The sequence below is a fragment of the Micromonospora sp. NPDC049114 genome, assembly GCF_040648635.1.
Classification (GTDB): domain Bacteria; phylum Actinomycetota; class Actinomycetes; order Mycobacteriales; family Micromonosporaceae; genus Micromonospora.
The window spans coordinates 1-55675 of the sequence record NZ_JBEZEA010000004.1; the positions used below are offsets into that span (position 1 = coordinate 1).

The following is a 55675-nucleotide window of genomic DNA, read 5'->3' on the forward strand; positions in this document are numbered from 1 at the left end:
GTGGGGGGTGTTCCTCCCGCGGGCGGGGGCGGGTTAGGCGGCGGGCCACAACTTCCCCGGCCTCCCCCCACCGGCCCGCCCGCCCCCCCACCCCCCCCCCCCCCCCGCCCCGGCCCCCCCCGGGGGGGGGGGGGGGGCCCCCCCCCCGCCCGGCCCCCCCCCCCCCGGCGCGTCTGTGGTGTGGCAAGCTCGACCGCATGCGGCTGGAGAACGTCTGGTTGCGGTACCACAGGCGTGGTCCGTGGGTGCTGCGGGACGTGGACGTGCGGATCGGTCCGGGTGAGGTCGCGGTCGTCCTGGGCCGCAACGGTGTGGGCAAGTCGACGCTGCTCCAGGTGGCCGCCGGGGTGCTGCGGCCGGGTCGGGGCCGGGTCGTCGACCGGCCGGTCCGGGTGGGCTGGGTGCCGGAGCGCTTTCCGGCCGACCAGCCCTTCACCGTTTCTCGCTACCTGACCGGCATGGCCCGCGTGGCCGGGTTGGGGCGGTCGGCCGCCGATAAGGCGGTGACCACCTGGACGCAGCGGCTCGGCCTGGACGCGTTCAGCTCGGTGCGGCTTCCGGAGCTGTCCAAGGGCACCGCGCAGAAGGTGGGTCTCGCCCAGGCCATGCTGCGACGACCCGGCCTGCTGGTGCTCGACGAGCCGTGGGAGGGTCTCGACGCCACGACCCGCGAGCTGGTTCCCGAGCTGATCGACGAGGTGCTGGCCGACGGCGGCACGGTCCTGGTCAGCGACCACCGCGGGGAGACGGTCCGGCTGCCGGCCGCGCGCCGCTGGTCGGTGGCCGCAGGCGTGCTGACCGAGGAGACCGCCGCGACCGGCGAGGAGGCCATCGCGGTGGTCGAGGTAGCGGTTCCGGCCGCGCGGGTCGCCAGCACCGTCGCCCGGTTGCGCTCCGAGGGCCACCAGATTCTTCGCGTACGCGCCGACACCTCCATCGCCGCACCACAGGCCCGACCCGCTGCCGCACCGCTGCGGCCGGCGGGCGAACCGGCTCCCGACCAGCCCGAGGGCGCGGGCGCGGACGCGGTCGAGCAGGCGGCGGGGGAGGCCCGGTGACCGCCCTGGTGCGGATGCGGCTGGCCGGTTTCCTGCGGACGGGTCGGGCGTTGGCGCCGTTGCTCGCGGGTCTCGTCGTGCTCGGCACGCTCTACGGCGGCGGCCGGTCCCAGCCGGCCGAGGCGTACGGCGTCTCGGCAGTGGTGCTCTTCCCGGTGCTCGCCTGGCAGACCAGGATCCTGCTGGACATCGAGCCGGACGTGCAGCGCCGGCTTGCCCAGGTGACTGTCGGGGTGGCCCGGGAGCGCCTGGCCGGACTCCTGGCGGCCGGCGTGGCGGCGCTGGTAGCGGTGGCGATCGCGCTGCTCTTCCCCTGGTTGGTGGGCGGGGTCACCGGCCCGGTCGAGCCGGGGGACCGGTCGCTGCCGGTCGGCATCGCGCTGGGGCTGTGGGCGCATCTGCTGGCCGTACCCGCGGCGGTTGCTCTGGGCGCGCTGGCCAGTCGGGCGTCGGTGGGCGGCGCCGCGTACGGCGTGGCGGTGCTGGCCCTCGGCGGTGTCGGCGCGGTGGCGCTCGGTCTGCGCGGTTCGGTGGCGCCCTGGTTGGTGCCGCCGATCATGGCCACCGCGCGGACGACCGCGGGTGACGCCGCCGCCCTGACCCTGCTCGGGCTCACGCTCTGGGCGGTGGCGTGGAGTGCGGCGGTCACCGTCGGCTACCTGTGGCGGCGGCGGGCCCAGGGCTGACCAGCCACGGTCGGTGTGAGCGGGCTCACCGGGGGCGATTTGGCGCTCGTAGTGGGGGCGCGTACTCTTCAACAGTCATCCGTGTTTCCATGGATGAGGAACCACCCAGAGACCGCTGGTCACCGTGCTCCGGCACGGTCGAAGGTCCCGCGACAACGGGCGACCCGCGTAGGGCGGCAAGCGTAACTCGGCAGTGAGCATGGTCCGCCGACCGTGACGATCCGCCGGCCCTCGCCCCGTGCGCCCTGCGCCGGGGCTTTTCGTTGTCGTGCTGCCTCCGCCCCCGCTCCGGCTTCGGCCGTTTCGGGGACCAGCCTCGAGTAACGAGAGAGGAGGGACATGGCGGACAAGCCGATCCGGGCCGACAAGGCCACGGCCGTCGCTGAGCTGACCGAGAGCTTCCGCAACGCGGGCGCCACCGTGCTGACCGAGTACCGCGGTCTGACGGTTTCCCAGCTCACCCAGCTGCGGCGCTCGCTCGGCGCCGAGACCAGCTACACGGTCGCGAAGAACACGCTGGCGAAGCGTGCCGCGACGGACGCGGGTATCAACGGCCTCGACGAGCTGTTCACCGGTCCTACCGCGCTGACTTTCGTTTCGGGCGACGTCGTCGAGGCGGCGAAGGGGCTTCGCGACTTCGCGAAGGCCAACCCGAAGCTCGTCATCAAGGGCGGTGTCTTCGAGGGCAGGGCCATTTCCGCGGCCGAGGTCACGAAGCTCGCCGACCTGGAGTCCCGCGAGGTGCTGCTGGCCAAGCTGGCCGGCGCGATGAAGGGCAACCTGAGCAAGGCCGCGGCCCTGTTCCAGGCTCCGCTCTCCAAGGCCGCCCGTGCGGCGGCCGCCCTGGCGGACAAGAAGCGCGAGCAGGAGGGCGCCGAGGCGGCCTGAGGCCGCGCGGCGCACCCACGTTCTTAGACAACCTTTAGAAAGGACGCCAGATATGGCGAAGCTCAGCACCGACGAGCTGCTCGACGCGTTCAAGGAGATGACGCTGATCGAGCTCTCCGAGTTCGTGAAGCAGTTCGAGGACACCTTCGAGGTCACCGCCGCGGCTCCGGTCGCGGTTGCCGCCGCCGGTGGCGCTCCGGCCGCCGCCGAGGCCGAGCCGGAGAAGGACGAGTTCGACGTCGTCCTCGAGGCTGACGGTGGCAAGAAGATCCAGGTCATCAAGGTCGTGCGTGAGCTGACCGGCCTGGGCCTCAAGGAGGCCAAGGACGCGGTCGAGTCCGCGCCGAAGGCCATCCTGGAGAAGGTCAACAAGGAGACCGCCGAGAAGGCGAAGGCGAAGCTCGAGGGTGAGGGCGCCAAGGTCACCCTCAAGTGACCTGACGTTCCACCTGCGCGTGCCCGGCTCAGTGAGCCGGGACACGATCGCGTCGCGGCGGGCGGTGATCCGACACGGATCGCTGCCCGCCGTGTTTCGTGGATCGGGCGACAACCGTCCTGAGCTGGGCGTCGATGGTCGATGCGCGACCACCGGACGAGCCGACCCGGTCGTCCCCAGGTGGGAAAGAACCGACGACCCGGATACCGGCCCTTGACGCGGCCCCGGGCTGCCAGGCACGCTGAACACCAGCAAGACACCGCGCTTGCGACGGCCACGACGTGGGTAATGACAGCGGCGGCACCAACGGCCGCGGCAACCCGAGCGGCCCAGTGGGGACGTTGCGTTCTGAGCGGCCCGGCAGACCCCGGTTTACGGGGGCCGAGGCGCGTTCCGCGAACGACCTGCGGGGTGGGCTGGACAGCGGTTAGCCTCTCGGCTACACTGCTAGTTTGCGCTGCCTTCCGACTTGACCCCTGCTCGGAAATGTCCGTTTACGGATATTTCTGGTGGGGTCATTGGAGTGCACGCGTACCAGCCGTTCTGCAGCACCGGTCCTCGGAAGGACGCATCTTGGCAGCTTCCCGCCCTGCGAAGACCAGTCGTACGTCGAGCGCATTCGCTCCCCGCCGAGTTTCATTCGGCAGGATCACCGAACACCTCGAGGTCCCCAACCTCCTTGCCATCCAGAACGAGTCCTTCGACTGGCTCGTCGGCAACGAGGCTTGGCAGGGCCGGTCGGCGGACGACCCGCACGCACGCTCGGGTCTCGCGGAGATCCTTGAAGAGATCAGTCCCATTGAGGACTTCTCCGGCACCATGTCACTTTCCTTCTCGGCGCCGCGCTTCGACGAGGTCAAGGCCTCGATCGAGGAGTGCAAGGAGAAGGACCTGACCTACTGCGCTCCGCTCTTCGTGACCGCGGAGTTCACCAACAACACCACTGGCGAGATCAAGAGCCAGACGGTGTTCATGGGTGACTTCCCGATGATGACGCCCAAGGGCACCTTCGTCATCAACGGCACCGAGCGCGTCGTGGTCAGCCAGCTCGTCCGGTCCCCGGGCGTGTACTTCGACAAGCAGCCGGACAAGACCTCCGACCGCGACCTCTCCAGCGTCAAGGTCATCCCGAGTCGGGGTGCCTGGCTGGAGTTCGACATCGACAAGCGCGACACGGTCGGCGTTCGCATCGACCGCAAGCGTCGGCAGGCCGTCACGGTCCTACTCAAGGCCATCGGATGGTCGGCCGAGCGGATCCGTGAGCGGTTCGGCTGGTCCGAGCTGATGATGACCACGCTCGAGAAGGACCACATCGCCGGCGCCGACGAGGCCCTGCTCGACATCTACCGCAAGCTGCGCCCTGGCGAGCCGCCGACGCGCGAGAACGCCCAGACCCTGCTCGACAACCTCTTCTTCAACCCGAAGAGGTACGACGTCGCCAAGGTCGGGCGCTACAAGTTCAACAAGAAGCTGGAAGTCGACGTGCCGATCACCACCGGCACGCTGACCGAGGACGACATCGTCGCCACCGTGGAGTACCTGTGCCGGCTGCACGCCGGTGAGGACGGCTACGAGGCCGACGACATCGACCACTTCGGCAACCGTCGTCTGCGCACCGTGGGTGAGCTGATCCAGAACCAGGTTCGGGTCGGCCTCTCCCGCATGGAGCGGGTCGTCCGCGAGCGGATGACCACGCAGGACGTCGAGGCGATCACCCCGCAGACCCTGATCAACATCCGCCCGGTGGTGGCGGCGATCAAGGAGTTCTTCGGTACGTCGCAGCTGTCCCAGTTCATGGACCAGACCAACCCGCTGGCGGGCCTGACCCACCGGCGTCGGCTGAGCGCGCTCGGCCCGGGTGGTCTGTCCCGGGAGCGGGCCGGCTTCGAGGTCCGCGACGTGCACCCGTCCCACTACGGCCGGATGTGCCCGATCGAGACGCCGGAAGGCCCGAACATCGGCCTGATCGGCGCGCTGTCCACCTTCGCCCGGGTCAACCCGTTCGGCTTCATCGAGACGCCGTACCGGAAGGTCGTCGAGGGTCGGGTCACCGACCAGATCGACTACCTGACCGCGGACGAGGAGGACCGGTTCGTCAAGGCCCAGGCCAACGCGCGCCTGAAGGCGGACGGCACGTTCGCCGAGGAGCGGGTGCTCTGCCGTCGTAAGGGCGGCGAGACCGAGGACGTCGTCCCCGGTGCCGTCGACTACATGGACGTCTCGCCCCGGCAGATGACCTCGGTCGCGACCGCCATGATCCCGTTCCTCGAGCACGACGACGCCAACCGGGCACTGATGGGCGCGAACATGCAGCGCCAGGCGGTGCCGCTGGTCAAGGCCGAGGCGCCGCTCGTGGGTACGGGCATGGAGTACCGGGCCGCTGTCGACGCCGGCGACGTGGTTGTCGCCGAGGTCGGCGGTGTGATCGAGGATCTCTGCGCCGACTACGTCACCATCCACCAGGATGACGGCCACCGCCGGACGTACCTGCTGCACAAGTTCCGCCGCTCCAACGCCGGCTCCTGCGTCAACCAGAAGCCGGTCGTCTTCGAGGGCGACCGCGTCGAGGCCGGTCAGGTCATCGCCGACGGTCCGTGCACCGACGAGGGCGAGATGGCGCTCGGACGCAACCTGCTGGTGGCGTTCATGTGCTGGGAGGGCCACAACTACGAGGACGCGATCATCCTGTCGCAGCGCCTCGTGCAGCAGGACGTGCTCACCTCGATCCACATCGAGGAGCACGAGGTCGACGCCCGGGACACCAAGCTCGGTCCGGAGGAGATCACCCGCGACATCCCGAACGTCAGCGAGGAAATGCTCGCTGACCTCGACGAGCGCGGCATCATCCGGATCGGCGCCGAGGTCGTCCCCGGCGACATCCTGGTCGGCAAGGTCACGCCCAAGGGCGAGACCGAGCTGACCCCGGAGGAGCGGCTGCTCCGCGCGATCTTCGGTGAGAAGGCGCGTGAGGTTCGGGACACCTCGCTGAAGGTGCCGCACGGCGAGACCGGCACGGTCATCGGTGTGCGCACGTTCTCCCGCGAGGACGGCGACGAGTTGCCGCCGGGTGTCAACGAGCTGGTCCGGGTCTACGTCGCCCAGAAGCGCAAGATCCAGGACGGCGACAAGCTCGCCGGCCGGCACGGCAACAAGGGTGTCATCTCGAAGATCCTGCCGATCGAGGACATGCCGTTCCTTGAGGACGGCACCCCGGTCGACATCGTGCTCAACCCGCTCGGCGTGCCGAGCCGGATGAACATCGGCCAGGTGCTGGAGACCCACCTCGGTTGGGTCGCCAAGACCGGGTGGAAGGTCGAGGGTGACGACGCCGAATGGAAGCGTCAGCTCCGCTCGATCGACGCGCACGAGTCCGAGGGTGACACCAACGTGGCCACCCCGGTCTTCGACGGTGCCCGCGAGGAGGAGATCTCCGGTCTGCTCGAGTCGACCCTGCCCAACCGGGACGGCAAGCAGCTGATCGGGCGTACCGGCAAGGCGCAGCTGTTCGACGGTCGTTCCGGCGAGCCGCTGCCCGACCCGATCGCGGTCGGCTACGTCTACATCCTGAAGCTCAACCACCTGGTCGACGACAAGATCCACGCTCGTTCGACCGGACCGTACTCGATGATCACGCAGCAGCCGCTGGGTGGTAAGGCGCAGTTCGGTGGTCAGCGCTTCGGTGAGATGGAGTGCTGGGCGATGCAGGCGTACGGCGCTGCCTACGCCCTGCAGGAGCTGCTCACGATCAAGTCCGACGACGTGCTCGGCCGCGTGAAGGTCTACGAGGCCATCGTCAAGGGCGAGAACATCCCGGAGCCGGGCATCCCGGAGTCGTTCAAGGTGCTGCTCAAGGAGCTGCAGTCGCTGTGCCTCAACGTTGAGGTGCTCTCCAGCGACGGTGTGGCCCTGGAAATGCGCGAGACCGACGACGAGGTGTTCCGGGCCGCCGAGGAGCTGGGCATCGACCTGTCCCGGCGCGAGCCGAGCTCGGTCGAAGAGGTCTGAGGTGAGCGGTCGGGGGCCGGTTCGCCGGCCCCCGACCCCACCCGAGAATTAGCAGTACAGACGACGACATAGGGGACAGAGTGCTCGACGTCAACTTCTTCGACGAGCTGCGCATTGGTCTCGCCACCGCCGACGACATCCGTCAGTGGTCGCACGGCGAGGTCAAGAAGCCTGAGACGATCAACTACCGCACCCTGAAGCCGGAGAAGGACGGACTCTTCTGCGAGAAGATCTTCGGTCCGCAGCGGGACTGGGAGTGCTACTGCGGTAAGTACAAGCGCGTCCGGTTCAAGGGCATCATCTGTGAGCGCTGCGGCGTCGAGGTGACTCGCTCCAAGGTCCGTCGTGAGCGGATGGGGCACATCGAGCTCGCCGCTCCGGTGACCCACATCTGGTACTTCAAGGGCGTTCCGAGTCGGCTGGGCTACCTGCTGGACCTCGCCCCCAAGGACCTCGAAAAGATCATCTACTTCGCCTCGTACGTCGTGACGAGCGTGGACGCCGAGTCGCGTCACCGTGACCTCTCGACGATCGAGAACGAGATCCTGGCCGAGAAGCGGCAGTCCGAGAACAGCCGCGACTCGGAGATCGAGAAGCGGGCCGCCAAGCTCGAGGCCGACCTGGCCGAGCTTGAGGCCGAGGGTGCCAAGGCGGACGTCCGGCGCAAGGTCAAGGAGGGCGGAGAGCGCGAGATGCGCCAGATCCGCGACCGGGCCCAGCGCGAGATCGACCGCCTGGACGAGGTGCTGGACACCTTCCGCAAGCTGGAGCCGAAGCAGCTGGTCACCGACGAGCTGCTCTACCGCGAGCTGCGCGACCGGTTCGGTGAGTACTTCACCGGTTCCATGGGCGCGGAGGCGATCAAGGCGCTGGTCCAGAACATGGACCTCGACGCCGAGGCCGAGAGCCTGCGGGAGACCATCCGGTCCGGCAAGGGCCAGCGGAAGATCCGGGCGCTCAAGCGGCTCAAGGTCGTGGCGGCGTTCCTGAACACTCGCAACTCGCCGCTCGGCATGGTGCTGGACTGCGTCCCGGTCATCCCGCCGGACCTGCGCCCGATGGTGCAGCTCGACGGTGGCCGCTTCGCGACCTCGGACCTCAACGACCTGTACCGGCGTGTGATCAACCGGAACAACCGCCTCAAGCGGCTGATCGACCTCGGCGCACCCGAGATCATCGTCAACAACGAGAAGCGGATGCTCCAGGAGGCCGTCGACGCGCTGTTCGACAACGGCCGTCGCGGCCGGCCGGTCACCGGCCCGGGTAACCGCCCGCTCAAGTCGCTGTCCGACATGCTCAAGGGCAAGCAGGGCCGGTTCCGCCAGAACCTGCTGGGCAAGCGCGTCGACTACTCGGGCCGTTCGGTCATCGTGGTCGGCCCGAAGCTCAAGCTGCACCAGTGCGGTCTGCCCAAGCAGATGGCGCTGGAGCTGTTCAAGCCCTTCGTGATGAAGCGGCTGGTGGACCTCAACCACGCGCAGAACATCAAGTCCGCCAAGCGGATGGTCGAGCGTCAGCGCCCGGTCGTGTGGGACGTGCTGGAAGAGGTCATCGGCGAGCACCCGGTGCTGCTCAACCGGGCGCCGACCCTGCACCGCCTGGGCATCCAGGCCTTCGAGCCGCAGCTGGTCGAGGGCAAGGCGATCCAGATCCACCCGCTGGTCTGCACCGCGTTCAACGCCGACTTCGACGGTGACCAGATGGCGGTGCACGTGCCGCTGTCCGCCGAGGCCCAGGCCGAGGCGCGGATCCTGATGCTGTCGTCGAACAACATCCTCAAGCCGGCCGACGGCAAGCCGGTCACCATGCCCACGCAGGACATGGTCATCGGCCTCTACCACCTCACCCACCTCACCGCCGGTGAGAAGGGCGAGGGCCGGGCGTTCAGCTCGGACGCCGAGGCGCGGATGGCGTTCGACAACGGCGAGCTGCACCTGCAGGCGCCGGTGAAGATCCGCCTGCGTGGCGTGGTCGGTGTCGACAACGGCTCTGGCTCCGAGGCGTGGACCGCCCCGGAGGGCTGGGTCGAGGGTGACCCGCTGACCGTGGAGACCACCCTGGGCCGGGTGCTGTTCAACGAGACGCTGCCGCAGGGCTACCGCTTCGTGAACTACGAGATCCGCAAGGGTCAGCTCTCCGCGATCGTCAACGACCTCGCCGAGCGCTTCCCCAAGGTGGCGCTGGCCGCCACTCTGGACGGGCTCAAGGAGGCCGGTTTCCACTGGGCCACCTGGTCCGGCGTGACGATCGGCATGGAGGACGTCATCGCTCCGCCGCGTAAGGCGGAGATCCTGGCGAAGTACGAGAAGGAAGCCGACCGGATCGACAAGCAGTACCAGCGTGGTCTGATGACCGCCGAGGAGCGTCGCGGCGAACTCATCGAGATCTGGACCAAGGCGACCAACGAGGTCGCCAAGGAGATGGACACCGCGCTGCCGCAGGAGAACCCACTGTGGAAGATGATCAACTCGGGTGCCCGCGGTAACCTGCTCCAGCTCCGGCAGATCGCGGCGATCCGTGGTCTGGTGGCCAACCCGAAGGGCGAGATCATCCCGCGGCCGATCAAGGCCAGCTACCGGGAGGGTCTGTCCGTGCTGGAGTACTTCATCTCCACGCACGGTGCCCGTAAGGGTCTCGCGGACACCGCCCTGCGGACCGCCGACTCGGGTTACCTGACCCGTCGTCTGGTGGACGTCTCGCAGGACGTGATCATCCGCGAGGAGGACTGCGGCACCGACCGGGCGATCCCGATGCAGATCGGCGAGAAGCTGGACGGCAAGCTCGTCGTCCACACCCACGCCGAGACCAGCGTGCACGCCCGGACCCTGGCCGACGACATCAAGGGGCCGGACGGCACCGTGGTGGCCGAGCGCGGCCAGGACATCAACTCCATCGGGGTCGACAAGATCGTCGCCGCCGGCGTGGAGACGGTCCGGGTGCGCAGCGTGCTCACCTGCGAGTCGAAGCTGGGCGTCTGCGCGGCCTGCTACGGCCGTTCGCTGCCGACCGGCAAGTCGGTCGACATCGGTGAGGCTGTCGGCATCATCGCCGCCCAGTCCATCGGTGAGCCGGGCACGCAGCTGACGATGCGTACCTTCCACACCGGTGGTGTCGCGGGTGAGGACATCACCCAGGGTCTGCCGCGTGTCCAGGAAATCTTCGAGGCTCGGGTCCCGAAGGGTAAGGCGCCCATCGCCGACACCCCGGGTCGGATCCGGATCGAGGACGGCGAGCGCTCGCGGAAGATCATCGTGGTGCCGGACGACGGCAGCGACGAGATCGTGTACGACAAGATCTCGAAGCGCGTCAAGCTCCGGACCCACGACGGCGGTCACGTCGCGGTCGGCGAGAAGCTGACCGAGGGCACCATCGACCCGCACGAGCTGCTGCGGATCATGGGTCCGCGGGCGGTCCAGGTCCACCTGACCAGTGAGGTCCAGGAGGTCTACCGCTCGCAGGGTGTGCTCATCCACGACAAGCACATCGAGATCATCATCCGCCAGATGCTCAAGCGGGTGACGGTCATCGACTCCGGCTCGACCGAGTTCCTGCCGGGTGTGCTCGTCGACCGGGCGCTGTTCGAGTCGGAGAACCGCCGACTCGTGTCGGAGGGTGGCGAGCCCGCCGCCGGCCGTCCGGTGCTGATGGGTATCACCAAGGCCTCGCTGGCCACCGACTCCTGGCTCTCCGCGGCCTCCTTCCAGGAGACCACCCGGGTGCTGACCGACGCTGCGATCAACTCGCGCAGCGACTCGCTGGTCGGCCTCAAGGAGAACGTGATCATCGGTAAGCTCATCCCGGCCGGTACGGGCATCAGCAAGTACCGCAACGTCCGGGTCGAGCCGACCGAGGAGGCCAAGGCCAAGGTCTACTCGATGACCGGCTACCCGGAGACCGACTACGGGTTCGGGCCGGCCAGCGGGCAGGCTGTGCCGCTGGACGACTTCGACTTCGGGTCGTACCGCTAAGCACTGAACACCGACGAGGCCCCCGGCACCTGCCGGGGGCCTCGTCGTGTCCGGACCGACCCGCCCGTCGACCGGGTTGGGCATGATGGAGGCATGACGACCGCACCCGGACAGGTGTCCGTCGCGTCCCAGGGCCTGCGTCACCCGCTGGATCCGGACCCGGCCCGTGCCACAAAGGCGCGCGCGGTGTTCGCGCTGGGGCTGCTCGGCATGCTGACCGGGCTGTTCATCGGCGGGGTGGTGCCGGCGACGGTCGCGCTGCAACTCGCCCGCCAGGCCCGCCGGGAGGCGTACGCCTCGGGGGGTTTCCTGACCGGCGGCGTCTGGCTGCGGCGGGGGGAGCGGTTGGCCTGGATCGGCCTCGGGCTGGTCGCGGTGAGCGTGGTCGTCGCCGTGGTGATCGGGGTGGTTCGGGTGGCTGGCACGCCGTTCGGCCACGACTACCCGGCGAACATGGACTGACCGTTCCACCGGCCACGCCCAGCGCGAACGGCGCCGCTTGCGGCGGTAGCCTGGCCGGTGTCCGCCGCGCGGCGATTGGCGGCCCTGTCGACAGGAGGACCTCGTGACGGAACCGGCGCGGCCCCCGGCGGATGAGCCGGCGGGGCATCCCGACGCGCCGGCCGCGAGCCCGGCCCCCTCCGCACCGAACGACCGGGCGCAACCCGATCAGGACGGGCAGCCCGCCCCACCCGCCGACGTTCCCGATCCGGGTACGCCTCCGTCGGGTTGGGGTGCGCCGCCCGCGCCCGCGTGGGGTCCGCCCACTGCCGAGTGGGGCGGGGTCTATCCGCCCGGGCACGGCCAGCCCCATCCCGCTTCCGGGGCGCCGCTGCCGCAGGCATGGGGTCAGCCGCCGTCCGGGCCTGGTGCGCCGGGGGGTTGGGGGCACCCGCAGTCGGGGGTCGGTACGCCGCCCGGCTGGGGTCAGCCGCCGTCGGGGCCTGGTACGCCCGGGGGTTGGGGTCAGCCGGCGCAGGGCCAGTCGCCCGGGTGGGGTGTGGCTCCCGCCCGACCGGTGCCTCCGCCCACCGACGACCAGCGGCGGCCGCCGAAGCGGGTGGAGGCGGTGCCGGGCACGCCGTTCGGCGTGGTGCACCTGGATGTGCCGCCGGTCACCTCCGGACTGGCGACCGGGGCGCTGGTGGCGGGCATCGCGTCGATCCTGGTCTCGCTCCTGGTGATCTGTTTCGGGGTGGCTTTCGGCAACGACGGGGGCGTTTGGGCGTCCGGCGCCTTCACCGTGCTGGGGGTCCTGGCGGGGGTGGCGGCAATCGTCATCGGTCTGCTGGGCCGGCGGCAGATCGGCCGGCCGGCCGCGCCGTCGGCGGTACGGTTCACCGGGCGCGGGCTGGCGGTGGCGGGCATCAGCTGCGGTGCGGCGGGTGCGCTGCTCAGCCTGCTGGGTCTGGGTCTGGCGTTGCTGATCACCCTGACGTGAGGCCGTGCACCGGGTCTGCGGTGCCTGCCCGGGGGCGACGGGTGGTCCGGCGGGGAAGCCGGTACACTTGTGTCCGTAGGTGCCCATCGCGGGCGACGAGGCGGGACGAGATCCGGCCGGCGAGTGTGAGACAGTCGCCGACCCATTCCGTTTTGACCTGGGCGGCTGTGGTAGGTACTCTTTCCCCTTGTGCCCGGGCGTGCCCGGGCAACTCGTGCGTGCGCTGGTTCCGGATTCCGGACGGCGGCACGACAAGCCAGAGATCCGGGGCGGGGCGATCCGCGTGCCGGTGACAGAAACCCGGTACGCCTGCGAAAGCGTCCGCACCGGGACCGTGAGTTGGGCGACACGCCCGACCGCGGGTGCCGGGGCCTCCGCAAGGTGACCCTGGTCGGAATGTAGGAGAGCCGGTCATCAGGCCGGCTAACGAGCAGACGGCGCGGCCGCGTGCAGCGGCCGAAGGGAGCGGAGAAACCCGGTGCCCACCATCCAGCAGCTGGTCCGAAAGGGCCGTCAGGCCAAGACGACCAAGACCAAGACCCCGGCGCTCAAGGGGTCCCCCCAGCGGCGCGGCGTGTGCACCCGCGTGTACACCACCACTCCGAAGAAGCCGAACTCCGCGCTGCGCAAGGTCGCTCGTGTGAAGCTCAGCAGCCAGATCGAGGTGACCGCCTACATCCCGGGCGTCGGTCACAACCTGCAGGAGCACTCGATCGTGCTCGTTCGCGGCGGCCGGGTGAAGGACCTCCCCGGCGTGCGTTACAAGATCGTCCGCGGCTCGCTGGACACCCAGGGTGTCCGCAACCGCAAGCAGGCGCGCAGCCGTTACGGCGCGAAGAAGGAGAAGAGCTGACATGCCGCGTAAAGGACCCGCTCCGCGGCGGCCACTGGTCGCTGACCCGGTGTACAACTCGCCGCTGGTCACCCAGCTGGTGAACAAGATCCTGCTCCGCGGCAAGCGTCAGCTCGCCGAGTCGATCGTGTACGCGGCCCTCGAGGGCTGCCGCGAGAAGTCCGGCACCGACCCGGTCGTCACCCTCAAGCGGGCGATGGACAACGTCAAGCCGACCCTCGAGGTGCGCAGCCGTCGTGTCGGTGGCGCCACCTACCAGGTTCCGGTCGAGGTCCGCCCCACCCGGGCGACCACCCTGGGCCTGCGCTGGCTGGTCACCTACTCCCGCGCCCGTCGCGAGAAGACCATGGTCGAGCGGCTGATGAATGAGCTGCTGGACGCGAGCAACGGCCTCGGTGCCGCCGTCAAGCGGCGCGAGGACACGCACAAGATGGCCGAGTCCAACAAGGCCTTCGCGCACTACCGCTGGTAACACCCTGGTTCCGGCGCCCCACCGGGCGCCGGAACCGCCACCAGTTGAGTCGAGACGACGATAAGTAGGGATTGAAGTGGCCGCCGCAGACGCGCTCGCCAACGTACGCAACATCGGCATCATGGCGCACATCGATGCCGGTAAGACCACGACCACCGAGCGAATCCTGTTCTACACCGGCATCACGTACAAGATCGGTGAGGTCCACGAGGGCGCTGCCGTCATGGACTGGATGGAGCAGGAGCAGGAGCGTGGTATCACCATCACCTCCGCTGCTACCAAGTGTGAGTGGAAGGGCCACACGATCCAGATCATCGACACGCCTGGCCACGTCGACTTCACGGTCGAGGTCGAGCGGTCGCTGCGTGTGCTGGATGGTGCGGTCGCGGTCTACGACGGTGTCGCCGGCGTGGAGCCGCAGACCGAGAACGTCTGGCGGCAGGCCGACAAGTACAACGTCCCGCGGATGTGCTTCGTCAACAAGCTCGACCGGACCGGCGCCGACTTCTTCCGCTGCGTGCAGATGATGATCGACCGGCTGAACGCCACCCCGCTGGTGCTCCAGATCCCGATCGGGCTCGAGGGCGACCACATCGGTGTCGTCGACCTGGTCGGCATGCGCGCTCTCACCTGGCGCGGGGAGACCCAGAAGGGTGAGGACTACGCGATCGAGGAGATCCCGGCCGAGCTGGCCGACTCCGCGGCCGAGTGGCGCGAGAAGCTGATGGAGACCCTCGCCGACGTCGACGACTCGGTGATGGAGAAGTACCTGGAAGGCGAGGAGGTCTCCGTCGAGGAGATCAAGGCCGCCATCCGGCGTGCCACCATCGCCGGCAAGGCCAACCCGGTGCTGTGCGGCTCGGCGTTCAAGAACAAGGGCGTCCAGCCCATGCTCGACGCCGTGGTCGACTTCCTGCCGTCGCCGCTGGACGTTCCGGCGATCGAGGGTACGGCCACCGACGGCGAGACCCCGCTGCTGCGCAAGCCGTCCAACTCGGAGCCCTTCTCCGGCCTGGCCTTCAAGATCCAGACGGACAAGCACCTGGGCAAGCTCACCTACGTCCGGGTCTACTCCGGCACGCTCGATTCCGGATCCCAGGTGGTCAACTCCACCAAGGACCGCAAGGAGCGGATCGGCAAGATCTACCAGATGCACGCCAACAAGCGTGAAGAGCGTCCGTCGGCGCAGGCCGGCGACATCATCGCCGTTCAGGGTCTGAAGCAGACCACCACCGGCGACACGCTCTCCGACCCGGCGAACCCGGTCATCCTGGAGTCGATGACCTTCCCGGAGCCGGTCATCTCGGTGGCGATCGAGCCGAAGACCAAGTCCGACCAGGAGAAGCTGGGTACGGCGATTCAGCGCCTGGCCGAGGAGGACCCGACCTTCCGCGTCCAGCTGGACGAGGAGACCGGTCAGACGGTCATCTCCGGCATGGGTGAGCTGCACCTGGACATCCTGGTCGACCGGATGCGCCGCGAGTTCAACGTCGAGGCCAACGTCGGCAAGCCCCAGGTGGCGTACCGCGAGACCATCCGCCGCAAGGTGGACAAGGTCGAGTACACCCACAAGAAGCAGACCGGTGGTTCCGGCCAGTACGCCCGCGTCATCGTGAGCGTCGAGCCGCTTCCGCTGGACAACGACTCGCCGACCTACGAGTTCGCCAACGCCGTCAGCGGTGGCCGCATCCCGCGGGAGTTCATCCCGTCGGTGGACGCCGGCGCCCAGGACGCCATGCAGTACGGCATCCTGGCCGGCTTCCCGCTGGTCGGTGTGAAGCTGACCCTGCTGGACGGCCAGTACCACGAGGTCGACTCGTCGGAAATGGCATTCAAGATCGCCGGCTCGATGGTGATGAAGGACGCGGCCCGCAAGGCCGACCCCGCACTGCTCGAGCCGATGATGGCCGTTGAGGTCACCACTCCTGAGGAGAACATGGGTGACGTCATCGGCGACCTCAACTCCCGCCGCGGCATCATCCAGGCGATGGAGGAGCGCAGCGGCGCCCGCATCGTGAGGGCTCTGGTGCCGTTGTCGGAGATGTTCGGCTACGTCGGCGACCTGCGGTCGAAGACCCAGGGCCGGGCTAGCTACAGCATGCAGTTCGACTCCTACGCCGAGGTTCCGCAGAGCGTGGCGAAGGAGATCATCGCCAAGGCGACGGGCGAGTAACGTCCCCTGAGCAGGTGATTCGTGGTCGGTCGCGGGTGGTTTCACCCACCCGCGGCCACCACGATCGGATCGCGTGAGACCGGGCCTGTAGGCTTCATCGCCGCAGAACCCACAAAAGCTCTCCGGCCGTCAGGCCGGAAAGGCTGTCGACAGAGTCCTAAGCGCCGACCGGCGCGCCGGGCGTACGAACCAAGAAGTCCACAGGAGGACACCAGTGGCGAAGGCGAAGTTCGAGCGGACTAAGCCGCACGTCAACATCGGCACCATTGGTCACATCGACCACGGTAAGACGACGCTGACGGCGGCCATCACCAAGGTCCTGCACGACCAGTACCCCGACCTGAACCCCTACACGCCGTTCGACGAGATCGACAAGGCGCCGGAGGAGAAGGCCCGCGGTATCACGATCTCGATCGCGCACGTCGAGTACCAGACCGAGGCGCGGCACTACGCGCACGTCGACTGCCCCGGCCACGCGGACTACATCAAGAACATGATCACCGGTGCCGCGCAGATGGACGGCGCGATCCTGGTGGTCGCGGCGACCGACGGCCCGATGCCGCAGACCCGTGAGCACGTGCTGCTCGCGCGTCAGGTTGGCGTGCCGTACATCGTCGTGGCGCTCAACAAGAGCGACATGGTCGACGACGAGGAGCTCCTGGAGCTCGTCGAGCTCGAGGTCCGTGAGCTGCTCTCCTCGCAGGAGTACCCGGGTGACGACCTGCCGGTCGTTCGGGTTTCGGCGCTGAAGGCCCTCGAGGGTGACCCCGAGTGGACCGGCAAGCTCCTGGACCTGATGACCGCGGTCGACACCGCGATCCCGCAGCCGGAGCGTGAGACCGAGCGGCCGTTCCTCATGCCGATCGAGGACGTCTTCACGATCACCGGTCGTGGCACCGTCGTCACGGGTCGCGCCGAGCGCGGCATCCTCAAGCCGAACGAGGAGGTGGAGATCGTCGGTATCCGCGAGAAGTCGCAGAAGACGGTCTGCACCGGCATCGAGATGTTCCGCAAGCTGCTCGACGAGGCCCGCGCGGGCGAGAACGTCGGTCTGCTGCTGCGTGGCATCAAGCGCGAGGACGTCGAGCGCGGCATGGTGGTCGTCAAGCCGGGCACCACGACCCCGCACACGGAGTTCGAGGCGACGGTCTACATCCTCTCCAAGGAGGAGGGCGGCCGGCACACCCCGTTCTTCCAGAACTACCGTCCGCAGTTCTACTTCCGGACCACGGACGTCACCGGTGTCGTCACCCTCCCCGAGGGCACCGAGATGGTCATGCCGGGTGACAACACCACCATGTCGGTGAAGCTGATCCAGCCCATCGCCATGGAGGACAACCTCAAGTTCGCGATCCGCGAGGGTGGCCGCACCGTCGGCGCCGGGTTCGTCACCAAGATCATCAAGTGAGCTAGGTAACCCCGATTAGACCCGCCGCCGGTCGTGCGGCATACTAGTCAGGTTGCGTAACGACAGTTCGTCGCCTGTGTTCGGCTTTCGCTGAACCTCCGGGTGGCGAGACAGTCGAGCGTAGGGTGGTTGGCGGCCCAGTCGCCAACCACCCTCGCACGGCGTTCAGGTCGCGGTAATGCGATCGGCGCCTTGACCCACCGCGCGGTCAGCACCACTCCGGAACCACGGGGCGGAGCCCGGCCCGAGGGCGCGACACGCCCGACCGCGGGGGTCGGCGAAGTGGGCCTGTGCCAGCCGGTACAGGCGCCCGCAACACAGCGGCATCGAGAGAAGGAACAGAAGCCACCATGGCGGGACAGAAGATCCGCATCCGGCTCAAGGCCTATGACCACGAGGTCGTCGACTCCTCGGCTCGGAAGATCGTCGAGACGGTGACGCGCACCGGGGCGCAGGTCGCGGGCCCGGTGCCGCTGCCCACGGAGATCAACCGTTTCTGCGTTATCCGCTCGCCGCACAAGTACAAGGACTCGCGCGAGCACTTCGAGATGCGCACGCACAAGCGGCTGATCGACATCATCGACCCGACCCCGAAGACGGTCGACTCGCTCATGCGCCTCGACCTGCCGGCTGGCGTCGACATCGAGATCAAGCTGTAGGGACCGGACAAATGGACAGGCAAGTCAAGGGGATCCTGGGCGCCAAGCTCGGCATGACCCAGGTCTGGGACAACAACAAGGTTGTTCCCGTGACCGTGGTCGAGGCCGGCCCGTGCGTCATCAGCCAGGTTCGTAGCGCCGAGAAGGACGGTTACTCCGCGGTCCAGCTCGCGTACGGCACGATCGACCCGCGCAAGGTCAAGAAGCCGATCAGCGGGCACTACGCGAAGGCGGACGTGGCGCCGCGCCGGCACATCGTCGAGCTGCGCACCACGGACGCCGGGGAATACTCGCTGGGCCAGGAGGTCACGGTCGAGGAGTTCCCGGTCGGCGTCACGATCGACGTCACCGGCAAGACCAAGGGCAAGGGCTACGCCGGCCCGATGAAGCGTCACGGCTTCCACGGTCTGCGCGCCAGCCACGGTGTCGAGCGCAAGCACCGCTCGCCCGGCTCCATCGGCGCCTGCGCCACCCCGGGTCGTGTCTTCAAGGGCACCCGGATGGCCGGCCGCATGGGTGGCGTGCGCTACACCGTGCAGAACCTCACCGTCCAGGCGGTCGACACCGAGAACAACCTGCTGCTCGTCCGGGGTGCCATTCCTGGTCCCAAGGGCGCGCTCGTTCTGGTCCGTACCGCGGCCAAGAGCAAGGTGAAGAAGGGCGGTGCGGCCAAGTGACCACCGTTGACGTGCGCACCGTCGAAGGCAGCACCAGCGGCTCCGTCGAGCTGCCGGCTGACATCTTCGACGTGCAGGCCAACGTCGCGCTGATGCACCAGGTCGTGGTGGCCCAGCTCGCGGCGGCCCGACAGGGCACGCACAAGGCCAAGACCCGCGGCGAGGTCGCCGGTGGCGGCAAGAAGCCGTACAAGCAGAAGGGCACCGGTCGCGCCCGGCAGGGCTCGATCCGCGCGCCGCAGTTCGCCGGCGGTGGCGTGGTGCACGGTCCCGTGCCGCGCGACTACAGCCAGCGGACCCCGAAGAAGATGAAGGCCGCCGCGCTCCGCGGTGCCCTCTCGGACCGGGCACGCGCCGGGCAGGTGCACGTCGTCGAGGCGTTCGTCTCGGGCGAGAAGCCGTCGACCAAGGCCGCACTGGCCACGCTGACCAAGCTCACCGAGGCCCGTCGGGTTCTCGTCGTGCTGAGCAGCACCGACGAGCTGAACTGGGTGTCGCTGCGCAACGAGCCGCGGGTGCACCTGATCGAGTCCGGCCAGCTGAACACGTACGACGTGCTGGTGGCCGACGACGTGGTCTTCACCAAGGACGCCCTGGACGAGTTCCTGGGCGTGCCCGCCGAGACCACCGAGGAGGGTGGCAAGTGAGCACGATCGCCGACCCGCGCGACATCATCGTGGCGCCGGTCGTCTCGGAGAAGAGCTACAGCGAGCTGAACCGGAACTGGTACACCTTCCTGGTGCACCCGGACGCGAACAAGACCGAGATCAAGATCGCTATCCAGCAGATCTTCGACGTCCGCGTCCTGACGGTCAACACGCTCAACCGCCAGGGCAAGCGCAAGCGCACCAAGACCGGCTTCGGTCAGCGCAAGGCGACCAAGCGGGCGATCGTGAAGCTGGCTGACGGTGACCGTATCGAGGCCTTCGGCGGCCCGGTCAGCTGAGGGGTGTAGACAATGGCTATCCGTAAGTACAAGCCGACGACGCCGGGCCGACGTGGCTCCAGCGTCGCCGACTTCGCCGAGATCACCCGGTCCACGCCGGAGAAGTCGCTGCTGGCTCCGCTGCCGAAGAAGGGCGGGCGTAACGCCCACGGCCGGATCACCACGCGGCACCACGGTGGCGGTCACAAGCGCCAGTACCGTCTGATCGACTTCAAGCGGGTCGACAAGGACGGCGTGCCGGCGAAGGTCGCTCACATCGAGTACGACCCGAACCGCACGGCGCGCATCGCGCTGCTGCACTACGCCGACGGCGAGAAGCGGTACATCATCGCGCCGAAGGACATGAAGCAGGGCGACCGCGTCGAGTCCGGTCCGGGCGCCGACATCAAGCCGGGTAACAACCTGCCGCTGCGCAACATCCCGGTCGGTACCACGATCCACAACGTGGAGCTGCGTCCGGGCGGCGGGGCCAAGCTGGCCCGTTCCGCCGGCGTCGGCATCCAGCTGCTCGGCCGTGAGGGCGCGTACGCGACCCTGCGTATGCCGTCCGGCGAGATCCGGCGGGTGGACGTGCGCTGCCGCGCGAGCGTCGGCGAGATCGGCAACGCCGACCAGTCGAACATCAACTGGGGTAAGGCCGGCCGTATGCGGTGGAAGGGCAAGCGCCCGACCGTCCGTGGTGTCGCCATGAACCCGGTCGACCACCCGCACGGTGGTGGTGAGGGTAAGACCTCCGGTGGTCGCCACCCGGTCAACCCGCAGGGTAAGCCCGAGGGCCGCACCCGCCGTAAGGGCCAGCCGAGCGACAAGCTGATCGTCCGCCGCCGCTACGCCACGCGTAAGCGCGGCTGAGGGAGATAAGACATGCCTCGCAGCCTCAAGAAGGGCCCGTTCGTAGACGACCACCTGCTCAAGAAGGTGGAAGTGCAGAACGACAAGGGCTCGAAGAACGTGATCAAGACCTGGTCGCGGCGCTCGACGATCATCCCCGAGATGCTCGGGCACACGATCGCCGTGCACGACGGACGCAAGCACGTCCCGGTGTTCGTGACCGAGGCGATGGTCGGGCACAAGCTCGGCGAGTTCGCGCTGACCCGCACGTTCAAGGGTCACGAGAAGGACGACCGGAAGAGCCGTCGGCGCTGACGCCGCCAGGCATACGGATAGAGGGAACAAGGGGTTACAGCGATGCCAGGAAAGGGCGACGCTCCGGTGCTTCCGGGCGCGAGGGCGGTTGCGCGGCACGTGCGCATCTCGCCGATGAAGGCGCGCCGGGTGGTCAACCTCGTCCGCGGCCTGCCCGCGAAGGAGGCGCTAACGGTGCTGCAGTTCGCGCCGCAGGCTGCGAGCGAGCAGGTGTACAAGGTGCTCGCTAGCGCGATCGCCAACGCGGAGAACAACGAGCGGCTGGACCCCGACGCGCTGCTCGTCAGCGAGGCGTTCGTGGACGAGGGCCCGACGATGAAGCGGTTCCAGCCGCGGGCACAGGGTCGGGCGTACCGGATCCGCAAGCGCACCTGCCACATCACCGTGGCGGTCGAGGCGGTCGCGCCGGCAGCGCCGAGGAAGGCCGCGGCGAAGAAGGCCGCCCCGGCCACGGAGGCCGCACCGGCCGAAGCGCAGAGCAAGACGGAGGACGCCGAGTAATGGGTCAGAAGGTTCACCCCACTGGGTTCCGGCTCGGCATCTCGACCGACTGGAAGTCCCGCTGGTTCGCGGACAAGCTCTACAAGGACTACATCGGCGAGGATGTCAAGATCCGCCGCATGATGTCGAAGGGCCTCGAGCGTGCCGGGATTTCCAAGGTCGACATCGAGCGCACCCGCGACCGCGTCCGCGTCGACATCCACACCGCCCGGCCGGGCATCGTCATCGGCCGTAAGGGTGCGGAGGCCGACCGGATCCGCGGCGAGCTCGAGAAGCTCACCGGCAAGCAGGTCCAGCTGAACATCATCGAGGTGAAGAACCCCGAGTCGGACGCTCAGCTCGTCGCGCAGGGCGTGGCCGAGCAGCTGTCCAGCCGGGTCAGCTTCCGTCGGGCGATGCGCAAGGCCATGCAGTCGGCCATGAAGAACCCGGTCTGCAAGGGCATCCGGGTTCAGGTCTCGGGTCGCCTCGGCGGCGCCGAGATGAGCCGGACCGAGTTCTACCGCGAGGGCCGGGTTCCGCTGCACACGCTGCGGGCCAACATCGAGTACGGCTTCTTCGAGGCCCGTACCACCTTCGGCCGGATCGGCGTGAAGGTCTGGATCTACAAGGGTGACGCGGTTCCGGGCCGGGAGGCTCCGGCCGAGGCCGGTCCGTCGCGCCCGCGCCGTGGTGAGCGTGGCGACCGTCCCGAGCGTCCGCGCCGTGGCCGGTCCGGTTCGTCCGGCACGACCGCTGGTGGCACCGAGGCCGGTCGGGCTGCTGCGACCACCATCGCGCAGCAGGCCGAGACGCCGAGTGGCGAGCCGGTCGACAGCGCTGCTGTCGCGGCTGCGGCTGCTCCGGCAGAAACGCAGCAGGAGGGCTGACAGATGCTGATGCCGCGCAAGCCCCCGAAGGGCTTCCGCAAGCCGCACCACCCGGACCGCAGTGGCGCGTCCAAGGGTGGTAACCGGGTGGTGTTCGGCGAGTTCGGGATCCAGGCTCTCGAGCCGGCGTACGTGACCAACCGCCAGATCGAGTCGGCGCGTATCGCGATGACCCGTCACATCAAGCGTGGCGGCAAGGTCTGGATCACGATCTTCCCGGACCAGGCCCTCACCAAGAAGCCTGCCGAGACCCGGATGGGTTCCGGTAAGGGTTCGCCCGAGTGGTGGGTCTCCAACGTGAAGCCGGGTCGGATTCTCTTCGAGATGTCCTTCCCCAACGAGCAGATCGCGCGTGAGGCCATGCGTCGCGCGATCCACAAGCTCCCGATGAAGTGCCGCATTGTTACGCGCGAAGTGGGTGAATCCTGATGGCAGCGGGCGTTAAGGCGACCGAGCTGCGTGAGCTCTCCGAGGAGGAGCTGGTCACGAAGCTGCGGGAGGCCAAGGCGGAGCTGTTCAACCTCCGCGTGCAGGCCGCAACCGGGCAGCTGGACAACAACCGGCGGCTGCAGGTCATCCGTCGGGAGATCGCCCGGATCTACACGATCATGCGCGAGCGCGAGCTGGGGCTCTCGGCCGCGCCGACTGAGGTGACTGCATCATGACCGAGAACACCACCACTGACGCCACCCGCGCGCGCCGTAAGGTTCGCGAGGGCCTGGTGGTCAGCGACAAGATGGACAAGACCGTCGTGGTCGAGGTCGAGGACCGGGTTCGGCACGCGCTGTACGGCAAGATCATGCGTCGTACGAGCAAGCTGAAGGTGCACGACGAGCAGAACGCCGCTGGCACCGGCGACCGGGTCCTGATCATGGAGACCCGGCCGCTGAGCGCCACCAAGCGTTGGCGGATCGTGGAGATCCTGGAAAAGGCCAAGTAGCGAAGGCTCGAGCTCGCCCGGCGTTGCGTCGGGCGTTGGTTCCGCCAGGCTCCGGCCGCCACGGCGGCCGGAGAACCGGCAGACATAGGAGATAGACGTGATTCAGCAGGAGTCGCGACTGCGCGTCGCCGACAACACGGGTGCTCGGGAGATCCTGTGCATCCGGGTTCTCGGTGGCTCCGGTCGGCGCTACGCGAGCATCGGCGACGTCATCGTGGCCACGGTCAAGGACGCGATCCCGGGTGCCGGTGTGAAGAAGGGCGACGTCGTCAAGGCGGTCGTCGTTCGCACGGCCAAGGAGAAGCGGCGGCCGGACGGCTCGTACATCCGCTTCGACGAGAACGCCGCCGTCATCATCAAGGACGGTGGGGACCCGCGCGGTACCCGCATCTTCGGCCCGGTGGGCCGGGAGCTGCGGGACAAGCGGTTCATGAAGATTATTTCCCTCGCGCCGGAGGTGTTGTGACCGTGAAGGTCAAGAAGGGCGACACGGTCGTCGTCATCGCCGGCAAGGACAAGGGTGCCAAGGGCAAGGTCATTGCGGCCTACCCGCGGCAGGACAAGGTCCTGGTCGAGGGCGTGAACCGGGTCAAGAAGCACACCCGCATCAGCACCACCCAGCGTGGCGCCAAGACCGGCGGCATCGTCACCCAGGAGGCCCCGATCCACGTCTCGAACGTGCAGGTCCTGGACTCCGACGGCAAGCCGACCCGCGTCGGTTACCGGATCGACGACAACGGCCAGAAGGTCCGCATCGCGCGTAGCACCGGTAAGGACCTGTGATGACCACGGCTACCGAAAAGACCATGCCGCGCCTCAAGGAGCGGTACCGCAACGAGATCGTGGCCCAGCTGCGTGAGCAGCACAGCTACGGCAACCCCATGCAGGTGCCGCGGCTGGTCAAGATCGTCGTCAACATGGGTGTCGGCGAGGCTGCTCGCGACGCCAAGCTGATCGACGGCGCGGTCCGCGACCTCGCCACGATCACCGGCCAGAAGCCGCAGGTGCGGCGGGCGACCAAGTCCATCGCGCAGTTCAAGCTCCGCGAGGGCATGCCGATCGGCGCGAAGGTGACCCTCCGCGGCGACCGTATGTGGGAGTTCCTGGACCGGCTGCTGTCCATCGCGCTGCCGCGTATCCGCGACTTCCGCGGTCTGGACGGGCGCAAGCTCGACGGGCACGGCAACTACACGTTCGGTCTGACCGAACAGTCGGTGTTCCACGAGATCGACCAGGACCGGATCGATCGCCAGCGGGGCATGGACATCACGGTGGTCACCACCGCCACGACCGACGACGAGGGCCGGGCGCTGCTCAAGCTCCTGGGCTTCCCGTTCAAGGAGAACTGAGATGGCCAAGAAGGCGCTGATCCTCAAGGCGGCCGCGAAGCCGAAGTTCTCGGTTCGCGCGTACACCCGCTGCCAGCGGTGCGGGCGTCCGAAGGCGGTCTACCGCAAGTTCGGGCTCTGCCGGGTCTGCATCCGGGAGATGGCCCACCGCGGTGAGCTGCCGGGTGTGTCCAAGGCTTCCTGGTAAGGGCGACCGCGTCCCGGCTGTCGGCCGGGAACTCCTGCACCGATTAGGTATTGCTCTTCGCCGTAGGCCCGGGGCTGGTGCCCCGGGAACCCCGGCGAGAAAGGCTGACGAAATCCATGACGATGACCGACCCGATCGCAGACATGCTCACGCGTCTGCGTAACGCCAACCAGGCGTACCACGATCAGGTGAAGATGCCCTACTCCAAGATCAAGGCGAACATCGCCGAGGTCTTGAAGGCCGAGGGTTACATCGCCACCTGGTCGGTCGAGGAGCCCGAGGAGGGCGCCGTCGGCAAGCGACTGGTCGTCGAGCTGAAGTACGGCCAGAACCGGGAGCGGAGCCTGGCCGGCATCAAGCGCGTGTCCAAGCCCGGTCTCCGGGTGTACGCCAAGTCGGACGGGCTCCCGCGGGTGCTCGGTGGGCTGGGCGTGGCGATCATTTCGACGTCCCAGGGGCTGCTGACCGACCGGCAGGCCCGCAAGCGGAGTGTTGGCGGGGAAGTCCTCGCCTTCGTCTGGTAACGGGAGACTGGTAGAAATGTCGCGAATTGGACGTAAGTCGATCCCGGTACCAGCCGGCGTCGACATCACGATCGACGGGCAGACCGTCAAGGTCAAGGGCCCGAAGGGCGAGCTCCAGCACACGATCGCCGACCCGATCACGATCGAGCGCGCGGAGGACGGGCAGCTGAGCGTCAACCGCCCGAACGACGAGCGCAAGGCCAAGGAGCTGCACGGCCTGAGCCGTACCCTGGTCGCCAACATGATCGTCGGCGTGACCGAGGGCTACCGCAAGAGCCTGGAGATCGCCGGCACCGGTTACCGGGTCACGGCCAAGGGTTCGGACCTCGAGTTCGCGCTCGGGTTCTCGCACCCGGTGCTCGTTCCCGCGCCGGCGGGCATCACCTTCACGGTGGAGCGGCCGACCCTGTTCCACGTGGCCGGCATCGACAAGCAGCAGGTCGGTGAGGTCGCCGCCAACATCCGGAAGATCCGCCCGCCGGAGCCCTACAAGGGCAAGGGCGTGAAGTACCAGGGCGAGGTCATCCGCCGCAAGGCTGGAAAGGCAGGTAAGAAGTGAGCGCCACGCTGCTCAAGCGCCGCCGCGGCGTTGCCGCCAAGCGCGCCGTCGGGCGTGCGCGTCGGCACTTCCGCGTCCGCAAGAACGTCAGTGGTACGGCCGAGCGTCCGCGCCTGGTCGTCACCCGCTCGCTGCGGCACATGGTTGCCCAGATCGTCGACGACACCAAGGGTCACACCCTGGCGTCGGCGTCGAGCCTGGACGCCTCGCTGCGTGGCACGGAGGGCGACAAGAGCGCCCTGGCCGGCAAGGTGGGCGCCCTGCTCGCCGAGCGGGCCAAGGCCGCCGGCGTCTCCAAGGTCGTCTTCGACCGCGGTGGCAACCGGTACGCGGGGCGAGTCGCCGCGCTTGCCGACGCCGCCCGCGAAGCCGGGCTCGAGTTCTAAACAACCCCGTCACGAGAGATAAGGAAGGCTGCTGATGCCAGGTCAACAGCGCCGTGGCGGCGGGTCCGGTGGCAACGAGGGTGGTCGCCGCGACAACCGCCGTGAGGGCGGCCGCGGAAACGCGCCCGTCGAGAAGACCCCGCACCTTGAGCGGGTCGTCGCGATCAACCGCGTCGCCAAGGTCGTGAAGGGTGGTCGTCGCTTCAGCTTCACCGCCCTGGTGATCGTGGGCGACGGCGACGGCACGGTCGGCGTGGGCTACGGAAAGGCCAAGGAGGTGCCCGCGGCGATCGCCAAGGGTGTCGAGGAGGCCAAGAAGCACTTCTTCAAGGTTCCGCGGATCGGCCAGTCGATCCCGCACCCGGTCACGGGTGAGGACGCCGCTGGCGTCGTGCTGCTCAAGCCGGCCTCGGCCGGTACGGGTGTCATCGCCGGTGGTCCGGTGCGCGCCGTGCTGGAGTGCGCCGGAATCCACGACGTGCTCTCCAAGAGCCTCGGCTCGTCGAACCCGATCAACATCGTGCACGCCACCGTGGCGGCCCTGAAGGGGCTTGAGTCCCCCGAGCAGGTCGCGGCGCGTCGTGGCCTGCCGGTGGAGGACGTCGCGCCGGCCGCCATGCTGGCGTCTCGTGCGGGGGTGGCGCGCTGATGGCACGTCTGAAGGTCACCCAGCTCCGGTCCGGTATCGGGACCAAGCACAACCAGCGTGAGTCGCTGCGTTCGCTCGGTCTCAAGCGGATCAACGACGTGGTGGTCAAGGAGGACCGGCCCGAGATCCGCGGCATGATCTTCACTGTGAGCCACCTCGTGAAGGTCGAGGAGGTCGAGTAATGACGATCAAGGTTCACCACCTGCGCCCGGCGCCCGGTTCCAAGACCGCTAAGACCCGTGTGGGTCGCGGTGAGGGTTCCAAGGGCAAGACCGCTGGTCGCGGTACGAAGGGCTCCAAGGCCCGCAAGAACATCTCGGCGGCGTTCGAGGGTGGGCAGATGCCCATCCACATGCGCCTGCCGAAGATGAAGGGCTTCAAGAACAAGTTCAAGGTGGTCTTCCAGGTGGTCAACCTGGACCGGCTCGCCGAACTGTTCCCGAACGGCGGCCAGGTTGGCCCGCTCGAGCTGGTCGAGGCCGGCGCGGTCCGCAAGGGCCAGCCGGTCAAGGTCCTCGGCACCGGGGACCTCGGCGGGGTGGCGCTCCAGGTGTCGGCGCACGCGTTCAGCGCGTCGGCCAAGGAGAAGATCGCTGCCGCCGGTGGCTCCGCCACCGAGCTGTAAGGCGTACGACCTCGGCGCCCGTCAGTTGTGAATAACTGGCGGGCGCCTAGGTCTGCCTGGGGCGTGTGCGCCCGGTAATATCGGATTCGGTTTATGTAGCCGGGCACACCTGCCCGGAGCGGGACAGGGCTGTTAGAGTCCCATCCCAGCCATGGATTGCGGGCACTCGCCCGTGATCCACCCCCACCCGCCAGGGATCACCGGCGGCCCGCCTCGCGCAGGAGGAAGAAGTTGCTGTCCGCCTTTCTCAGTGCGTTCCGTACGCCTGACCTGCGCAAGAAGCTGCTGTTCACAGTAGGCATCATCGCGGTCTACCGGCTGGGTGCCACGCTCCCCAGCCCGGGCGTCTCGTACGGCAACGTGCAGAAGTGCCTCGACTCCATCTCCGGTGAGACGACGGGCCCGCTGAATCTGCTCAACCTCTTCTCCGGCGGGGCGCTGCTACAGCTCTCGGTCTTCGCGCTGGGCATCATGCCCTACATCACCGCGTCGATCATCCTGCAGCTGCTGACCGTCGTGATCCCGCGTCTGGAGCAGCTCCGCAAGGAGGGCCAGGCCGGTCAGGCGAAGATCACGCAGTACACCCGCTACCTGACGCTCGGTCTCGGCGTGCTGCAGGCCTCGGCGTTCGTGGCCCTGGCCCGCTCGGGGCAGCTGTTCCAGAACCGCTGCGACCAGTTCCCGATCATCCCCGAGGGCACCGGCATCCCGGACTGGCTGACCCTGTCCATCCTGGTGATCACCATGACCGCCGGCACCGGCATGGTCATGTGGCTCGGTGAGCTGATCACGGACCGCGGCGTCGGCAACGGCATGTCCGTCCTGATCTTCACCTCGATCGCGGCCCGGCTGCCCGGTGAGGGCTGGCAGATCAAGACCAGCCAGGGCTGGGGCAAGTTCGCGCTCGTCATCGCGCTGGTTCTGGTGGTCATCACCGCGGTCACCTTCATCGAGCAGGCGCAGCGCCGGATCCCGGTGCAGTACGCCAAGCGGATGATCGGCCGGCGGATGTACGGCGGCACCTCGACCTACATCCCGCTGAAGGTCAACCAGGCGGGTGTCATCCCGGTCATCTTCGGTTCGTCGCTGCTGTACCTTCCGCAGCTGGCGCTCCAGTTCTTCGACCAGAACGACCCGGGCAAGGTCCAGGCGTGGATCCAGAACAACCTGGTCGCTCCGAACAGCCCGATCTACATCTCGGTCTACTTCCTGCTGATCATCTTCTTCACGTACTTCTACGTCTCGATCACGTTCAACCCGACCGAGGTCGCGGACAACATGAAGAAGTACGGCGGGTTCGTGCCGGGTATCCGGCCGGGCAAGCCGACGGCCGACTACCTGGACTTCATCCTCAGCCGGATCACCCTGCCGGGCGCGCTCTACCTCGGCATCATCTCGATCCTGCCGAACTTCTTCTTCATCTGGCTGGACAGCCAGCAGTACCAGAACTTCCCGTTCGGTGGCACCGCTGTGCTCATCATGGTCGGCGTCGGTCTCGAGACCGTGAAGCAGATCGAGAGCCAACTCATGCAGCGGAACTACGAAGGGTTCCTGCGGTAGATGAGACTCGTTCTGGTTGGCCCGCCGGGTGCGGGTAAGGGCACGCAGGCAGAGTTCGTCGCCGCGCACCTGTCGGTACCCAAGATCTCGACCGGAGACATCTTCCGCTCGAACGTCACCCAGGGCACGCCGCTCGGCGTCGAGGCGAAGCGTTACATGGACGCAGGCGAGCTGGTTCCGGACGAGGTCACCATCAACATGGTCCGGGACCGGCTCGCCGAGCCGGACGCGAGCGAGGGCTTTCTGCTCGACGGCTTCCCGCGGACGACTCCGCAGGCCGCCGCTCTGGACAAGCTCCTCGCCGATCTGGGCACCGCCCTGGATCTGGTCCTGGAGCTGGTGGTCGACGACGACGAGGTGATCCGGCGGCTCTCCGGCCGGCGCACCTGCCGGGGTTGCGGCAAGATCTGGCACGTCGAGTTCGACGCCACCACCCGGCCGGGCATCTGTGACAGGTGCGGCGCCGAGCTGTTCCAGCGCGACGACGACAAGCCGGAGACCATCGCCACCCGCCTGCGGGAGTACAGCGAGAAGACCGCGCCCCTGGTCGACTACTACGGCGCCCAGGGCAAGCTGGTCGGGATCGACGCCACCGGTCCGGTGGAGGACGTCACCACCCGGGCCATCGACGCCCTGCGGTCGTACGGCGGCTGAGGTTCTCCCCCCGCCACGGCGGATAGAGTGCGAACAGCGGGGTACGCGAGACGTGCCCCGCTGAATAGCCACGAAAGGTAACCGCTCCATGCGTCGTCCCCAGCTGGACATCCAGCTGAAGACCCCTGACCAGATCGAGAAGATGCGCGCGGCCGGGCTCGTGGTCGCCGAGGCCCTGCGCCGGATGCGCGAGGCGGTGGCCCCGGGTGTGAGCACCGCGGATCTGGACGCCATCGCCGAGTCGACGATCCGCGAGGCGGGCGCCGTCCCGTCCTTCAAGGGCTACCACGGCTTCCCGGCGTCGATCTGCTCGTCGGTCAACGAGCAGATCGTGCACGCCATCCCCTCGCCGGAGCAGGTGCTCGCCGAGGGTGACCTCATCTCGATCGACTGCGGCGCGGTGCTCAACGGGTGGCACGGGGACTCGGCGATCACCGTAGGGGTGGGCGACGTCGACCCGGCGCTGCTCAAGATGGCCGAGGTCGCCGAGGACGCGATGTGGGCGGGCATCGCCGCCGCGGCGCGTGGAGCGGCAAGTGGCAAGGGGCGGCTCACCGACATCTCGTACGCGGTGGAGACGGCGGTCCGCAAGGGCGGCCGGTACGGCATCGTCGACGGCTACGGTGGCCACGGCATCGGCACCGAGATGCATCAGGACCCGCACGTGCTCAACCACGGCCGGCCGGGCAAGGGGCCGCGTCTCGTCCCCGGGATGGCGCTGGCGATCGAGCCCATGATCACCATGGCGTCCCCGCGTACTGTCGAACTGGCCGACGGTTGGACTGTCGTCACCCGGGACGGGTCGGTAGCGGCGCACGTCGAGCACTCGATGGCGCTGTTGCCCGACGGTGTGTGGGTGCTCACGGCCTTCGACGGCGGCCGCGCCCGCCTGGGCGACCTGGTGACCGCCCGCCAGCCCGCAGAAACCAAGACCCCCTGACCCCAGCCCCACCCCGCCCATTGATCATGAATTTGTTGCCCTGACACGCCGGTGCGGTTGGCAACAACTTCATGATCAACCGGTGTCGGGGGTCGGGCGGACTGGCGTGACGGTGGCATGCTTGCCGGCATGGACGGGCGCGACAGGATGCGAGCCGCGGACGCGGACCGTGAGATGGTTGCCGACCGGCTGAGGGCCGCCCTCGGTGAGGGACGGTTGGACCTGCACGAGTACGACGAGCGGGTGCAGCGTGCGTACGCGGCACGCACGTACGCCGAGCTGGACGCCCTGCTCACCGATCTGCCCCCGGTGGCGCCACCGGAGCATTCGGCCCTGCGGCCGGCCGCCGCGCCGGCAGAGCCGCCCGTCGGTCGGCTTGGCTCGCTCGGGCGCGGCCACGTCGGTCGCTGGCTGGCCGAGGTGTGGCTGCCGTACGTGCGGGTGGTCGCCATCGTGGTGACCATCTGGGGCGTGACGTCGCTGCTGAGCCAGGAACTGCAGTACTTCTGGCCGGTGTGGGTGGCCGGGCCCTGGGGTGCGGTGCTGGTGCTCCGGACGGTCGGTGGGCTGGCCGGGGGAGAGCCCCGCCGCCAGGCGATCGAGCGCGAGCGCCGGCGTGAGCGCAAGCGGGCCAAGCGGGAGCTGCGCACCGAGGGACCGGAGGGTCCCGGGCCCACAACCTGACCCACCCGCAGCCGATGATCATGATCGATCGCGGTGTTTCGCCTCGACAAGCTCATGATCGACATTCGGTGGGACGCCGGTCCGCGGAGATCATCGGAGGGCTGGGCGGGGGAGCGGTGGCCGACGCGAGGCCGCCGTGGGTGGCCGGTTTGGCGACGGCGTGCAGGCCGGCGTACACTTTCTGTTCGGCGCACAGCGTCCACTCCGGCATGCCCACCCTGCGCTTCGGTGGGACCTGGAGCCGCGGCTGGCGCGGGCTTCTGATCATGGTCAGTTTCCCGTGTAAGACGTTGTGGGCCGCCCGGAGCAATCGACGTCAGGACAGCGGAGGACATGCCGAAAAAAGACGGAGCCATTGAGATCGAGGGTCGGGTCATCGAGCCCCTGCCGAACGCCATGTTCCGGGTGGAGCTCGCGAACGGCCACAAGGTGTTGGCTCACATCAGCGGCAAGATGCGGCAGCACTACATCCGCATCCTGCCGGAGGACCGGGTCGTCGTCGAACTCTCGCCGTACGACCTGACCCGCGGGCGCATCGTCTACCGCTACAAGTAGTCCTGACGGCGGCCGGGAAGTCCCGTGTCCGTCTTCGACGTCCGGTCTCGCGCCTCGCGCGTTCCCGGGCCAGATGGGAAGTAAGGCAACCGTGAAGGTCAAGCCGAGCGTCAAGAGGATCTGCAACAAGTGCCGGGTTATCCGCCGGCACGGCCGGGTCATGGTCATCTGCACCGACCCGCGCCACAAGCAGCGCCAGGGCTGATCTCAGCCCGTCCGGCCGGACACGGCCGGGTGGCGTTGCTTCGGGCAGATCCTTAGCGACACACACATCACACATGCTCGTCCCAGCCGCGAGCGGTACGTGAAGACGTACTCCTCTCGTGGCTGACCCCCGGTCGGAGGCCGGGGCCCGCTCGGGCAGCGACCGATCCCGGTCGCCGGCGCTGACAGCGTCGGAAAGACGGGACGGCCGGTAGCGGGGTGGGACGGGTCCACACCTCCGCCACACATCACGAGGAGTACGCCCGCACATGGCACGTCTAGTCGGCGTGGATCTCCCCCGCGAGAAGCGGATGGAGATCGCGCTCACCTACATCTTCGGGGTCGGTCGCACCCGCGCCCTGGAGACACTCGCCGCTACCGGCATCTCGCCGGACAAGCGCGCTCGGGACCTCACGGACGAGGAGCTCGTGCAGCTCCGCGACCACATCGAGGGCAACTACAAGGTTGAAGGCGACCTGCGCCGCGAGGTCGCCGCTGACATCCGCCGCAAGGTCGAGATCGGCTGCTACGCCGGCATCCGGCACCGCCGGGGCCTGCCCGTGCGTGGCCAGCGGACCAAGACCAATGCACGGACCCGCAAGGGCCCGAAGCGGACCGTCGCCGGCAAGAAGAAGCCCGGCAAGAAGTAATTCTTTAACCGGAATTCTGGTCGTTCTCCGTCGAGGTAGGCCGGGCTCCAACCGGAACCGGTGTCTACGTCATCAACGGGGCGACAAGCCACAGAACCCATTCAGGAGCGCACAGACTTATGCCACCGAAGGCTCGTGCCGGAGCCGCTGTCAAGAAGGTCCGGCGCAAGGAACGCAAGAACGTCGCCCACGGGCAGGCGCACATCAAGAGCACGTTCAACAACACCATCGTGTCCATCACGGACCCGACCGGTGCGGTCATCTCCTGGGCCTCCGCTGGCCAGGTGGGCTTCAAGGGCTCCCGCAAGTCGACTCCGTTCGCCGCGCAGCTGGCCGCCGAGGCCGCCGCGCGTCGCGCCATGGAGCACGGCATGCGCAAGGTCGACGTGTTCGTCAAGGGCCCCGGCTCCGGCCGGGAGACCGCCATCCGTTCGCTGCAGGCAGTGGGCCTCGAGGTCGGGCAGATCTCCGACGTCACCCCGCAGCCGCACAACGGGTGCCGTCCGCCGAAGCGTCGCCGGGTCTGAGAGGTAGAGAGAGATGGCTCGTTACACCGGTGCAGACTGCCGCCGTTGCCGGCGGGAGAAGATGAAGCTGTTCCTCAAGGGCAGCAAGTGCGATGGTCCGAAGTGCCCGTTCGAGTCCCGGCCGTTCCCGCCCGGGCAGCACGGCCGCGGCCGCACCAAGGAGACGGAGTACCTGCTCCAGCTCCGTGAGAAGCAGAAGGCCCGTCGTGTCTACGGCGTGCTGGAGAAGCAGTTCCGCGGTTACTACGAGGAAGCCGTTGGCAAGCAGGCCAAGACCGGTGAGGTCCTCCTGCAGATCCTCGAGTCGCGGCTGGACAACGTCGTTTACCGGGCCGGCTACGCCCACTCGCGGGACATGGCCCGCCAGCTGGTCAAGCACGGTCACTTCACGGTGAACGGCAAGAAGGTCGACATCCCGTCGTACCGCGTCAAGGAGCACGACATCATCGAGGTCCGGGGCAAGAGCAAGGAGCTCACCCCGTTCGTGGTGGCGCAGGCTCAGGCCGGTTCGAAGACGGTGCCGGCCTGGCTGGAGGCAATCCCCAGCCAGATGAAGGTGCTCGTGCACTCCCTCCCGGCCCGGCAGGTCATCGACACGCAGGTCCAGGAGCAGTTGATCGTCGAGCTCTACTCCAAGTAGTCGGGCTCGTTGCGGTGGCCCGCCCTTCGGGGCGGGCCACCGGAACAGTTTGTGTCGTGGACGTCAAATAGCGGGCGTCCCGGAAGAGAAGAGACAACATGCTCATCAGCCAGCGACCCTCCCTCTCCGAGGAGTCGATCAACGAGACCCGGTCGCGGTTCGCCATCGAGCCGCTCGAGCCGGGCTTCGGCTACACCCTGGGCAACTCGCTGCGGCGCACGCTGCTGTCGTCGATCCCGGGTGCGGCGGTCACCTCGATCAAGATCGACGGCGTGCTGCACGAGTTCACCACGATCCCCGGTGTCAAGGAGGACGTGGTCGAGCTCGTCATGAACATCAAGGAGCTGTGCGTCAGCTCCGAGCACGACGAGCCGGTCAGCATGTACCTGCGCAAGCAGGGCCCGGGCGACGTGACGGCGGGCGACATCCAGCCCCCGGCCGGCGTCTCGGTGCACAACCCGGACCTCAAGCTCGCGACCCTCAACGGCAAGGGCCGGCTCGACATGGAGCTGACCGTCGAGCGGGGCCGGGGCTACGTGACGGCTGCACAGAACAAGCAGTCCGGCGCCGAGATCGGCCGCATCCCGGTCGACTCGATCTACTCGCCGGTGCTGAAGGTGACGTACCGCGTCGAGGCGACCCGCGTCGAGCAGCGCACCGACTTCGACCGGCTCATCATCGACGTCGAGACCAAGCCGTCGATGGGCCCGCGTACCGCGCTGGCCTCCGCCGGTTCGACGCTGGTGGAGCTGTTCGGGCTGGCCCGGGAGCTGGACGAGACCGCCGAGGGCATCGACATCGGGCCGTCCCCGCAGGACGCCCAGCTGGCGGCGGACCTCGCTCTGCCGATCGAGGAGCTGGACCTCACCGTCCGCTCCTACAACTGCCTCAAGCGCGAGGGCATCAACTCCGTTGGTGAGCTCATCGGGCGTACCGAGGCCGACCTCCTCGACATCCGCAACTTCGGTCAGAAGTCGATCGACGAGGTCAAGATGAAGCTCGCCGGGATGGGTCTCGGGCTGAAGGACTCGGCTCCGAACTTCGACCCGGCGCACGTCGTGGACACCTTCGGCGAGGCCGACTACGACACCGACGACTACCGCGAGACCGAGCAGCTCTAGTCCGCGCTGCCGCCACAACTGAGGAGCACCAAAAATGCCCACGCCCACCAAGGGCCCCCGCCTCGGCGGCAGCCCCTCGCACGAGCGGCTGATGCTCGCCAACCTGGCGACCGCGCTGTTCCAGCACGGCAAGATCCAGACCACCGAGACGAAGGCCCGGCGGCTGCGCCCGCTGGCCGAGCAGCTCATCACCAAGGCCAAGCGCGGTGACCTCGCCTCGCGGCGGCGGGTGCTGGGTGTCGTCAAGGACAAGGACGTTGTCTACGCCCTGTTCGACCAGATCGCGCCCCGGTACTCCAACCGCCCCGGCGGTTACACCCGGATCGTGAAGACCGGTCCGCGCAAGGGTGACAACGCGCCGATGGCCATCATCGAGCTGGTGGAGGAGCTTCAGGTCGCCGAGCCGAAGGTGAACAAGAAGACCGCCGCTCGCAAGGCCGCGCAGCAGGACAAGGTCGAGGCGCTCGCCCCGGCCGAGGAGGCCCCGAAGTCGGCTCCGGCCGACCAGGACTCCGAGGCGCCGGTGTCGGCGTCCGGTGACACCGACGCCGCCCGCGAGGACAGCGACGAGGCCACCGAGAACAAGGCCTGACCAAGGGCAACATCGGGCCCGGCACCCCTTTCGGGGTGTCGGGCCCGACCCGTAACAGGAGGTACGAGGTGGACGAGCGGATCCGGCTGCGGCTGGACGTCTCGTACGACGGCGCCGGTTTCTCCGGCTGGGCGCCCCAGCCGACCCGGCGGACCGTCGCCGGGGTGCTCGTCGAGACCCTGGACCTGGTCCTCGGCGCGGGCACGGCGACCGGTCTGACCGTCGCGGGTCGCACCGACGCGGGGGTGCACGCCAGCGGGCAGGTCTGCCACCTGGAGCTTCCCGCCGAGGTGTGGCGCCAGCACGAGGGGCGGCTGCTGCGCCGGCTCGCGCGGTTGCTCCCCACCGACGTGCGGGTACGGGCGATGTCGGAGGTGCCGGCCGACTTCGACGCCCGCTTCTCGGCCACCTTCCGGCGCTACGAGTACCGGGTGACCGACGCCCCGTACGGCGCCGAGCCGCTACGCCGGCACGAGGTGCTGGCCTGGCCGCGACCGCTGGACCTGACCGCCCTGAACGCCGCCGCGGCGGGTCTGGTCGGTGAGCACGACTTCGCCGCGTACTGCCGGCGCAAGGAGAACGCGACGACGCTGCGCGAGGTGACCCGGCTGGACTGGCGGCGCGACCCGGACGGCATCCTGGTCGCCACCGTGCAGGCCGACGCGTTCTGCCAGGCGATGGTCCGCAGCCTGGTGGGGGCGATGCTCGCGGCCGGCGACGGCCGTCGGGCGGTCCAGTGGCCGGGCAGCCTGCTCGACCGGCAGGAGCGCTCCAGCGAGGTGACGGTGGCTCCGGCGCACGGCCTCACCCTCGTCGCGGTCGGCTACCCGGCCGACCCGGCCGACTACGCCCGCCGCGCGGACCTGACGCGCCGCCTGCGCGTGCCCGTCGAGGGCTGACCGGCGGCCGGGCCGCAGACGCCGACGGGTGTGCCACCGGTGGGCGGCACACCCGTCGGGCGGTGGTGTGGATCAGTCTCCGGGGAGTTCGCCGTCGTCGCTGCCGCTCTGGGTTCCGCTGCCCTCGGTCGGCGCTGCAGTTGGTTGGCCGGCCGTGCCGCTGTCGGCCCGCCGTTGCAGGACGCCCCGGCTGAGGTGCGCCTCGATCATGTCGAACAGGATCTCCCGGATCTTGGCATCGCCGGGCTTGACCGCGGCTCCGTCCGCGCGGACCACCAGCGCGTACGCCAGGTAGTGGCCCCGGACCTGCCAGACGACCCGGGCCGGAGCGGTGGCCAGGACATCGGTGTCGTCGCCGGCGGTCAGCCCCCGGAACCGGCCCTGCCGGTCGTCGAGGAGTTGCCGGATCCGGTCCCGGGCCCGTTCGGCGCTGACCTTGTCGGTGAGGTTGAACAGGCCCGCGGTGACCAGGTGGTCGCCGCCGGGCGCCCGCAACGTCGCCCGGACGACCTGGTTGCAGCCGAGCCGGACGAGCAGGTCGGCAACCTCGTCGGTGGCGGCGACTGCGCAACTGCCGCTGGAGTGTGTCTTGAGGATCTCGTAGGCGCTCTGGCCGTCGGCGAGCTTCACCTCCTTGCCGGGAAAGAGTTCCTTCGCGGTGAGCGGCGCCTGGTCGGTGTCCCGCGAGTCGAGATCCTGCCGCTGTGCGGAGGCGGACGCGGCGACGTTCGGCTGGTACGTCGGGGTGGCCTGTGGCGTCGGGTCGTCGTCCACCAGCAGCGCGGCGGCGCCCAGGCCGCAGAGCGCGAGCAGGACCAGGACTGCCGCACCGCCGACCAGCACCTGCCAGAGCCGCCCGCCGCCGCGGCGGGTGGGCGGCTCCACCGGCTGGGCCGACGTGTAGACCTGACTGCGCGGGGCCGCGACCGGGGTGCTGACGCGGGTGACCGGCGGCGGCTGGGTCGACGGCAGCATCAGCTGGTTGGGCCGGGGCAACGACGGAGCGGGAAAGCGGGACGGTGAGGGGCCGGCCGGCGGAGGCGGACCGGCGCCGAGCACGGCCAGGTCGGACCCGGGCTCCGGGTCCTCGAATGCGTCCTCTTCGGACTCGTACCGATACACCATGTCGCCCAGAGTAGGAGCCATTGTCCCTTTAGGGGGTAATATTGGGAAATGCGGCTGTGGGCCGTGTCGTGGCCCGCCCGAGCCGGTGCGAGAATTGCCGGCGTGACCGGCGACCATTACTTCACCGCGCAGCCCGCCAGCGATGCGCCGGCGCGCGACGTCGAGTTCTCCGTCGCCGACCGCGACTACCAGCTCGTCTCGGCGGGCGGTGTCTTCTCCGCCAGCCGCCTCGACCCCGGCACCGCAGTGCTGCTGCGCAAGGCCGAGCTGCCCGCCGCCGACACCGCCGGTGCCCTGCTCGACCTCGGCTGCGGGTTCGGCCCGATCGCCTGCGTGCTGGCCGACGTGGCACCGGCGGCCACCGTCTGGGCTGTCGACGTCAACGCCCGCGCCCGCGAGCTGACCGCCGCCAACGCGGCCCGGATCGGCGCCGCCGACCGGATCCGCGTCAGCGCACCTGACGACGTGCCGGCGGACCTGCTGTTCGCGCAGCTGTGGTCCAACCCGCCCATCCGCATCGGCAAGGACGAGTTGCACGAGCTGTTGCTGCGGTGGCTGCCCCGACTCGCCCCGGACGGCGTCGGCTGGCTTGTCGTCGCCCGGCACCTCGGCGGCGACTCACTGCAGCGCTGGATCGTCAACCAGGGTTGGCACGTCGAGCGGCACGCCAGCCAGAAGGGCTTCCGGGTGCTGCGGGTCACCCGGTAATTGGATGTCCCTCCCGGCCCCCGCTGGGGCAGGATCCCGGCGTGGGATACGTGGACGTGGCAGCGGTCGGGCACATCCTGCCCGACGGTCGGGAACTCTTCGCCGACGTGTCGTTCCGGGTCGGGGAGGGCGCCAAGGTAGCCCTGGTCGGGCCGAACGGCGCGGGAAAGACGACGCTGCTGAGGATGGTCGCCGGCGACCTGGCGGTGCGTACCGGCACCGTCGCGCGGGCCGGCGGGCTGGGCGTGATGCGCCAGTTCATCGGCATGATCGGCGACGAGACGACACTGGCCGACCTGGCGCTGTCGCTGGCCCCGCCGCCGCTGCGCGACGCCGGCCGCCGGCTCGCCGAGACCGAGACGGCCATGCGGGCGGCCGAGGTCCGCGGCAAGTTCAGCAGCGCCGCGGGCAAGGCCCAGCTGGCGTACGCCGACGCGCTCGGCGCCTGGGGCGAGGCCGGCGGGTACGACGCCGAGGTGCTCTTCGACACCGTCGCGACGATCGTGCTCAACCAGCCCTGGGACGCCGTCCGGGACCGGCCGGTGCGCACCCTCTCCGGTGGTCAGCAGAAACGCTTCGCCCTGGAGCTGCTGCTGCGCGGCCCGGACGAGGTGCTGCTGCTCGACGAGCCGGACAACTTCCTCGACGTACCCGGCAAACGCTGGCTGGAGGCGCGGCTGCGCGAGTCCACCAAGTCGGTGCTCTACGTCTCGCACGACCGTGAGCTGCTGGCCCAGAGCGCCGACCGGGTGGTCGCGGTGGAGGGCGGCAGCGCCTGGGTGCACCCGGGTGGCTTCGCCAGTTGGTACGAGGCGCGGGTCGCCCGGCACGCCCGTCTCGACGAGCTGCGCCGACGCTGGGACGAAGAACACCAGAAGCTGCGCGAACTGATGCTGATGTACAAGCAGAAGGCCGCGTACAACGACGGTCTGGCCTCGCGCTACCAGGCCGCGCAGACCCGGTTGCGCAAGTTCGAGGAGGCCGGGCCGCCGCCCGTACCGCCAAAGGACCAGGACATCCGGATGCGGCTGACCGGCGGGCGGACCGGCAAGCGCGCGGTCGTCTGCGAGCAGCTGGAGCTGGACGGCCTGACATTCCCCTTCGACCTGGAGATCTGGTACGGCGACCGGGTGGCGGTGCTCGGTGCCAACGGCACCGGCAAGTCGCACTTCCTGCGGCTGCTGGCCCGGGGTGGCACCGATCCCGACCCGGCGAACGGGCCGGTCGACGGGGCGGGAGCGCTCGCCCCGGTGGCGCACGACGGCACGGCCCGGCTCGGCGCCCGGGTCCGTCCCGGCCACTTCTCCCAGACCCACGACCGACCGGAGCTGATGGGAAAGACGCTCGTCGAGATCCTGTGGCGGGGTGACGAACACCGCACCGGGATGGACCGGCACGCGGCGATGGGGGTGCTCAGCCGGTACGAGCTGGCCGGGCAGGGCGACCAGCGGTTCGGCACGCTATCCGGCGGGCAGCAGGCCCGGTTCCTGGTGCTGCTGCTGGAGCTGTCCGGGGCGACACTGCTGCTGCTCGACGAGCCCACCGACAACCTCGACCTGGCCAGCGCGGAGGCGCTCGAAGCGGGCCTGAACGCGTTCGAGGGGACGGTGGTGGCGGTCACCCACGACAGGTGGTTCACCCGCTCGTTCGACAGGTTCGTGCTGTTCCGCGGCGACAGCGAGGTGGTGGAGACCCCGGAGCCGGTCTGGGACGTCGGGTGATCCCCGCCGACCTGCCCGACCGGCTTTGCGGTGTCGAGGGGGTGGTCGCCGTGGCGCTCGGCGGTAGTCGGGCGCGCGGCGAGCAGCGCCCGGACTCCGACTGGGACCTGGGTCTCTATTACCGGGGTGAGCTGGACGTGCCGGCGCTGCGTGCAGTCGCCGCGACGGTCGCCGATGACACCGACGTCGCGCTCACCGCCCCCGGTGGTTGGGGCCCTTGGGTCGACGGGGGTGGTTGGCTGCGGATCGGCGGGGTCGCGGTGGACTGGATCTACCGGGACCTCGACCGGGTGCACCGCGTCTGGGCGGACTGTCGGGTCGGCCGGTACGAGGTCGTGGTGCAGGCCGGGCACCCGCTCGGTTTCTACTCGTCCGCCTATGTCGGCGAGGTAGCGCTGTGCCAGATGCTGGCGGACCCGACCGGCGAGCTGACCCGCCTGCGGGACCAGACTCGGGAGTTTCCGCCCGCGCTGGCCGACGCGCTTGTGGCCGGCGGCTGGGAGGCTGAATTTTTGCTGACCGGCGCGGCCAAGGCCGCCGTCGGCGGGGACAGCGGGTACGTCGCCGGCTGTCTGTTCCGGGCGGTCGGGGTGCTCGCCCAGGTGCTGCACGCCCGGGCGGGCCGGTGGTTGGTCAACGAGAAGGGGATGATCGCCGCAGCGGGGCTGCTGCCGGGGGCGCCTCTGCATTTCGCGCAGCGGGCGCAGGCACTGCTCGGTGGCGTCGGCCGCAGTCCGGCCGAGCTGGCCGCGACCATCAACGCCGCCCGTGAGCTGGTCACCGAGGTGGTCGGTTGAGCCACCGCCGGGGTGGCCCGTGCCCGGCCGACATAGGGTGGATCTCGTGACTGAGTTAACGCTTCCCGACGGATAATTCCAGGGGATATCCGGCTCGGACCGCATTCGACCCCGCATCCCGAAGGGAGGTGGTCACATGTCTCACGTCGTCAGCACCGGCACGGTCGCGTTCTACCGTGGCGAGGATCGTCCTCGCGGCGTTGAGGTCGCGGCAGGCAGTGAAGCCGCAGGCCGCGCACTCGAAAACTCTGACGCTCAACCCGATGCGCTGCTTGGCTCTCGCCGCGCACGAGGAACACGTCATGCTCGTGTAGGCGGGCGGAACCAGCACCACCTTCCGGCCCGCCCGCGTGCCCTGCTGGATCAGTTCCCGCTTTGCCGCGCCGATTGCGGCGTCAGCGGCCTTACGTGCCATCGTGGACCTAGCCAAAAACGTCGGTTTGAAGTCTTCCACGGCGATCACCTGGTGGTGGTCGACGACTCGTTTCGCCCACTGGCGGGAGTCGTGGGTGTTCTGCCGGGCAGCTTTCTTGTGCAGCTTCGCCGCCGCGCGCTTGGCTCTGCGGTAGCCGTTGGAGTGCGTGTGACCCTTCGGGCGGCGTCGGCGGGCCATCTTCCGCTGCGCCTTGGCCAACTCAGCGGCGCACCGCTTGCGATGCCCGAGGTACGGCAAATCGAATCGGGCATCGGTGGTCGTGGCGGTGGTCTTCACGCCCCAGTCAACGCCGATAGACTTGGACGCCCGGGGTGCGGCAGCGGCCTCACGGCGGACGACAAACGATGCGTACCAGTGCCCGAGGCTGTCTTGGTAGACGCGCACGCTGGTCGGTGGAGACGGCAGGTCTCGAGACCACACGACGGGCACGGTGATGCCACCGGCAAGGCGCAGCCGCGTGTCGACGATGGTAAAGCCACGCAGGGTGTACTCCATGCTGGGCAGCGATCGTTTGCGGCTTTTCACCGTCGGCCGTCCGCGGCCTGGGACGGTGAACGAGTGACGCAGTGCGGCCGCGTAAGTGCGCAGGGTCTGTTGCTGGGCGACCTGCGAGCCGGCGCGCAGCCACCCGTTTCGGGCGCGGGCTTCAGTGAGCATCTTGGACAGGCCGCCGAAGGTGGGCTTCGCGCCGACCTTCTGCTGGTGCACTGCCTCGTTCCACAGGAATCGGCAGCGGCCCCATTCGGCGAGCAGTGCGGCCGTCGCCGTCGCGCCAGGGCGCAGCCGGTAGGTGTAGCGCACCACCTCCATCACAACAATCACTATAAAGCGCGCCGGCAGATAGTTCCGGGATGGTTCAGGTCGGATCCATCAATAACGTCGTCTACCGCTGCGTTACCACGGCGTGTGGTACCCGAAGTGCCGCCGACCCGTCGTGGCGGCGGCAGTGGACAGGTCGTCGGGACATATGCAGCAAGATCTCCTGCGCTTCAAATCCAGACTGCGAATCTTATGGATCAACGGCTATTTCGTCGCCACAACCGGCGGCGCGACCTCAGAGGTGGTCAACGCTATGTCGACAACCAGCGCAACGGGTGAACTGATTCCGCATCTCAACACGATTAAAGCCGAGGATGTCTCATGAGCGACCCCATGACCTATCGCCGGCTGGGCGACTCCGGGCTCGTGGTGTCCGTCGTCGGCATCGGCTGCAACAACTTCGGCCGCAAGCTGGACCTCGACGGCACCCGCGCGGTGGTGGACGCGGCCCTGGACGCCGGGATCAACCTCTTCGACACCGCCGACATCTACGGCGAGCCGCAGGGCGGCTCCGAGGAGCTGCTCGGGCAGGCACTCAAGGGCCGCCGGGACGACGTGGTGGTGGCCACCAAGTTCGGCATGGACATGAACGGCCTCAACGGGCCGGACTTCGGTGCCCGGGGCGCGCGGCGCTACATCGCGCGCGCGGTGGAGGCGTCGCTGCGCCGGCTCGGCACCGACCACATCGACCTGTACCAGATGCACGAGCCCGACCCGGGCACCCCGATCGACGAGACCCTCGCCGCCCTGGACGACCTGGTCCGCGGCGGCAAGGTGCGCTACCTGGGCAACTCCAACTTCGCCGGCTGGCAGATCGCCGACGCCGACTGGGTCGCCTCGTCCAACGGCCGGGCCCGTTTCATCAGCGCCCAGAACCACCACAGCCTGCTGGAACGCTCGGTGGAGACCGAGATCATCCCGGCGTGCGAGCGGTTCGGGCTCGGCATGTTGCCGTTCTTCCCGCTCGCCAACGGTCTGCTCACCGGCAAGTACAAGCGCAGCGAGCAGCCCCCGGCGGGCAGCCGCCTCTCCGGCGGTGGCCGGTACGCCGAGCGGCTCGCGGCTGCCGACTGGGACACCATCGAGGCCATCGAGTCGTACGCGGGCGAGCGGGGCCTGACCATGCTCCAGGTCGCGATCGGCGGGCTGGCCGCCCAGCCGGCCGTGACCTCGGTGATCGCCGGCGCCACGACGCCCGAGCAGGTGCACGCGAACGCCGCCGCCGGCACGTGGGAGCCCAGCGACGACGACCTGGCGGCACTGCGCGCCATCCTCTGAGCGCGGCGAACGACAACGGGCCGGGCCGCTCATCGCGGCCCGGCCCGGTCGTTGTGGTGGCGCCGAAGCGCCGGTCGGTCAGTCGTTCGGCGTGGCGGCGCGGCGGCGGCCGAACAGCATGGCCACCCCCATCGCCACGGCGACCAGCACGAGGCCGGCCGCGGCGAACGGCCACCACCCGGCGGCCGCACCGCGATCGCGCGGCCCGTCTGCGGTCACCGCGACCGGCTTGGGAGCCGGGGGTGACTGCGCCGCCCGGGCCTGCACCGTGGCGGTGGTCCTGCTCTGCAGCGGAGCGGGGGAGTTCACCGTCACCTTCCACGTGCCGGCGGACAGCAGCGGGCCGCTGCTGTAGAAACCCTGCCCCTCGGGCTGTGGCTCCAGCTGCACCGGCCCGACCCGCTGCCCGTCCGGGCCGGTGGCGGTGAGCACCAACCGCACCACCCGGTCCAGCCGGCGGCCATCGGGGTAGCTGGCCTGGATGGTGACCCCCTGAGCGCCGTCGCCGGCCACCGTCAGCTTGAGCTTGTCGGCCTGGGCGGCCGCCGGGGCAACGGAGAGCAGGGTCAGGACCAGCCCGGCGAACAGGGCGGCCACCACCTTGCGGATACCCGTCACGGACATCTCCTCACTACTGATGAGGGAGGCCCCTCCCCGACACCGTGGCGTCGGGAAGGGGCCTCGATCGGATCAGAGCTGGCGACCGGGTGCCAGCCGGGTTGCGTCGCCACCGAGCCGTCCGGTGCCCTTGACCGGTTCGCCATCGTTCGCCTTGACCCCGGCCTTACTGGCCGTGCCGCCGAGCCGAACGATCATGGCGTCGGCGTCCCGGATCAGGACGTCCCGAACCTCGGCCTCCGGCACCAGTGTGGCGTCGGCGGCGAGGGCCCGGAATGCGGTCAACTGCTTGATCGCCTTGTTGTCGTTGCCGGCCGCCTCGGCCTGCCGGGCCGCGTCGATCTTCGCCGTCAACTGCTTCTGCGCCTTGGCCGAGAGCCGCCCCGTCGCCTTGAACCGGTCCAGCAGGTTCTGCATGTCCCGGAACGAGGTGGTGACGAAGAACCGGACGTTCGAGGTCGTCGTGTTGCCGGCCTTGTCGGTCGCGGTGACGGTCAGCTCGTGCAGGCCGAGCGGCAGCTCGTACATGGCCTGCAGGGTGCCGCTGGCGTACGCCTTGCCGTCCAGCTGGCCGACCACCGTCGCGATACCCGAGGTCGGGTCGACGGCCTGCCAGGACACCCGGACGTCCTGGCTGTCCCCGTAGAGCTGGCCGTCGGCGATACCGGAGACCAGCAGCGTCGGCTTGGTGCCGTCGATCTTCAGGATCGCCGACTTGAGCGTCTCGGCGTTGCCCGCCTTGTCAGTCGAGCGGTACAGCAGCTCGTGCTGCCCGTCACCGGTCACCGCGACCGGCTCCGAGTACGGCGTCCACGCGCCGCCATCCAGCGACCACTCGACCGTCTTGATCCCGGAACCGGCGTCGGTCGAGGTCAGCACCACCGGGATCGTCCCGTTGTGCCAGCCCGCGTCGTTCGCCGGAGCGAACGTCGCAGTGGTGACCGGCGCGGTGGCGTCGATCTTGACCGAGACGGTCTTCGTCGACTCCACGTTGCCCGCCTGGTCCGTCGAGCGGAACCGCAGCTCGTGCTCGCCGTCCCCGCTGACCGTCACCGGAGCGGTGTAGTCGGTCCAGGTGGTGGCCCCGTCCAGCTGGTACGCCGTACCGGCCAGTCCGCTGCCGCCGGCCTCGTCGGCGGCGGTCAGGGTGACCGTCACCGGCCCGGTGTACCACCCCTCGGTGGGGGTGCCGGACACCGCCGCCGTCGTCACCGGAGCGGTCTCGTCGGTGACCACCTCGGTGCTGAGCCGGAAGTAGTCGAACGAGGCCGTCTTCGACGCCGTCTGGTTGGCGCCGAGGGTGAACAGGCCGACCTTCGGGGTGGCCCCGACCGCGCTGCTGGTCAACGTCTCCAGCGTGGTCCAGGTCGTCCCGTCGGCCGAGTACGACGCCGTGAAGGTGTCGCCGCTGCGGGCCAGCCGCAGGTGCCACACCGCCGAGGTGAGGCTTGTCGCCTCCGGCTGCGGGTTCTGGACGACGCCGCCGATCTCGCTGCGGAACTCGATCCGCCGCGTGACCGTCTGGCCGGCCTGGTTGTCCGCGATGAAGTCGAACTTCACGTAGTTGTCGTCGTCCGCCTGCACGAGCAGACCCGCCTGCTGGTACTGCTCGTTCAGCAGGCTGCCGTCGACCTTCGTCTCCAGGGTCCAGTCGCCCGAGGGCGCGGTCTGGAGGATGAAGTTCTTCGGCCCGGTGTTGTCGGTGCCGTAGATGTCACCGTTCGGCACGTCGATCCGCAACGCGCCACCGGTGACCCGGTAACCGTTCGGGTCCTCCCGCTGGATCGCGTCCCACCGGCACTTGTCCAGCGTGTCGCCGGTGAACTCGTCCGACGGGTCGACCGGGCCGGCCGGGGCGTCCGGCGTGACCACGAACGAGTCGAACGCGGCGTCCACGACAGGTGCCTCGGTGCCTCCGTTGAGCGCGAAGACCCCGATCCGCGGGTTGGTGATGCCGGCGAGCGCGGCCGAGCGGCCGACCGGGGTGAACGTCTGCCCGTCGCCCGAGACCGCGGCGGTCAGGTTCGTCCCGTCGCTGGTGATCCGCAGGTACACGGTGTCACCCGCCGGCGCGTTGGTGGCGTCCGCAGCGTCGTTGCGCGGCGTCGCGGCAGTCTCTCGGATGAACTCCACCCGACGGCTGCCGTTGTAGAGCAGGTCCACCTTGGCGTAGTTGTCGTCGTCGCCGTACACCAGCAGACCGGCCTGCTGGTAGTTGGCCGTCACCGGAAGCGTGACCTTGGTGGTCATCTCCCAGGCGCCGGTCGGCGCCGCCTGGAGCACCAGGTTGGTGGCGTCGTTGCGGGCGCCGTACAGGTCACCCACCGAGGTGGGCAGCTTCAGCGCCCCACCACTGAGGGAGTAGAGCTGGTTCTCCCGGACCACGCTGGTCCACCGGCCCTTGTCCAGGGTGTTGCCGTTGAAGTCGTCCGAACGCGCCCCGAAGCAGGACGTGTCCGGAGCATTCACCCGCACCGGCACCGTGGCGTACGACTTGGCGCCCTTGCTGTCGGTCACCGTGAGGGTGGCCGTGAAGGCTCCGACGCTCGTGTACGTGTGGCTGGCGTCCAGGGTGGACGCCGTGCCGCCGTCACCGAAGTCCCAGGCGTACGTCAGCGGGGTGTCGCCCTCGGCGTCGGTGGCCGTGCCGTCGAACGCGACGGTGACCGGCACGGTGCCGCTGGTCGGGGTCGCGGTGGCGGTGACCACCGGCGGCCCGTTCTCGGTGACGCCGCGGCCGACGAAGTCCATCCAGTTGACGTTGAACAGCGAGCCCGTCCCGCCGTTCGGATCGCGGGCCACGAAGTACAGCGAGCCGCTCGCGGCACCGGTGACCGGCGCGCTCACGTCCGTGTACGTCTGCCACGCCCCGGTCGACGGGACCGTGGCCGTGGCCACGACCGGCCCGTCCACCGCGCCCGCGTGGACCTCGATCCGACCGCCAGCGGCGGCCGAGGCGGCCCGGAACCGGATCTCGGTGATGTTCGTCAGGTCCGCCGGGACGACCGACCACCAGTCGCCGTCCTCGATGAACGCGATGCTCTGGCCGCCACCGGCGGTGTCGGCTCCGGCCTCCCGCTGCACGCCGGCGTCTCCGCCACCGGTGCTGCCCGGCACCCGGCCGGTGGCCGTAAAGTACTCGGCCTGCTTCTGCTTGGGCTGCAGGATCTCGATGTCCCGGCCGGTGAGCGCGCCCGCACCGCCGGCGCCACCATCGTCGGTGTAGGTGGCCTCGAAGACCGCGAAGACGTTCGCCTCGGCGCCGTGCCCGGAGGCGAGCGACGTCTGGACCGTGCCGGTGCAGCCGGTGTGCTGCTCCAGCGGGTGGGCGTGCTCGTCGTGACCGAGCAGCACCTGGAGGTTCACCCGGGCGCAGTCGATCTGCCCGTCCTCCGGGTCGGTCACCTTGACCGTGTAGCGGACCTGGTCACCCCAGTTGAAGAAGCCACCGTCCGGCGGGAACTCGATGCTCACCGTCGGCGCGGTGTTGCCCACGGTGACCGGAACGTTGGCCACCGCGGTACGGCCCTTCGGGTTCGTCACGGTGAGCTGGGCGGTGTAGTTGCCCGCCGTCGCGTACGTGTGCGTCGGGTTGGCCTCGGTGGAGGTCTGCCCGTCGCCGAAGGTCCAGGCGTAGGTGAGATCGCCGCCGTCCGGGTCCCGGGAGCCGGCGCTGGAGAAGGTGACGGTCAACGGCGCCGGCCCCGAGGTGGGGTTGGCGGACGCCGCGGCGATCGGTGCGCGGTCACCGGCGGTGTAGTCGATCCGGTAGATGCCGGAGTCGTCGTTGTTGCCGCCGAAGCCCGTACCCCACTCGATCAGGTAGAGCGCGCCGTCCGGGCCGAACTCGAAGTCCATCGGCCGGATCATCTTCATGCCGGTGAGCAGCTGGTTGATGTCCACCAACGACTTGCCGTCGGCGGTCATCTGCATCGTGTACATCTTGTTCTGGTTCCACTCGCCGAGCAGCGCCTTGCCGTCGTAGTAGGCCGGCCACTTGCGGGGGGAGTTGAGGTTGGCGTCGTACCGGTAGGCCGGGCCGCCCATCGGGGCGCCACCGCCACCGATCTCCGGGTACCGCGCGTCACCGGCGTAGCCGTAGTCGACGGTGGCCGGAACGACAGGCGGGAGGTTGGTCAGGCCCGTGTTGTTGGGCGAGTTGTTCACCGGCGCGGCGCAGTCGAACTTCGGCCCGCTCGGGCCGGACGGGAACGTGTAGTCGTTGTACGCCTCGTTCGTCCCGGTGCAGTACGGCCAGCCGTAGTTGCCGGGGGTCACGACGTTCCACTCGACCAGACCGCGGGGGCCCCGGTCCGGGTTGTTCGCGTTGGCGTCCGGCCCGTAGTCCCCGACGTACAGCGTGTCGGTCTTCGGGTCGGTGCCGATCCGGAACGGGTTGCGGAAGCCCATCGCGTAGATCTCGGGACGGGTCTTCGCGGTGCCCGGCGCGAAGAGGTTGCCGGTCGGAACGGTGTACGTCCCGTCGTCCTCGGGGTGGATCCGGATCACCTTGCCGCGCAGGTCGTTCGTGTTGGCGGAGGTGCGCTGCGAGTCGTAGTCCTGACGGCCCGGCCGCTCGTCGAGCGGGGCGTAGGCGTTCGACTCGAACGGGTTGGTGTTGTCACCGGTGGCCAGGTAGAGGTTGCCGGCGCTGTCGAACGTCATGCTGCCGCCCGCGTGGCAGCAGGTGTTGCGCTGGGTGTCGACCCGCAGCACCTGCTTCTCGCTCGCCGGGTCGATGGTGTCGCCGGTCACCGTGAACCGGGACAGCAGGTTGCGCGTGACGCCGTCGTTCGGGGCGTAGTAGAGATACACCCACTTGTTGGTGGCGAAGTCCGGGTCGAGCCGGATGCCGATGAGGCCGTCCTCGTTGCCGGTGAAGACGTCCAGGTCGACGGCGGTGACGGTGCTGCCGGTGTCGGGCTTGATGATCTGCACCCGGCCGTCGCGCTCGATGTAGAAGACCCGCCCGTCGGGCGCGATGTCCAGCTCCATCGGATTACTGGTGTTGCTGTCCAGGGTGATCTTCTCGAAGCTGGAGGTCTTCGAGGCGCCGCAGTCGGCGTCGATCACGCCGGCCGCGGTCTGGATGCCGCCGAGCAGGTGCTTGAGGAACTCGGGCTCGGCGTACGACTCGCGGGTGTGCCCGCCGCCCGTGTACCAGGAGCGGCCACCGTCGAAGTCCTGGCACCACGCAGTCGGGTGGTCGGCGCCCATCGCGCCGGCGCCCGGGGTGTAGCTCTTCTCGTCCAGGCTGGCCAGCACGTGCACGTCCGGCCGCGGGTTGGTCTGGAAGTTGTACCACTCGTCGAACCGGGACCAGCGGTCCGGCAGGTCGGCGGTGGACGGGTGGGCGTGGTCCTCCACCTTGACGGTGGCCTGCTGGTTCTGCGGGTGGTTGGCGAAGTACGCGCCGACCAGGTCGCCGTACCAGGCCCAGCTGTACTCGGTGTCGGAGGCGGCGTGGACACCGGCGTAACCGCCGCCGGCCCGCACGTAGCGCTCGAAGGCCGCCTGCTGGTCGGCGTCGAGGACGTCACCAGTGGTGGAGAGCCAGATCACGGCCTTGTACTTGGCGAGGTTGGCGTCGTTGAACGCGGCGCCGTCCTCGGTCGTGTCCACAGTGAACCCGTTGGCCGCGCCGAGCTGCTGGATGGCGGCGATGCCGGTGGGGATGGAGTCGTGCCGGAAGGCGGCGGTCTTGGAGAAGACCAGGACGGAATAGGGGTCGGCCGCTGCGGCCTTCGGTGCCTTCGGCACCGCCTGGGAGAGCGGAGCCGCGACCGGCACGTCTCGCGCGGGGATCTGCGCTGCGGCCGGAGCCGCCTGCGCCGGCGACCCGAGCAGGGTCGTCGAGGCTAGCGCGAGGGACAGCAGGGTAGCGGTGAGTGGTAAACGGGCACGACGAGAACGGGACACGCCGCCTCCAATGTCGCGGTGGACAGGAATCGCGGGGGCCGGCTGCCGAAGACCGTCCCGGATGGAGCCGGTGGGGACGCCGTGCCAGGGCGTCCACGCCGGCATTTTGTCGAATCGCTGAACAAATTAATTCTGGTGTATCGATGTCGGGCAAGATGCCGGCTGGTAACGGTTCTGCAACGGCGGGCGACATTCCGAACAGGACCGGAGAAAGTACCCCATCGATGGAGTGGCGTCCGGCCGGCGGCCAGTCCCTTGGCAGACCGGCGGAACTGTCGTACGGTGACACGCAAGTAACCCACGGGAGCCCGGTGTACCGGGCTGAGAGGGGGGCTGACAGCCCCCGACCGTTGAACCTGATCCGGGTAATGCCGGCGCAGGGAGGAGCGTTGCCGTGCCGTCCCTTGGACGACTGCATCTCGTCACCGACACCCGACCCGGGCGCGACCCACTCACCGTGGTCCGGGCCGCCCTCGCGGCGGCCCGCGCCGACCTCGTCGTACAGGTCCGGGTGGAGGACTCCGCCACCGACCGCGAGGCGTACGACCTGGCGGGCCGGGTGCTGGCGCTCTGCGCGCCGTACGGGGCGACCTGCCTGGTCAACGACCGGCTGCACGTGGCGCTCGCGGTGGGCGCCGCCGGTGGGCACGTCGGGGCCGACGACCTGCCGGTCGCCGCCGCCCGGCACGTGCTCGGCCCGACCGGCGTGCTCGGGGCCACCGCCCGCGCGCCCCGGACCGCGATCGAGGCGGTCGTCGCCGGCGCCACCTACCTGGGCGTCGGCCCGTGCCACACCACCAGCACGAAGACCGGTCTGCCGGATCCCATCGGGCCCTCGGGCGTCCGCGACGTCGCCGACGCCGTCGACGTGCCGGTCATTGCGATCGGCGGGGTGACCGCCGACCGGGTGCCCGCGTTGCGGGCCGCCGGGGCGTACGGGGTGGCGGTGGTCGGTGCGCTCTCCGCCGCCGCCGACCCCGCGCGGGCGACCGTCGACCTGCTGCGGGCGCTGGCGTGACGCGCACCGATCTGGCGGTGGTCGGTGCGGGCCCGATCGGACTGGCCATCGCGTGGCGCTGCGCCGTCCGGGGATTGCGCGTCGAGGTGCACGACCCCGCCTCCGGGTCGGGGGCGTCGGCAGTCGCCGCCGGCATGCTCTCCCCGGTCGCCGAGGCGTACTTCGGTGAGCGGCAGCTGACCGAGCTGCTGGTGGCGTCCGCCGCCCGCTGGCCCGGGTTCGCCGCGGAGCTGACCGAGGCGAGCGGCACCGAGATCGGCTACCGGACCGAGGGCACCCTGATGGTCGGGCTGACCGGCGACGACCTGGCCGAGGCACGCCGGCTCTGGGCGTACCAACAGGGGTTGGGTCTGCCGGTGACGCCGCTGCGCCCGAGCGAGCTGCGCGACAGCGAACCGGCGCTGGCCCCGCGGGTGCGCGGCGGCGCGCTCGCGCCCACCGACCACCAGGTCGATCCCCGGCTGCTGGTGCCGGCGCTGCGCACGGCCGCGCGGCGGGCCGGCGCGGTGCTGGTGCCGCAGCCGGTCCGGCGGCTGTCCGACGTGGACGCGGGGGTCACCGTGGTCGCCGCCGGCTGCGGGGCCGCCGCGCTCACCGGCCTGCCCGTGCGGCCGGTGAAGGGCCAGATCCTCCGGCTGCGCGCGCCCGGCGGCGTCGCACCGGGCTTCCGGCACGTGATCCGGGGGTACGCCGACGGCGAGCACGTCTACCTGGTGCCCCGCGCCGACGGTGAGGTGGTCCTCGGCGCGACGGTCGAGGAGCGGTCGGACACGACCGTCACCGCCGGCGCCGTGCAGCGGCTGCTGCGCGCCGGGGTCGACCTGCTGCCCGAGTTGACCGAGTACGACCTGGTCGAGGCGGTCGCCGGCCTGCGGCCCGGAACACCTGACAACGCGCCGATCCTCGGGCCGCTGCCCGGCCGGCCCGCCGTCCTGGCCGCCACCGGGCACCACCGGCACGGCATCGTGCTCACCCCGATCACCGCCGAGACGATCGCCGACCTGGTGACCACCGGCGTACCCGACCCGCTGCTCGCGCCCTTCGGCGCGGACCGGTTCGCCGTCGCGTCGACAGGTACCGGCGACGCGGTGCGGGCCGGCGCGGGCGACAGGAGCGGACCTGGACGAACGACCGAGGAGGACCGGTGGAGTTGACGGTGAACGGGGCCGGACGCAGCGTCCCCGGCGGCGCGTCGGTGGCCGACCTGGTCCGCGACGTCGCCCCGCACCAGCGTGGCGTCGCGGTAGCGGTCAACGGCGAGGTGGTGCCCCGGGCCGGCTGGCCGGGCACGGTGCTGCGCGACGGCGACCGCGTCGAGGTGCTGACCGCGGCGCAGGGCGGGTGAGTCGGATGTCGTTCGAACTGGGTGGGGTGGCCTTCACGTCCCGGCTGATCCTCGGCACCGGCGGCGCCGCGAACCTGCACGTGCTGGAACAGGCGATCCGGGCGTCCGGCACGGAGCTGGTCACGCTGGCGCTGCGCCGGGTGGACACCGCCCCGGGCACCGCCGGAGGGCTGCTCGACCTGCTGGACCGGTGCGGGGTACGGCTGCTGCCGAACACCGCCGGCTGCCACACCGCCACCGAGGCGGTGAAGGTCGCCCGGCTGGCCCGCGACGCGTTCGACACCGACTGGGTCAAGCTGGAGGTGATCGGCGACGAGCGGACGCTGCTGCCCGACGGCGTGGAACTGCTCCGCGCCGCCGAGGAACTGGTCGCCGACGGCTTCACCGTGCTGCCGTACACCACTGACGACCCGGTGCTCGCCCGCCGCCTCGCCGACGTGGGCTGCGCCGCGGTGATGCCGGCCGGCTCCCCGATCGGTTCCGGGCTCGGCATCGGCAACCCGCACCACATCCGGCTGATCCGCCAGAGCGTGGACGTACCCGTGATCCTGGACGCCGGCATCGGCACGGCGTCCGACGCGGCCCTGGCCATGGAGCTGGGCTGCGACGCGGTCCTGCTGGCCAGCGCGGTGACCCGGGCCGCCGACCCGGTGGCGATGGCCACGGCGATGCGGTACGCGGTCGAGGCGGGCCGCCTGGCCGCCGGTGCGGGCCGCATCGCCCGCCGCTTCCACGCCCTCGCGTCCACTCCGGACGAGGGAAGACCGGACCTGTGACAGGCGTCCTGCCGTCGGGGGTCGTCCTGTTGACCGATCGGCTGGTCGCCAGGGGCGGTCTCGAACGGGTCGTGGCGGGGGCCGTCGCTCAGGGAGTGCGGTGGGTCGTACTGCGGGAGAAGGACCTACCCCGCGCCGAGCGCGCCGCTCTCGCGGTCGACCTGCGCGCGATCCTCGCCGACGCCGGCGGGACCCTCGTCGTGGCCGGCCCCGACCCGCTCGGCGGCGACGCCGTCCACCTGCCCGCCGCCGGCCCGTACCCGCCGCCGGCCCTGCCGCTGGTCGGCCGCTCCTGCCACAGCGTGCCCGAGCTGAACCGCCTGACCACCGAGCACTACGCCACCGTCTCCCCGGTCTGGCCCACCAGCACCAAACCCGGCTACGGCCCACCCCTGCAGGTGGATGGCCTGCGGAAGCTGATCGAGGCCAGCCCGGTGCCCGTCCTGGCCCTCGGGGGAGTGGAGACACCGGAACAGGTAACCGCCTGCGTCGAGGCCGGAGCCGCCGGAGTGGCAGTGCTGGGCGCACTGATGCGAGCAGAGGATCCCAGAGTGGCGGCTCAACTGCTGACCAGCGCTTTTCAAGAGGCGGTCACCCCTGAGCTGTTTCAAGCCGGCGCGGAGGCACCCAGGTCCCCCCGGTCAGGGCTGCGGCCGACCGTGCCCACGCAGGGATCAAGCCTGACCGCCCGGAGTGGGCACGGTCGGCCGCAGCCCCAAACCGCAACCAAAGAGGCAACATGAACCCGACCACCACACTCACCATCGCCGGCTCCGACTCCGGCGGCGGCGCCGGCATCCAGGCCGACCTCAAGGTCTTCGCGGCGCTCGGGGCGTACGGCACCAGCGTCCTCACGGCGGTCACCGCGCAGAACACCCGAGGTGTCGACGCCGTCCTGCCGCTGCCGCCGCGCACGGTCGCGGAGCAGCTGGACAGCGTGCTCGCCGACTTCACCGTGGGCGCGGTCAAGACGGGAATGCTCGGCACACCCGCCGTCGCCGACGTCGTGGCCGAGGCCGCCCGGGACGGCCGGCTGCCGCAGCTCGTCGTCGATCCGGTGCTGGTCGCCACGAGCGGCCACCGGCTCGGCGTGGTGGGTGCGGTGGAGCGGCTGCTCCCGTACGCCCGGGTGGCGACGCCGAACTGCGCGGAGGCCGCGGCCATCACCGGAAGCGCAGTGGACGACCTGGCCGGGATGATCGTCGCCGCCCAGGCCCTCGCCGCCGGCGGCCCGGAGCACGTCGTCGTCACCGGCGGTGACCTGGGCGGAGACGAAGCGGTCGACGTGCTGCACGGGGGCGGCGTCACGACAGTGCTGCGTGGGCCACGGGTGGACACCCGGCACACCCACGGCACCGGGTGCTCGTTCTCGGCGGCGATCGCCGTGCGGCTCGCGCTGGGCGATCCGGTGCCGGCGGCGGTGGGGGCCGCCAAGGAGTACGTGCTCCGCGCGCTGACCGGCGCGCGGGGTTGGGAGCTGGGCGCGGGGCGCGGGCCGCTGGATCACTTCGGCTGGTCCGCCTGATCACCAGGGAGGTTGTCATGCAGGCACGAGGCAAGGTGTACGTCGAGGGGTCACGGCCGGATGTGCGGGTGCCGTTCGCCGAGGTGGCGCTGACCGGCGACCATCCGCCGGTGCGGCTCTACGACACGTCCGGCCCGGGATCCGACCCGGCGGTGGGGTTGCCCGCGTTGCGGGGCCCGTGGATCGCCGAGCGGGGTGACGTGGCGCCGGTACGAGGCGCGGGTACGCCGCTCGCCGGTGTGGACGGACGTCGTCCGACGCAGTTCGCGTACGCGCGGGCCGGTGTGGTGACGCCGGAGATGGAGTTCGTGGCGATCCGGGAGAACGTCGACCCGGAACTCGTACGGGCCGAGATCGCCGCCGGCCGGGCGGTGCTGCCGCTCAACGTCAACCACCCGGAGTGCGAGCCGGCGATCATCGGCAAGGCTTTCCTGGTCAAGGTGAACGCCAACATCGGTACGTCGGCGGTCAGCTCGTCGGTGGCCGAGGAGGTGGAGAAGCTGACCTGGGCCACCCGTTGGGGCGCCGACACCGTGATGGACCTGTCCACGGGTAAGCGGATCCACGAGACCCGGGAGGCGATCGTGCGGAACTCGCCGGTGCCGATCGGCACGGTGCCGATCTACCAGGCCCTGGAGAAGGTCGGCGGCGACCCGGTCAAGCTGAGTTGGGAGGTCTTCCGGGAGACCGTGATCGAGCAGGCCGAGCAGGGCGTGGACTACATGACTGTGCACGCCGGGGTGCTGCTGCCGTACGTGCCGCTGGCCGTGGACCGGGTCACCGGGATCGTCTCCCGGGGCGGCTCGATCATGGCGGCGTGGTGCCTGGCGCACCACGAGGAGAACTTCCTCTACACGAACTTCGCCGAGCTGTGCGCGATCCTGGCGCGCTACGACGTGACGTTCTCGCTCGGCGACGGGCTGCGGCCCGGCTCGATCGCCGACGCCAACGACGAGGCGCAGTTCGCCGAGCTGCGCACCCTCGGCGAGCTGACGAAAATCGCCTGGGAGCACGACGTGCAGGTGATGATCGAGGGCCCGGGCCACGTGCCCATGCACAAGATCAAGGAGAACGTGGACCTCCAGCAGGAGTGGTGCCACGAGGCGCCCTTCTACACGCTCGGCCCGCTGACCACCGACATCGCGCCCGCCTACGACCA

At 69.6% G+C, this 55675-nt stretch carries 61 protein-coding genes and 1 riboswitch (1 of these 62 cut by a window edge); of the genes, 57 read left to right on the forward strand and 4 right to left on the reverse strand.

The genetic code is table 11. The annotated features are described in order from the left end of the window. Positions 1-197: 197 nt before the first annotated feature. The 45 genes from AB0B39_RS14885 (at position 198) to truA (ending at position 36431) form a co-directional block, all read left to right on the forward strand. Complete coding sequence (locus AB0B39_RS14885; protein ID WP_357574573.1) at positions 198-1058, forward strand: ABC transporter ATP-binding protein; 861 nt, start codon at positions 198-200, stop codon at positions 1056-1058. Then, positions 1055-1744, forward strand: coding sequence for a hypothetical protein (locus AB0B39_RS14890; protein WP_357574574.1), 690 nt, complete (start codon positions 1055-1057; stop codon positions 1742-1744). Before AB0B39_RS14885 ends, AB0B39_RS14890 begins: the two co-directional genes overlap by 4 nt. Positions 1745-2083: 339 nt before the next feature. Then, complete coding sequence (rplJ, locus tag AB0B39_RS14895) at positions 2084-2632, forward strand: 50S ribosomal protein L10 (RefSeq protein WP_007465325.1); 549 nt, start codon at positions 2084-2086, stop codon at positions 2630-2632. Positions 2633-2684: 52 nt separating this feature from the next. After that, positions 2685-3068, forward strand: coding sequence for a 50S ribosomal protein L7/L12 (rplL, locus tag AB0B39_RS14900; protein ID WP_007465324.1), 384 nt, complete (start codon positions 2685-2687; stop codon positions 3066-3068). Positions 3069-3641: 573 nt separating this feature from the next. Next, positions 3642-7073: a DNA-directed RNA polymerase subunit beta gene (locus AB0B39_RS14905; RefSeq protein ID WP_234583441.1), complete on the forward strand. Its 3432-nt coding sequence runs from the start codon at positions 3642-3644 to the stop codon at positions 7071-7073. 80 nt (positions 7074-7153) lie between these two features. Continuing rightward, positions 7154-11041 carry a DNA-directed RNA polymerase subunit beta' gene (locus AB0B39_RS14910; RefSeq protein ID WP_357494499.1) on the forward strand — a complete coding sequence of 1296 codons (3888 nt, stop codon included), beginning with the start codon at positions 7154-7156 and terminating at the stop codon, positions 11039-11041. A gap of 93 nt (positions 11042-11134) precedes the next feature. Next, positions 11135-11503: a hypothetical protein gene (locus tag AB0B39_RS14915; RefSeq protein ID WP_357574575.1), complete on the forward strand. Its 369-nt coding sequence runs from the start codon at positions 11135-11137 to the stop codon at positions 11501-11503. 598 nt (positions 11504-12101) lie between these two features. After that, positions 12102-12482: a hypothetical protein gene (locus tag AB0B39_RS14920; RefSeq protein WP_357574730.1), complete on the forward strand. Its 381-nt coding sequence runs from the start codon at positions 12102-12104 to the stop codon at positions 12480-12482. 478 nt (positions 12483-12960) lie between these two features. Continuing rightward, positions 12961-13335, forward strand: a complete 375-nt coding sequence (rpsL, locus tag AB0B39_RS14925; RefSeq protein ID WP_007465318.1) for a 30S ribosomal protein S12 — start codon at positions 12961-12963, stop codon at positions 13333-13335. Position 13336: 1 nt separating this feature from the next. Then, positions 13337-13807 carry a 30S ribosomal protein S7 gene (gene rpsG, locus AB0B39_RS14930; protein ID WP_007465317.1) on the forward strand — a complete coding sequence of 157 codons (471 nt, stop codon included), beginning with the start codon at positions 13337-13339 and terminating at the stop codon, positions 13805-13807. A gap of 76 nt (positions 13808-13883) precedes the next feature. Continuing rightward, positions 13884-15980, forward strand: coding sequence for an elongation factor G (fusA, locus tag AB0B39_RS14935; protein ID WP_308195352.1), 2097 nt, complete (start codon positions 13884-13886; stop codon positions 15978-15980). A 214-nt stretch (positions 15981-16194) separates the two neighbouring features. Next, a complete protein-coding gene (gene tuf, locus AB0B39_RS14940; protein WP_234583438.1) occupies positions 16195-17388 on the forward strand; it encodes an elongation factor Tu in 1194 nt (397 codons plus the stop codon). A gap of 350 nt (positions 17389-17738) precedes the next feature. Next, positions 17739-18047 carry a 30S ribosomal protein S10 gene (gene rpsJ, locus AB0B39_RS14945; protein WP_007073037.1) on the forward strand — a complete coding sequence of 103 codons (309 nt, stop codon included), beginning with the start codon at positions 17739-17741 and terminating at the stop codon, positions 18045-18047. Between the two features lie 11 nt (positions 18048-18058). Then, positions 18059-18724: a 50S ribosomal protein L3 gene (gene rplC, locus AB0B39_RS14950; protein ID WP_234583437.1), complete on the forward strand. Its 666-nt coding sequence runs from the start codon at positions 18059-18061 to the stop codon at positions 18722-18724. Beyond that, entirely contained in the window at positions 18721-19371 is a 651-nt protein-coding gene (rplD, locus tag AB0B39_RS14955) for a 50S ribosomal protein L4 (protein WP_234583436.1), read from the forward strand. The genes rplC and rplD overlap by 4 nt, the downstream gene beginning before the upstream one ends. Next, complete coding sequence (rplW, locus tag AB0B39_RS14960; protein ID WP_088998352.1) at positions 19368-19670, forward strand: 50S ribosomal protein L23; 303 nt, start codon at positions 19368-19370, stop codon at positions 19668-19670. The genes rplD and rplW overlap by 4 nt, the downstream gene beginning before the upstream one ends. Positions 19671-19682: 12 nt before the next feature. Next, positions 19683-20522 carry a 50S ribosomal protein L2 gene (gene rplB / locus AB0B39_RS14965; protein WP_007465301.1) on the forward strand — a complete coding sequence of 280 codons (840 nt, stop codon included), beginning with the start codon at positions 19683-19685 and terminating at the stop codon, positions 20520-20522. A 12-nt stretch (positions 20523-20534) separates the two neighbouring features. Then, positions 20535-20816 (forward strand): 30S ribosomal protein S19, encoded by a 282-nt coding sequence (gene rpsS / locus AB0B39_RS14970; RefSeq protein WP_007465299.1) that lies wholly within the window; start codon positions 20535-20537, stop codon positions 20814-20816. A 42-nt stretch (positions 20817-20858) separates the two neighbouring features. Further along, a complete protein-coding gene (gene rplV / locus AB0B39_RS14975) occupies positions 20859-21317 on the forward strand; it encodes a 50S ribosomal protein L22 (RefSeq protein ID WP_007465297.1) in 459 nt (152 codons plus the stop codon). Then, positions 21317-22186: a 30S ribosomal protein S3 gene (gene rpsC / locus AB0B39_RS14980; protein ID WP_007465294.1), complete on the forward strand. Its 870-nt coding sequence runs from the start codon at positions 21317-21319 to the stop codon at positions 22184-22186. Before rplV ends, rpsC begins: the two co-directional genes overlap by 1 nt. 3 nt (positions 22187-22189) lie before the next feature. Further along, entirely contained in the window at positions 22190-22615 is a 426-nt protein-coding gene (gene rplP, locus AB0B39_RS14985; protein WP_121653126.1) for a 50S ribosomal protein L16, read from the forward strand. Continuing rightward, positions 22615-22851 (forward strand): 50S ribosomal protein L29, encoded by a 237-nt coding sequence (gene rpmC, locus AB0B39_RS14990; RefSeq protein WP_007465283.1) that lies wholly within the window; start codon positions 22615-22617, stop codon positions 22849-22851. The genes rplP and rpmC overlap by 1 nt, the downstream gene beginning before the upstream one ends. After that, positions 22848-23126, forward strand: a complete 279-nt coding sequence (gene rpsQ, locus AB0B39_RS14995; protein WP_053653938.1) for a 30S ribosomal protein S17 — start codon at positions 22848-22850, stop codon at positions 23124-23126. The genes rpmC and rpsQ overlap by 4 nt, the downstream gene beginning before the upstream one ends. A 97-nt stretch (positions 23127-23223) precedes the next feature. Beyond that, positions 23224-23592 (forward strand): 50S ribosomal protein L14, encoded by a 369-nt coding sequence (gene rplN, locus AB0B39_RS15000; protein WP_007073026.1) that lies wholly within the window; start codon positions 23224-23226, stop codon positions 23590-23592. After that, complete coding sequence (rplX, locus tag AB0B39_RS15005) at positions 23589-23909, forward strand: 50S ribosomal protein L24 (protein ID WP_007465276.1); 321 nt, start codon at positions 23589-23591, stop codon at positions 23907-23909. The genes rplN and rplX overlap by 4 nt, the downstream gene beginning before the upstream one ends. Further along, on the forward strand, positions 23909-24475 hold the full coding sequence (rplE, locus tag AB0B39_RS15010) for a 50S ribosomal protein L5 (protein ID WP_074314595.1): 567 nt from the start codon (positions 23909-23911) through the stop codon (positions 24473-24475). The genes rplX and rplE overlap by 1 nt, the downstream gene beginning before the upstream one ends. A gap of 1 nt (position 24476) precedes the next feature. Beyond that, positions 24477-24662, forward strand: a complete 186-nt coding sequence (locus AB0B39_RS15015) for a type Z 30S ribosomal protein S14 (protein ID WP_007073023.1) — start codon at positions 24477-24479, stop codon at positions 24660-24662. A gap of 116 nt (positions 24663-24778) precedes the next feature. Beyond that, complete coding sequence (gene rpsH / locus AB0B39_RS15020; RefSeq protein ID WP_007465270.1) at positions 24779-25186, forward strand: 30S ribosomal protein S8; 408 nt, start codon at positions 24779-24781, stop codon at positions 25184-25186. Positions 25187-25202: 16 nt separating this feature from the next. Continuing rightward, positions 25203-25745: a 50S ribosomal protein L6 gene (gene rplF, locus AB0B39_RS15025; protein ID WP_234583435.1), complete on the forward strand. Its 543-nt coding sequence runs from the start codon at positions 25203-25205 to the stop codon at positions 25743-25745. Continuing rightward, positions 25742-26131 (forward strand): 50S ribosomal protein L18, encoded by a 390-nt coding sequence (gene rplR / locus AB0B39_RS15030; protein WP_234583434.1) that lies wholly within the window; start codon positions 25742-25744, stop codon positions 26129-26131. The genes rplF and rplR overlap by 4 nt, the downstream gene beginning before the upstream one ends. A 34-nt stretch (positions 26132-26165) precedes the next feature. Continuing rightward, a complete protein-coding gene (gene rpsE, locus AB0B39_RS15035) occupies positions 26166-26780 on the forward strand; it encodes a 30S ribosomal protein S5 (RefSeq protein ID WP_007465263.1) in 615 nt (204 codons plus the stop codon). Next, positions 26780-26962 carry a 50S ribosomal protein L30 gene (rpmD, locus tag AB0B39_RS15040; protein WP_007465262.1) on the forward strand — a complete coding sequence of 61 codons (183 nt, stop codon included), beginning with the start codon at positions 26780-26782 and terminating at the stop codon, positions 26960-26962. Before rpsE ends, rpmD begins: the two co-directional genes overlap by 1 nt. Further along, entirely contained in the window at positions 26962-27405 is a 444-nt protein-coding gene (rplO, locus tag AB0B39_RS15045; protein ID WP_007465260.1) for a 50S ribosomal protein L15, read from the forward strand. The genes rpmD and rplO overlap by 1 nt, the downstream gene beginning before the upstream one ends. Before the next feature lie 231 nt (positions 27406-27636). Beyond that, a complete protein-coding gene (gene secY, locus AB0B39_RS15050; RefSeq protein WP_357494489.1) occupies positions 27637-28965 on the forward strand; it encodes a preprotein translocase subunit SecY in 1329 nt (442 codons plus the stop codon). Then, positions 28966-29619 (forward strand): adenylate kinase, encoded by a 654-nt coding sequence (locus AB0B39_RS15055; RefSeq protein WP_007465256.1) that lies wholly within the window; start codon positions 28966-28968, stop codon positions 29617-29619. Between the two features lie 88 nt (positions 29620-29707). Next, positions 29708-30559 (forward strand): type I methionyl aminopeptidase, encoded by an 852-nt coding sequence (gene map / locus AB0B39_RS15060; RefSeq protein WP_357574576.1) that lies wholly within the window; start codon positions 29708-29710, stop codon positions 30557-30559. 147 nt (positions 30560-30706) lie between these two features. Then, a complete protein-coding gene (locus tag AB0B39_RS15065; protein ID WP_357574731.1) occupies positions 30707-31243 on the forward strand; it encodes a DUF1707 domain-containing protein in 537 nt (178 codons plus the stop codon). 333 nt (positions 31244-31576) lie between these two features. Then, positions 31577-31798 carry a translation initiation factor IF-1 gene (infA, locus tag AB0B39_RS15070; RefSeq protein ID WP_007073013.1) on the forward strand — a complete coding sequence of 74 codons (222 nt, stop codon included), beginning with the start codon at positions 31577-31579 and terminating at the stop codon, positions 31796-31798. A gap of 91 nt (positions 31799-31889) precedes the next feature. Continuing rightward, a complete protein-coding gene (gene rpmJ, locus AB0B39_RS15075) occupies positions 31890-32003 on the forward strand; it encodes a 50S ribosomal protein L36 (protein ID WP_012184307.1) in 114 nt (37 codons plus the stop codon). Between the two features lie 268 nt (positions 32004-32271). Beyond that, positions 32272-32652, forward strand: a complete 381-nt coding sequence (gene rpsM / locus AB0B39_RS15080) for a 30S ribosomal protein S13 (RefSeq protein WP_007465236.1) — start codon at positions 32272-32274, stop codon at positions 32650-32652. Positions 32653-32771: 119 nt separating this feature from the next. Next, entirely contained in the window at positions 32772-33179 is a 408-nt protein-coding gene (gene rpsK / locus AB0B39_RS15085; protein WP_007073011.1) for a 30S ribosomal protein S11, read from the forward strand. Positions 33180-33192: 13 nt separating this feature from the next. Next, positions 33193-33819 (forward strand): 30S ribosomal protein S4, encoded by a 627-nt coding sequence (rpsD, locus tag AB0B39_RS15090; protein WP_007465229.1) that lies wholly within the window; start codon positions 33193-33195, stop codon positions 33817-33819. A 98-nt stretch (positions 33820-33917) separates the two neighbouring features. Beyond that, positions 33918-34940 carry a DNA-directed RNA polymerase subunit alpha gene (locus tag AB0B39_RS15095; protein WP_007465227.1) on the forward strand — a complete coding sequence of 341 codons (1023 nt, stop codon included), beginning with the start codon at positions 33918-33920 and terminating at the stop codon, positions 34938-34940. A 34-nt stretch (positions 34941-34974) separates the two neighbouring features. Then, positions 34975-35532: a 50S ribosomal protein L17 gene (gene rplQ, locus AB0B39_RS15100; RefSeq protein ID WP_234583431.1), complete on the forward strand. Its 558-nt coding sequence runs from the start codon at positions 34975-34977 to the stop codon at positions 35530-35532. 68 nt (positions 35533-35600) lie between these two features. Next, positions 35601-36431: a tRNA pseudouridine(38-40) synthase TruA gene (truA, locus tag AB0B39_RS15105; RefSeq protein ID WP_357494486.1), complete on the forward strand. Its 831-nt coding sequence runs from the start codon at positions 35601-35603 to the stop codon at positions 36429-36431. Positions 36432-36503: 72 nt separating this feature from the next. Here the strand turns inward: truA and AB0B39_RS15110 are convergent, their stop codons facing one another. Next, positions 36504-37556: a hypothetical protein gene (locus tag AB0B39_RS15110; RefSeq protein WP_357574577.1), complete on the reverse strand. Its 1053-nt coding sequence runs from the start codon at positions 37554-37556 to the stop codon at positions 36504-36506. A gap of 102 nt (positions 37557-37658) precedes the next feature. Here AB0B39_RS15110 and AB0B39_RS15115 point away from each other — a divergent pair, with 102 nt between their 5' ends. The 3 genes from AB0B39_RS15115 to AB0B39_RS15125 are packed head-to-tail and all read left to right on the forward strand — an operon-like array spanning position 37659 to position 40782. Beyond that, positions 37659-38264 (forward strand): methyltransferase, encoded by a 606-nt coding sequence (locus tag AB0B39_RS15115; protein ID WP_357574578.1) that lies wholly within the window; start codon positions 37659-37661, stop codon positions 38262-38264. Between the two features lie 41 nt (positions 38265-38305). After that, on the forward strand, positions 38306-39985 hold the full coding sequence (locus AB0B39_RS15120; RefSeq protein ID WP_357574579.1) for an ATP-binding cassette domain-containing protein: 1680 nt from the start codon (positions 38306-38308) through the stop codon (positions 39983-39985). Further along, on the forward strand, positions 39982-40782 hold the full coding sequence (locus tag AB0B39_RS15125) for a nucleotidyltransferase domain-containing protein (RefSeq protein WP_357574580.1): 801 nt from the start codon (positions 39982-39984) through the stop codon (positions 40780-40782). The genes AB0B39_RS15120 and AB0B39_RS15125 overlap by 4 nt, the downstream gene beginning before the upstream one ends. A gap of 55 nt (positions 40783-40837) precedes the next feature. Here AB0B39_RS15125 and AB0B39_RS15130 read toward each other — a convergent pair whose 3' ends face one another. Then, positions 40838-42028 (reverse strand): transposase, encoded by a 1191-nt coding sequence (locus AB0B39_RS15130; protein WP_357574732.1) that lies wholly within the window; start codon positions 42026-42028, stop codon positions 40838-40840. A 157-nt stretch (positions 42029-42185) separates the two neighbouring features. On the opposite strand from AB0B39_RS15130, the gene AB0B39_RS15135 reads away from it, so the two are divergent. Both AB0B39_RS15135 and AB0B39_RS15140 read left to right on the forward strand, forming a co-directional pair. Beyond that, on the forward strand, positions 42186-42362 hold the full coding sequence (locus AB0B39_RS15135; protein ID WP_357574581.1) for a hypothetical protein: 177 nt from the start codon (positions 42186-42188) through the stop codon (positions 42360-42362). An 8-nt stretch (positions 42363-42370) separates the two neighbouring features. Next, the gene (locus tag AB0B39_RS15140) at positions 42371-43315 is read left to right on the forward strand and encodes an aldo/keto reductase (protein WP_357574733.1); all 945 of its coding nucleotides are present in this window, start codon (positions 42371-42373) and stop codon (positions 43313-43315) included. A gap of 78 nt (positions 43316-43393) precedes the next feature. Here AB0B39_RS15140 and AB0B39_RS15145 read toward each other — a convergent pair whose 3' ends face one another. After that, positions 43394-43933 (reverse strand): hypothetical protein, encoded by a 540-nt coding sequence (locus AB0B39_RS15145; RefSeq protein WP_357574582.1) that lies wholly within the window; start codon positions 43931-43933, stop codon positions 43394-43396. Positions 43934-44005: 72 nt separating this feature from the next. Next, a complete protein-coding gene (locus AB0B39_RS15150; protein ID WP_357574583.1) occupies positions 44006-49693 on the reverse strand; it encodes a ThuA domain-containing protein in 5688 nt (1895 codons plus the stop codon). A gap of 449 nt (positions 49694-50142) precedes the next feature. Then, positions 50143-50252: riboswitch (TPP riboswitch) on the forward strand. Between AB0B39_RS15150 and thiE the strand changes: the two genes are divergently transcribed. The 7 genes from thiE to thiC form a co-directional block, all read left to right on the forward strand. Then, a complete protein-coding gene (gene thiE, locus AB0B39_RS15155) occupies positions 50247-50870 on the forward strand; it encodes a thiamine phosphate synthase (RefSeq protein ID WP_357574584.1) in 624 nt (207 codons plus the stop codon). It overlaps the preceding riboswitch by 6 nt. After that, the gene (gene thiO, locus AB0B39_RS15160) at positions 50867-52024 is read left to right on the forward strand and encodes a glycine oxidase ThiO (protein WP_357494472.1); all 1158 of its coding nucleotides are present in this window, start codon (positions 50867-50869) and stop codon (positions 52022-52024) included. Before thiE ends, thiO begins: the two co-directional genes overlap by 4 nt. After that, positions 52015-52215 (forward strand): sulfur carrier protein ThiS, encoded by a 201-nt coding sequence (thiS, locus tag AB0B39_RS15165; protein ID WP_234583421.1) that lies wholly within the window; start codon positions 52015-52017, stop codon positions 52213-52215. Before thiO ends, thiS begins: the two co-directional genes overlap by 10 nt. Then, the gene (locus AB0B39_RS15170) at positions 52212-52991 is read left to right on the forward strand and encodes a thiazole synthase (RefSeq protein WP_357574585.1); all 780 of its coding nucleotides are present in this window, start codon (positions 52212-52214) and stop codon (positions 52989-52991) included. Before thiS ends, AB0B39_RS15170 begins: the two co-directional genes overlap by 4 nt. After that, positions 52988-53734 carry a thiamine phosphate synthase gene (locus AB0B39_RS15175; protein WP_357574586.1) on the forward strand — a complete coding sequence of 249 codons (747 nt, stop codon included), beginning with the start codon at positions 52988-52990 and terminating at the stop codon, positions 53732-53734. The genes AB0B39_RS15170 and AB0B39_RS15175 overlap by 4 nt, the downstream gene beginning before the upstream one ends. Continuing rightward, positions 53731-54516: a bifunctional hydroxymethylpyrimidine kinase/phosphomethylpyrimidine kinase gene (thiD, locus tag AB0B39_RS15180; RefSeq protein WP_357574587.1), complete on the forward strand. Its 786-nt coding sequence runs from the start codon at positions 53731-53733 to the stop codon at positions 54514-54516. Before AB0B39_RS15175 ends, thiD begins: the two co-directional genes overlap by 4 nt. Before the next feature lie 17 nt (positions 54517-54533). Beyond that, a protein-coding gene (thiC, locus tag AB0B39_RS15185) for a phosphomethylpyrimidine synthase ThiC (RefSeq protein ID WP_357574588.1) crosses the window boundary here: on the forward strand, positions 54534-55675 show its 5' portion. 451 nt of this gene lie beyond the right edge of the window; the window shows 1142 of its 1593 coding nt (coding positions 1-1142); its start codon is at positions 54534-54536; its stop codon lies off the right edge, out of view.

Bases quoted from the DNA above. Each gene is read 5' to 3' on its own strand.
- rpsC (WP_007465294.1), top strand. From the start codon at position 21,317: ATGGGTCAGAAGGTTCACCCCACTGGGTTCCGGCTCGGCATCTCGACC.
- rplQ (WP_234583431.1), top strand. From the start codon at position 34,975: ATGCCCACGCCCACCAAGGGCCCCCGCCTCGGCGGCAGCCCCTCGCAC.
- rplE (WP_074314595.1), top strand. From the start codon at position 23,909: ATGACCACGGCTACCGAAAAGACCATGCCGCGCCTCAAGGAGCGGTAC.
- AB0B39_RS14885 (WP_357574573.1), top strand. From the start codon at position 198: ATGCGGCTGGAGAACGTCTGGTTGCGGTACCACAGGCGTGGTCCGTGG.
- rpsD (WP_007465229.1), top strand. From the start codon at position 33,193: ATGGCTCGTTACACCGGTGCAGACTGCCGCCGTTGCCGGCGGGAGAAG.
- rpsJ (WP_007073037.1), top strand. From the start codon at position 17,739: ATGGCGGGACAGAAGATCCGCATCCGGCTCAAGGCCTATGACCACGAG.
- rplJ (WP_007465325.1), top strand. From the start codon at position 2,084: ATGGCGGACAAGCCGATCCGGGCCGACAAGGCCACGGCCGTCGCTGAG.
- rpsG (WP_007465317.1), top strand. From the start codon at position 13,337: ATGCCGCGTAAAGGACCCGCTCCGCGGCGGCCACTGGTCGCTGACCCG.
- AB0B39_RS15130 (WP_357574732.1), bottom strand. From the start codon at position 42,028: ATGGAGGTGGTGCGCTACACCTACCGGCTGCGCCCTGGCGCGACGGCG.
- rpsE (WP_007465263.1), top strand. From the start codon at position 26,166: ATGCCAGGTCAACAGCGCCGTGGCGGCGGGTCCGGTGGCAACGAGGGT.
- rpsK (WP_007073011.1), top strand. From the start codon at position 32,772: ATGCCACCGAAGGCTCGTGCCGGAGCCGCTGTCAAGAAGGTCCGGCGC.
- rplO (WP_007465260.1), top strand. From the start codon at position 26,962: ATGACGATCAAGGTTCACCACCTGCGCCCGGCGCCCGGTTCCAAGACC.
- infA (WP_007073013.1), top strand. From the start codon at position 31,577: ATGCCGAAAAAAGACGGAGCCATTGAGATCGAGGGTCGGGTCATCGAG.
- rpsM (WP_007465236.1), top strand. From the start codon at position 32,272: ATGGCACGTCTAGTCGGCGTGGATCTCCCCCGCGAGAAGCGGATGGAG.
- AB0B39_RS15015 (WP_007073023.1), top strand. From the start codon at position 24,477: ATGGCCAAGAAGGCGCTGATCCTCAAGGCGGCCGCGAAGCCGAAGTTC.
- thiD (WP_357574587.1), top strand. From the start codon at position 53,731: ATGAACCCGACCACCACACTCACCATCGCCGGCTCCGACTCCGGCGGC.
- rpsH (WP_007465270.1), top strand. From the start codon at position 24,779: ATGACGATGACCGACCCGATCGCAGACATGCTCACGCGTCTGCGTAAC.
- rpsS (WP_007465299.1), top strand. From the start codon at position 20,535: ATGCCTCGCAGCCTCAAGAAGGGCCCGTTCGTAGACGACCACCTGCTC.
- rplV (WP_007465297.1), top strand. From the start codon at position 20,859: ATGCCAGGAAAGGGCGACGCTCCGGTGCTTCCGGGCGCGAGGGCGGTT.
- AB0B39_RS14915 (WP_357574575.1), top strand. From the start codon at position 11,135: ATGACGACCGCACCCGGACAGGTGTCCGTCGCGTCCCAGGGCCTGCGT.
- rplC (WP_234583437.1), top strand. From the start codon at position 18,059: ATGGACAGGCAAGTCAAGGGGATCCTGGGCGCCAAGCTCGGCATGACC.
- rplL (WP_007465324.1), top strand. From the start codon at position 2,685: ATGGCGAAGCTCAGCACCGACGAGCTGCTCGACGCGTTCAAGGAGATG.
- rpmC (WP_007465283.1), top strand. From the start codon at position 22,615: ATGGCAGCGGGCGTTAAGGCGACCGAGCTGCGTGAGCTCTCCGAGGAG.
- AB0B39_RS15140 (WP_357574733.1), top strand. From the start codon at position 42,371: ATGACCTATCGCCGGCTGGGCGACTCCGGGCTCGTGGTGTCCGTCGTC.
- rplP (WP_121653126.1), top strand. From the start codon at position 22,190: ATGCTGATGCCGCGCAAGCCCCCGAAGGGCTTCCGCAAGCCGCACCAC.
- AB0B39_RS15095 (WP_007465227.1), top strand. From the start codon at position 33,918: ATGCTCATCAGCCAGCGACCCTCCCTCTCCGAGGAGTCGATCAACGAG.
- rpmD (WP_007465262.1), top strand. From the start codon at position 26,780: ATGGCACGTCTGAAGGTCACCCAGCTCCGGTCCGGTATCGGGACCAAG.
- AB0B39_RS15135 (WP_357574581.1), top strand. From the start codon at position 42,186: ATGCAGCAAGATCTCCTGCGCTTCAAATCCAGACTGCGAATCTTATGG.
- AB0B39_RS15110 (WP_357574577.1), bottom strand. From the start codon at position 37,556: ATGGTGTATCGGTACGAGTCCGAAGAGGACGCATTCGAGGACCCGGAG.
- AB0B39_RS15065 (WP_357574731.1), top strand. From the start codon at position 30,707: ATGCGAGCCGCGGACGCGGACCGTGAGATGGTTGCCGACCGGCTGAGG.
- rplF (WP_234583435.1), top strand. From the start codon at position 25,203: ATGTCGCGAATTGGACGTAAGTCGATCCCGGTACCAGCCGGCGTCGAC.
- AB0B39_RS15055 (WP_007465256.1), top strand. From the start codon at position 28,966: ATGAGACTCGTTCTGGTTGGCCCGCCGGGTGCGGGTAAGGGCACGCAG.
- map (WP_357574576.1), top strand. From the start codon at position 29,708: ATGCGTCGTCCCCAGCTGGACATCCAGCTGAAGACCCCTGACCAGATC.
- rplB (WP_007465301.1), top strand. From the start codon at position 19,683: ATGGCTATCCGTAAGTACAAGCCGACGACGCCGGGCCGACGTGGCTCC.
- rpsQ (WP_053653938.1), top strand. From the start codon at position 22,848: ATGACCGAGAACACCACCACTGACGCCACCCGCGCGCGCCGTAAGGTT.